This window comes from Paenibacillus rhizophilus (assembly GCF_003854965.1).
Classification (GTDB): domain Bacteria; phylum Bacillota; class Bacilli; order Paenibacillales; family Paenibacillaceae; genus Paenibacillus_AQ; species Paenibacillus_AQ rhizophilus.
This window is the reverse complement of sequence record NZ_RQPI01000009.1, coordinates 1-57,671: the sequence shown is the minus strand read 5'-3', so window position 1 is coordinate 57,671 and position 57,671 is coordinate 1. Positions and strand designations below refer to the sequence as shown.

Here is a 57,671-nt window from a genome sequence, read left to right as displayed (position 1 = left end):
CGATGAACCGTTCGACCGTGGAGATGCAGCACGGTACGGAAATGGTGACCAATGCCGGACAATCCTTCGCGGAGATTGAAACGGCCGTTTCCGGCATGGCGGCTCAAAGCCGGGAAATCTCCGAAACGGTGCAGCAGCTGGCACAGATCGCCGACGGACTGGTCGATGCGATCCAGAATACCGTCAGCGTGTCCAATCAAACTGCCGAAGGCGCGGAAAGCTTGTCCGCTACTTCGCAGCAGCAGCTCGCGGCCATGCAGGAGGTTGAAGCCTCCTCAGCTTTCCTCTCTTCCTTGGCGGACAAGCTGCAAGGGCTCGTGGAACAGTTCAAAGTGGCTTAAACCACATTTTTTCAGCTTCCATTCGCCAATGCGGAGAACACAGAAGCCAGGCGGACCGGATTTTCCGGCTCCCCTGGCTTTTTATTTTACATTTCGCGGCAAGTCGGGAAGTTCCATGCCGAACGGAGGGAAGGCATCAGACCCCCGGAAGGCGGAATCGCCTTGGCCGCCGGATGGAGGCGCCCGAAACGAGCAGGATTCCGGCGAATACCAAGCCGGCTCCCACCAAATGGCGAAGAGCCAGCGGCTCACCCAGAAAGACGCAGGACATCCAAAGCGCGTTTAGCGGTATACAGCCTGTGAATACGGCGGCCGTAACCGAACCTGCGCCACTCCGCGGAACCACAGCACATAGGCAAGCGCGGTGACAAACAGCCCGTAATACAGGACAATTCCCGCATCCGCAGGCCCAAAGCCCTTGTATCCGGACCGGAACCATTCGGCGGCGGAGCAGACCAGAAACATAAAGAAAGCGAAAGCTGTTACATAGGTCGTTGCAAGCAGGGAGGATACGCGGGGCGACAACATTTTCCGCAGTACGGTGAGCGCCGCTTCTCCGCCAACGGCCGCCGACAGTAGCAGTATGCCGAGGACGGATGCCGGATTGTCCCCAGAAGCGGACATAAGCAGGGGCGGAAGCTGAATGACCGCGATGCCCGCCAGTGAACATATGACTCCGCCCCCTGTCCGCACAGTCGGCCTCTCTCCCAGCAGAATCCAGGAGAGCAGCGCCACCGCCGCCGGGGCAAGACTGGTCATAACTCCCCCCTCGGCGGCAGAAGCGTATTGCAGTCCATACAGCATAAATACCCGGAAGAGAAACATTCCGAAAAAAGCCTGTGTCGCCAGCAGCAGCATATCACGCCTTCCTACTTTCCATCCGTTCCGGCGCCCGTGCAGCGTGAGCGGAATCAGGATGAGCAAAGCAACTGCAAGGCAGACCGTCTGGGATAAGAACAACGGAAGCCGCAGAGCTGACAGCTTCCCGGCGACAACGGAGCTGCCTATAATCATCGCGGCGCCGCTAAGTTCCGCATAGGCGGACAGATGAACTTTCCTTGTCATACTATAATTTCACCACTTTCGTCTTGTTGTTATATACTTTAATCGCGAAAAGCGGTTGTTCGTAGTGCCATTTTGGAAGAATTTATAGAGTACCGCTTTGGAAAAGGAGTTGTTATGTGGATCGATATTGACAAGCGTTCAAACGTTCCGATGTTCCGCCAGATCCATCTCGCCGTGCGAGGTCGCATCCTCTCGGGCGAACTAGCCGCCGGACTGCGGCTCCCGTCAACCCGGGAACTGGCGGCCGGGCTCGGTGTATCGCGCAATATTGTATTGGAGGCGTATGAGCTGCTCCTGGCAGAAGGGTTCATTGTTGCCCGTTCCGGATCGGGCACCTATGTCGCGGAGGGCGCATTCATTCCGCCTACGGCGTCTGCCTCCGCTCCCCGGCCGAGAGCCGCCAGCTCCCTTAGCTGCATCGGCCCGCAGCCCGGAGAAGCGGCGGAGAACGGCTTCGTCTCCTTTAGGACGGGCCTGCCCGCACTGGAACTGTTCCCCCGCAAGGTCTGGGGCGATCTACTGCGGTCCGCCGCCCGGGACGCGGAGCAGTCTTCCTTTGGTTATGGCGACTCCGCCGGCGACCCGCGTCTAAGATATATTTTATCCCGCTACCTCGCAGACACGCGGGGCGTGGCCGTCCGCCCCGAACAGCTTGTCATTACGGCCGGGGCGGTTCAGGCCATTCATCTTACCTCCTCCCTGCTTCTTGCGGAAGGGGACAGGGTCATGGCCGAAGAGCCGACCAATCCCGAGCTGAAAAGCATCCTGTCCTCCACAGGCGCCGCCTTGCACAGTCTGCCAGTCGACGATTCCGGCCTTGTCACCGCCGCTTTGCCCGGTTCGTTTCCACCCAAGCTGATTTATGTAACACCGTCCCATCAATTCCCTGTTGGCGGCATTCTGCCGATCCAGCGGCGGATCGAGCTTATCGTCTATGCCCAACATACCGGCAGCCTTATTCTGGAGGACGATTATGACAGTGAGTTTAGATACGACGGCGTTCCCGTTCACTCACTCCAAAGCCTTGCCCCGGAGCAGGTATTCTACGTCGGCACTTTCAGCAAAGTAATGTTTCCCGCCCTGCGAATCGGCTATATCGTGCTTCCAGCGGCCTACGCCGCGGATTTTGTACGACTGAAACGGCTAATCGATTATCAGACCCCGGGGCTGGAACAGCTCGCGCTGGCGCAATTCATTGAACAAAAAGGTCTTCACTCGCATATTTACAAAATGAAAAAAGTGTACCGCCGCCGCCGCGGCGTTCTCCTCGAATGCCTCAACCGGGCTTTCCCGGAGCGTATCCGTATTTGCGGCCGTGCGGCGGGGCTTCATCTGACAGCAGAGTTCTCTTCCCCGCTGCCGAAGAACCTGTCCCGGCTTATGAAGGAGGAGGGGGTGTATACGGCCGTCCTCGAGGGAAACCGGGTGGTTATGGGTTACGGCCATCTGAAGGAAGAGCAAATCAGGGAAGGCGTACAGCGGCTGAAGCGGGCATTGAACCGGGGAACCGGACAGCATTAAAACGAGGGCGGCCGAAGCTTTCCTTCGGCCGCCCTCTGTATGTACAATTATGGCTTGCAACTATGGCTTATGCTCTTATACCGCCGCCGCATTGTCCGTAAACCACTGGCCCAGCTCATGAACCGGCATCGGACGGCCGTAATAGTAACCCTGCATGACCCGGCAGCCCAGCGATTGCAGCAGCTCGATCTGTTCCGGCGTCTCTACGCCTTCCGCAACGACCTCCATATTGAGGTTTCTGGCGATGGCGATAATGTTGCTGATGATCGCCTTCTTGGAGTGCATCTTGCTCTTGCGGATGAACACCTGGTCGATCTTGAGCGTATTGACCGGAATTTCATCCAGATTGCCAAGGGAGGAAAAGCCCGTCCCGAAGTCATCCAGGGACACTCTGACACCCAGATTGCGCAGCTTGGACAATTGGGCCACCGTCTCCTCCATGTTGTTCATCGCAATCGACTCCGTAATTTCAAGCTCCAGATAATGCGGGGACAAACCCGAACGCGCCAGAGCTTCTTCGACTATTTCATACAGATTCTCCGACTCGAACATCCGAGCCGACATATTGATCGATACGGCGACCGAAGCGACTCCTTCTTTATGCCAGAGCATATTCTGGCTGCATACCTCATGCAGCATCCAGTACGTAATGGGCACAATCAGTCCCGTCTCCTCCGCGATCGGTATGAACTCGGCCGGAGAAATAATGCCGTGCTCGGGATGCCTCCAGCGCAGCAGGGCTTCGAGGCCGACGGTTACGTTCATGAGGGAGTCCCACTTCGGCTGGTACACCACCATGAATTCGCACTGCGCCAGCGCCTTGCGCAGATCCTTCTCCAGGGACATTCGCCGAAGCTGATGCCGGTTCATCTCCTGGTCGAACATGCTGAATTTATTTTTGCCGGAATCCTTGGACGTATAGAGCGCGGTATCCGCAGCTTTCATCAAGGAGGAACGGTCCGTTCCGTGCGCCGGAGCCATACTGATGCCGACGCTGGCTGTGACGTACAGATCATTGCCTTCAATCCGGTACGATTTCTTGACCTCCTGAAGAATTCGGCCCGCTTCGTCCGCTGCCTCCTCCGGGGTAAAATCGGGTTCGGCGATCAGGAATTCATCTCCTCCCAAACGGAATACATTCCCCTTTGGACTCACGCTCTGAAGCAGCCTTGAAGCTACTTCCTGCAGCAGCATATCGCCAATATCATGGCCAAGCGTATCGTTAATCGATTTAAACCGGTCCAGATCGACAAAGAACACGGCGCCTGGCCGGCCGGCCAGAAACCAATTTCTAAAATAACGTTCCAATCCATGGCGGTTCGGCAAGCCGGTTAACGGATCATGGTAGGCCATCCGCTCAAGCATATGCCTGTCCAGGAAAACGGCGCCGCCGGATATCCCGAACATGAAGAGGGTGACGAGCGACACACCCATCAGCAGAATGACATCCGTCTCAAGCAGGGAAGGATTGGAGCCGAGCCAGCTGTCGTAAGCAAAATGGCTGGCCCGCATACTCGTATAGTGCATGCCGCTTATCGCTATGCCAAGCAGCAGCGCGGAATACAGCTTCCAGCGGTTGAAGCCGGGCGAATCCTTGAATCTGCCGATCAGCAGCATGCTCATAAACGAGGCAATGAGCGCGATCATGACGGAGATGCTCTGGCTTGGCAGATAGTAATGAATCTGCGCCTCTATCTTCATCGAGGACATCCCTACATAATGCATGACGGAGATTCCCGCACCCAGCAGCAGTCCGCTGGCCGCGCAGCGCAATAATGTCATCCGCTGTGCCAGCGAATTGGACAGTCCCAAATAACAGAAGACGATGCCGATAAGCATGGACATAATGGCTTTCCCCGGGCTGTAGCGCACGTCAAACGGCAGCCGGACGGCCAAAATCCCGACAAAATGCATCGCCCAGATGCCGCTTCCGAGAGCGCAGGCTCCCGTGAGAAGCCATAAACGGCGCGTTCTGCTCGTTGCGGAAGGAACTTGGCAGATCAAATTTAAAGCGGAGTAGGACGCCGTCACCGAAAGCACGAATGAGAGCAGCATAATCCATACATTATAGTGGATTCCCATATGATCCATTGGTCAACCTCTTCATCGGTTAGTAATGATCCGGTTTTTTGCGGGGCAGAAATTCAGGCGCGGTTATTGGCGGATAGCGATATATGGAAATAGCTGCAAAAAATATTAGGATGAGAAAAAATTCGCAAAGAATTAACTTTAGCTGTATTCTACCTTGTATCCGGCGGACTGTCTAAGTAAATACTGGAACTTGTGCCCTTTTTTCGGACGCTGTAATAAATGTCCACATTTGATAAACGCGATGCTCAAACACAAATAGACCAGGCGATTATGCCTGGTCCATTTGCTTAGCTTATTCATCAAGCGTTTTAGTTGAAAATCTTAACTTTGTGGCTCTCGTTTACCGGGATTTTGACATACAGCACTTTCTCTGCGCTGTCAAAGTAGTAGCCGTTTGCTGCTTTGCCCAGTTCGTCCAAGCTGGCTGCTTCCGCATATTTGTCATTGGCTGCTTCCACTTTATTCGGCACCGTGGCATTATGCAGCTTCAGAGTGTAGGACTGAATGTCGGAAGCGAAGTTTTGAGTTTTTTTGTTCTGGCTGAACTCAAGGTGATTGCCCTTTTGATCAACGTTGAATTCGGTAATGTTAAATTCGCCTCTGGTGTAATCCTCGGTTTTAGCATCGTCTTCATAGAAGCTGTAAGATGCTTTGTTATTCAGATAAGTGTCGAGAACCAGGTTCGTCAATTTCTTCTCACCGGAATGTTGCTGAACTTCACGGCGCGGGATAATCGAATCCTGCTTCACGTAGATCGGAAGCGTTCCAAGATCGGCATCTTTGTGGATCGTTTGTCCGCCTTCAAATACTTCGCCAGTCCAGTAGTCTACCCATTTCACGCCTTCCGGCAGGTATACGTCACGGGAAGTAGCGCCTTGAAACACAATTGGCGCCATCATCAGAGATTGGCCAAACATGAATTGGTCTTGGATATCATGAGTCTTCTGGTCCTGCTGGAACTGGTACACGAGCGGTTGGAAAATGAGATTGCCTTTTTCATGCGCATCTTTGAACGCGTTGTAAAGGTAAGGCATCAATTCATAGCGCATGGAAATGTACTTGCGGCTGATATCCTCAACTTCTTTTCCGAACTGCCATGGCTCTTGTCTGCCCCATGCCAAGCTTTTAGCCGCGTCTGTTTCCATCGGGCTCTTACCGTCATTGTTGTAGTGGTCGCGGGAGAACGGATAGAATGCGCCGACTTGAACCCAACGAGCAAACAATTCAGGTGTAGCTACAACGTCTTCGTAAGGTTTTTTCGCAAAGCCGCCGATATCGTTTCCGACCATCGCCATACCTGTCAAACCGACATTAGCGTCTTGGAAAATCGAAATTCTAAGCATTTCCCATCTGCTCCAGTTATCGCCTGTCCAGGTTGCGGTAGCGTAACGCTGCGTACCTGTAAACGAAGCACGCGTCAAGATAAACGGACGAACGTTCGGTTTATTCGTTTTGAAAGCTTGATCTGTGGCTTGAGCCTCAGTGTGGGCGTAAACGTTATGCACTTCTTCATGCGTTAATTTTTCACCATTGTCCGTCTCAAAAACTCTATCCAGCGGTAACGTCCAATAGTCTACCGTACTAAAGTTAGCCGGTTCGTTCATGTCGTTCCAAATGCCGTCCGCGCCTTTATCAAAGACCGGTTTATGCCATTTCGCCCACCAGTCGCGGGTTGCTTGTTTCATGAAGTTAGGGAAAACGGATTTGGATGGAACGCCCCAAGGCCAAACTTTACCCAAATAGTTGGTGCCATCCGGATTTTTAACCCAAAGATCTTTTTGAGTCCCCTCGGTATAAGGAATATATTCCGGTTGTCCCGGGTCAGGCACACGAATCGCAGGATCGATGATGGAAGTATAATGGAAACCCTCATCGTGCAAGCGTTTGTTCATTCCATCCGGGTCCGGGAATTTATCGCCAAAGTAGAAGTTTTTATAGTCATCCATCCATTCGATGTCAAGCATCACACCGTCAATCGGAATGTTCTTTTCACGGTAGGTTTGAGCCACTTGCTCAATATCCTTTTGATGGTAGCCCCAAGCGGATTGATGGAAGCCCATCGCCCATTCAGGCGGCATCTGCATTTTTCCGGTCAAATCCGTGTAGCGGTTAACGATATCTTTCATTTCCGGTCCATTGATGAAGTAGTACGTCAATTTTCCGCCATCGGCCCAGAAGTAGTAGTAATCGTCGCTTTCAGCAGCCATGTTGTAGTAAGAACGGTAAGTATTATCGAATAAAATACCGTATGCTTTGTCACCCTTCAACCCGATAAAGAATGGAATCGAAGAGAACGTGTATTTCGAAACCGGTTCCGGCAGATTCTCGCGGTTCCATACTCCGATTGCTTTACCGCGATGGTTCAATCCGGTTGTTTTCTGTCCGAATCCGTAAAAATCTTCGTTTTTGTCGGTTTTCTTGAACACGTAAGGCTTGCCGTTTTCGTAACCTACGCCTTGGTCCGCGTCTTCGTTGATCACATTGCCGTCTTTATCCAAATATTTGATGCCGAACGGGCTTTTGTTGATGTCTACCGTTAAGCTATCGGACTTCAATACAATTTTCTTGTTATCTTCTGTTACTGTGAATTTAGGACTTTTCCAATCTGTTTCCACGATACCGACGGAAGTGAATTCTTTATCGCCTTTTTTAATGATCGATACTTTGGAAATGTCGGAAGACAGCAAACGGATATATGATTCCATTTCTCCCAAATTCAACTTCACGCCGTTGTCCAGCTTTTCGACGCCTTGAACACTCAGCTTTTGCAGATTGTTTTTATCCAAAGGTCTTTCATCATGCACTTGCTGCTGGTTGCCGTTCTTATCGACCATCTTGCCTTCCCATACTTGTGCCCCAGGCGGAGCCACAAGCTCTGCAGCCTCGGAAATTAGAGGCGTTAGGAAATTGCCTGATATTAAAAATGTAGTTGCCAGCATTAATCGTGACCATTTCTTCATACGCTGTTTACGCGACATTAGATCTGTCTCCTTATTCTGAACAGTTTAAAAAGCTTCATCAAGTCAAACTCCCGGGTTTCTGGCGCCTACTACCAAGTTAGCAACAGAATTCGATATGAACAATGGGAACTTACACCTACAAACTTTTGGAAAACGATTTCAAAGGGGGTCGGATTGTGCTCGACGAGCGAACCTTTCTAAGGGGGAAAATCGTGGCGGGGCTTAGCTTCAGGCCTGTTCAAGCTCTTCTTTTACAAATTGGATCAGCATACTTTTATTTCCTAGATAATTGGTTGACAATCGCAATTAATAGCCAAGGAGAACTAAGGACTATGGTTTATACCGGCATCGATATCAAATCGTCAACCTTTTATTTATTTCAAATATATTGATAAATCACACTATGTCACTGCTAGTTTCTTTTTATTAACAAATCTATGCATTAAATGTAACTCCAAGCGTGCCTCTCTATAAACATTGACAAGGTGTAAAATATTACGCTCTTCACTCAATATAAAACACCTTCCTTTGGGTTAGCCCGATAACTCGCACGCGGAACATGATTCATATGACTCTGTAAAGTGCTTCATCTATTCAGTAAGATTAAACCGGGTAGGCCTTGCATCCAAAAAGAATCTCGCATCAAGAGGGGGAATAAGATGTATAAAGTTCTAATTGTCGATGATGAGGCTGTCATCCGTAACGGTATCAGCGCCATTATTGATTGGGAAAAGGAAGGAATGCTCGTAGAAGACCATTACGCCAACGGAACAGAGGCTCTGGCTGCCATGAGTGAACGTTCCTTCGATATTCTGATTACGGATGTCAAGATGCCTATAATGGACGGCATTCAGCTCACGAAGCGGGCGCTGGAACTGTATCCCTGGCTCAAGGTGATCCTGATCAGCCACTACAGCGATTTCGAATATGTCAAAGAAGGGCTTAAGGTGGGGGCCGCCGATTATTTGTTGAAACTGACCTTGAACCGGGATGAACTTCTTGCCGTTCTTCGAAGATGTGTCTCTCTGCTGGAGGAAGAAAGGAAGAGAGCTCTCGAACTGAATTATTTTCGGCAAAGCGCGGCTTACCGGAAACGAAAAGGTCTCGAACAGGAGATTAAAAGGCGGATCGTGCAAAAAAGGCCCTCCTCCCTGGCAACCGGTTGGGCGCCGGCATGGATGGACAGAAGATATGCCTGCGTCTATCTCACACTGGACAAGGCCGAGGAATGGATTGAAAATTACGGTTATTTGTACGTCCATTTTCTGCTGGAAGAAATACAGGAAGCGTTCTATGAACATATTGCGGAAGGAGCAGCCATGCTTGCGGCAGACAGCAGCCTGTTTCTAGTCGTTCCCGATAATGAGGGAGATTCCGAAAAGCTAATCCTGGAGTGGAAGAGCGCACTGGAAGCCGGAAGAGGAATCTCGACTTCAGCGGGTACCGCGGTCAAGCAAGGCATACATCATCTTCTTATGGGATTTTCTGACAGCCACTCCGCCTGCCAAAGACGTTTTTTTGAGGGGCTTGGCGGTTTGTATCCGATGAAGGTCGTTGAAACCGGGGTTAAAGCCTGTAAAAATACATATATCCCCAATGATTGGACGCTTTTTTTCGAAATGATCCGCAGCGGCGATCCGGTCTCATCAGCAATCGAGTTAGCCTTGGAGCGCTGGAAGAACGGGACTTTGAACCCGGAACAAGTACGGCAGGAGGCTTGCGAGCTGCTTGCAGGCGTCCATCATTTACATCCGGATTCCAGATGGCTGCTTCCCCACAGGCAAGATATGCTCCTCCGGACAGAGACACTGGAGCAGCTCTCGTCTTATTTAATGGGTCAGTTGGAGGAAATCCGCCAGTCTCTGATGCCTGCACTGGCCGATAACGGTTACGGGGGCCAGTTAATTACGAAGGCGCTGGAGTACATCTCCGCCCATTACACGGAGAATTTGACGCTTCGGAGCGTAGCGGATATCGTGCACCTCAGCAAAAGCTATTTCAGTCTGTATTTCAAAAAACAGACCGGGCGCAATTTCATCGATTACCTGATCGAGCTGCGAATCAGGGAGGCGAAACGGCTGCTCGCCCAAAACGATATTCGGATTTACGATGTAGCCGGGGCGTCAGGTTTTAAAGATGTGAAATATTTTGGCAAGGCATTCAAAAAAGTGACCGGTCTGACCCCGCTCGAATACAGGGAGAAGCACCAGGTGACCGGATCGTATGTCAATTAAGAAGCGTTACTCTTCTACGTCCGGCAGCGGAAGCCAGGCAGGCTTCCAGCAGCTTCATATTCAGTACGGCATCTTCCGGTTCAAACAGCGGTGGAGCCTGGCCGAATACGGCGGAGGCGAAATTGTCCACCTGACAGGTAAAAGGATTCGCGCCGGGGGCATCCACCCGCCTTACGCCGCCTCCGGCATAAATGAAGAATTCGGCATCGTCCGTCCTGGCGTTAAAAGGCATCGGGATTTCAATGCGGCCTTCCGTGCCGATGACCTCCAGAAGCTGGCGCTCATAGGCCCACATTCCGCATTCGAAGATAAGGCTGTGGCCGCCGGAAAACTCCACAAGCCCCGAGGCCATCATATCAACGCTATCATGCTCCGTCGAGAACAGCGCATGCACGGTCGCCGCTTCCGGTTCCGTGCCGAACAGAAGCCGCGCGGCGCTAAGGGGATAACAGCCGATATCGTACAGCGATCCCCCGCCCCATTTCGACTTAAACCGGACATTGGAGCTATCCGAGGCGTTGTTATAGGTAAACGAACCCCGTATGGCGCGGAGGCCGCCGATTTCGCCTGACTGCAAAATAGCCTTCAGCAGCGGATACCGCGGATGATGCCGGTACATGAACGCCTCGGCCAGATGAACCCCGGCCTTCCGGCAGGCTGCCGCCATCTCGGCGGCTTCCCCGGCGCTTAAGCTGATTGGCTTCTCGCACAGCACATGCTTCCCGGCTTCCGCCGCCCGGATCACCCACTCCCGGTGCAAATGATTGGGCAGCGGAATATAGACCGCGTCCACCTCCGGGTCCCTCAGAAGCTCCTCATAGCTTCCGTATGCCTTCTTTATCCCAAACTCCTGAGCGATGCGCGAGCTCTTCGAAATTCCCCGGCTGGCCACCGCTTCAAGGACAGCCGATTTCGATTCGGCAATGGCCGGCATCATCGTGCCTGTCGCGATTTGCGCGCAGCCCATAACTCCAAAACGAAGCGGACGCTGCATTTCTTGGCCCCCTTTCTTGTCTTAGGCTTGTCTTCACTCCTATTGCCATAATGCGGCGCCAGGGTCAGAGGTGGCTCCGCCCTAAAGAAGCAGGGCCACAACGAGTACGGCAATGCGCGCCGCATTCAGCAAAAGGAAGTTTTTCACGGAGAGAACAAAGGTCGTGGCTTTTTCCTGCCTTTCGTCAAACTTGGCCAGATTTCGGCGCAGCGGGATCAGTGTCGGCAGCAGAAGCAGCACAAGCAGCGGGTGTACGCCCAGAATCAGCAAAAGGGCCAGATCCACGTACGACACATAATAGAGCAGCTTGAACAGCGTGAGCGCATTTGCTTTGCCGATGTAGACCGGCAGCGTGTAACGGCGGTTATCGACATCCTCATCAATGTCGCAGATGTTGTTCGCCAGCATGATATTCGCAATGCCGAGAATCGCCGGCACCGAGAACCAGAACAGGTAGATCGTTTCCACAAGATTCAGCTGAAAATGAACCCATCCCCGCTCCAGGGTCAGCACCGCCAGCATATCATCCGTATGGATGTAAGCGGAGATAAAGATGATGACAAAGCCCATAAACAGCCCCGAGAACAGCTCCCCAAGCGGCATCCGTGATATGGGAACCGGCCCGAATGAGTAGAGAATGCCGATCAAAAAGGACAGGCCGCCCAGCAAAAAGACGAGCAGTCCGGTCTGCGCCACAAGCAGCAGCCCGCAGCCTGCCGCCAGCAGCAGCAGCAAGACGATGACGCCGACCACGACACTTTCCTTTAATTTGTGCGCAACGATGGCATTATGCGTTTCATAGCCGTAGCCGTGCGTTCTTGACGCTTTTTTAAAGTCGTAATAATTGTTGACCGCCGTTGTCGCCATATCAAAGCTGAGCAGCGACACCAGCATCAGCGCAAAGCGCCATGTGTAAAAATGCTCAAACCGGTAAAGGGCATAGAGCGTTCCCATTGTCAAAGGAATGACGCTCGCCACTTTGGTCTGAATTTCAACCAATTTCAAAAAGCTTTTTACGTTCACCGGCTCACCCCGAAACGGGAAGCCTTCTTAATAAATGTCCTGTTCTTCATGCCGCAGCCTCTCGCCCCCAGTTAATAATAATTCTCATTTATTCATTATACATCAGTCATGCAAATGAATGTCACAAGTTCCTCCAAATTTCGACCGGATAACCCTATGTTCGTTATAGGCAAGCCCTAAGCGATATGGTATGATAGGCTGACTTGTACTGGAATCGATTCCATTCGTCCTTACTAAGTCAACCATTTTAACCGTATTGGAGGCTTTATTGTTTATGTCAGCGCATCCTTCTTCTTCCCAGTCCGTCCAAATCGTTACCGCCGATCCAAGCGCGATTGGCCTGTTTGGACTGGCCATCGTCACCCTGGTGGCCTCTTCGCAAAAGCTTGAGATCACAGAAGGCCTAAGCTATGTAATTCCATGGGCGGTCTTTCTCGGTGCATTCGCCCAGCTGTTTGCCTGCATTCAGGATGCCAAGCACAACAACACCTTTGGCATGACCGCTTTCGGAGCCTATGCCTTTTTCTGGTTCGGCATGGCCGGAAGCTGGCTGATCAAGCTTGGCGTATTCGGTACCGTGCTTGCCGAAGCCGTCGATCCGAAGCAGCTCGGCTTCGCGTTCCTCGGCTATCTGATTTTCACACTGTTTATGACTATCGGCGCTACCGAAGCCAATAAAGTGCTGCTGATTATTTTCGCGCTGATCGATCTGCTGTTTCTTGGCCTGACCTTCAATTCTTTCGGAATCGCCGCGGAAGCCTTTCACAAACTGGCGGCCTTCTCGGAGCTCGGCATTGGCATCGTCTCCCTTTACGGCTGCGGCGCTTCCGTCCTGAACGCCCATTTCGGACGCACCTTCCTGCCGCTCGGCGCTCCGCTTCGCATCTTCAAAAAATAACAATAAACCTAATGCAAATCAGTCAAACGGATATACGCGTCGTTCCATACAGGGGAGACGCGCTCATCCGTTTCTTTTTTGCTGTTTGACCGCTTAAATCCTATTGACGAGGCGGCTCTACTAATGACATGCTATACAAGAATGACCAAGCGCCTGGCTTATAAATTCTTTATTTTAAAAATACTTTGACGAATGATGTTGCCATGCCTGCACACTTATTCGTTGTCGGAGGCAGATTATGGCTTTCTTTAAGAAAAAGCCTTTAACGATCATCCTCGTCTTCATCGCTATTCTTCAAATATTATTGTTCTATTACTATACCTTATCGGTTGACCGGGAGTACCGTGCCGCCAAAGCCGATTTGTCTTCTCAAGCCTTCATGCTAACATCGAATATCGAAGAGAGAGCCTCGATTGTCAAAGGCGTCAGCTCCTTTGTCCAAACCGTCGGCTTCGACGCCGGCCCGAGTGTGATTAACGGCTACTTGTCCACTGCCTACCACAGCACCAACCACCTGATGAATATGGTCATTGCGCCGGACGGCATCATCCGCTATCTATATCCGATCGACGGCAATACGGCCATTCTCAATAAAAGCCTCCTGCTCGATCCCAAGCTGTCCACACCGGGCATGATTCAGGAGACGATACGCTCCCGTTCCATCACCGTTGACGGTCCGCGGATGCTTGCCCAAGGCGAATACGGGATGGTCATCAGACAGGCGCTGTTTAAAAATAATTCGTTCGAGGGCATCGTCTCCGTCACGCTTCGCATTAACGATATTATCAGCCATTTTCTGGGCAGCAATTCCGAGGCGTATATCACAGGGATGGATCATGCCTATTTGTTCGGCTCCCATACGGAGAACAAGGGCACCTTGATCAGTATTCCGATCCGTTTCTATAACCAAAGCTGGCTGATTAACACCCACCTCGACCCCAGAGCGAAATGGAACGCGCTCATCAGCGTACTTCTGGTCGATTTTTCCTTTTTGTCGATCATTGCTTCCGTTTTATATTTCTTCACCCGGCAAAGACGGTTCAACCGCGAGCTGGAACAGGTGGTCAATATCCGCACACGCGATCTTCGCATATCCGAAAGGCTGTACGAGAAGCTGGCCTACTATGACAGTCTGACCGAAATTCCGAACCGCCGTTTTTTTATGGACGAATTTGACCGCTTGCTCAAGGCGGCGGAACCTGCGCAGACCTTTACTCTGTTCTTTTTCGACCTCAACCGGTTCAAGGAGATTAACGATACGCTGGGACACTCGGCAGGCGACCGGGTCATCCGCACCCTCGCCAGAAGAATACATAATGCCAATCTTCCCTGTAGGCTGTTCGCTCGAACCGGAGGGGACGAATTCGTCATGCTGTTTCAGGACCTGCCGCGGGATCAAATCCCGGAAATGGCCGAACAGCTCAGCGCGGTCGCTTCAAAGCCGCTTATCATAGCCGGAACGCATCTCAACCTGTCCACCAGCATCGGCATTTCACTGTATCCGGAGCATTCCACGACTAAAGAGGATTTGCTTAAATATGCGGACATGTCCATGTATCAGGCCAAATCGACGGATGGGCAAGGTTATTACCTGTTTGACAACCAGCTCCGGGAGAAGCTGCAGCAAAAAACGATGATTGCCAAATATCTGCATTCCGCTCTGGAAAACCATGAATTTGTACTGCACTATCAGCCTCAGGTCAATGCCGCCACCGGCGATGTCATCGGTTTGGAAGCGCTGGTCCGCTGGAACCATCCCGAAAAGGGGCTGCTCCTGCCGGGCTATTTCATCTCGGCCGTAGAGGAAGCCGGACTCATGACCCAGCTGACCGATTGGGTGATCCATGAAGTATGCCGGCAGCTGGCCGCATGGAAGCGGGAAGGACTGCAGATTCTGCGCACTTCCGTTAATATTTCCAACAGCTGGTTTTATAACCGCAATCTGATCCCGATGCTTATGTCCATCTTCGGACATTACGGACTTGCACCTGACTGCCTTGAGTTCGAGATTACGGAGAGCACCGCCCTGCTGGAGGAGCACTACCCGTTGCTGCAGCAAATGCGTGACCGTGGAATTATCGTGTCCGTCGACGATTTCGGCACCAAATATTCTTCTCTGAATTACCTGAAGCATTTCCCCGTCAACAAAATCAAAATTGACCGCACCTTCATCGTTGGCATCGGCCAGAGCTCTATCGACGAGACGATCATCAAATCCATCGCTTATGTCGCTTCGCAGCTTGGCTACCATCTGATTGCCGAAGGCGTAGAGAAGCGGGAGCAGGCTAATTTCCTGTTGGCGCACGGCTGTAAGCATGTGCAGGGCTTTCTTTTTTACCGTCCTCTTCCCGCAGGGGAAATCGGACCTCTGCTGAAACGCCTAGAGTCGGCAATGAAGGCAGGGACCGCTGGAATAGATGAGTGCAAGCATGCAAACGAATAAGACAATCACAGGCAGAAAGGAATTTGAAAATATGAACTCTTTTTCCTCATCGGAGATTTTTGGAACCGCTGTCTTTACCTTGATTCTGGCGGCCATCGCCTTTATCGTGATCCGTGGAATGCCCAAGATGAACGGAGCGATTGCGGCACTTCGCAAACGAACGCTGATATGGACCCAGGTCGCTCTGGTGCTGACCGTGCTGCAGCTGAACTTCAAGGCGGGAGACTGGCGGTTTTCGATTATTTTGGGGCTGATCGTGCTGTTCACCGGAAGCATCTGGCTGGCCGCGCGCCACTACGACCTTCGCCTCTCCGCTGCCGAACGGGCGGGCGATTCCGTGCAGGCGGGTCCTAAAGAATAGTGCTGCACATTTCTTGGTGAAATTGTGAAAAATGGATACCCTCGCCCTGCCGGCCCATACTAAGGTCATTCCCATACGGAGGTGGCCAAGGCAGTGAGCAAAAAAATGAATCTGCTGATGTTCAGCGGTGAATATGACAAGGCGATGGCCGGTCTGATTCTGGCTAACAGCGCGCGCGATATCGAGGTGGATGTCACGATGTTCTTCTCATTCTGGGGATTGTTCCTGGTCCGTGATCCCGAAAAAATGACGCTGGAAGACAAAACGATCTATGAAAAGCTTATGGATGTTGTAACCCCGAAAGGGCCGGAGCAGCTTCCGCTGTCGCGCATGAATTTCAGCGGGCTTGGCCGGATGATGCTGGAGGAAATGATCGAGGACCAAGGGGCGCCGAAGCTGATTCATTTTCTAAAGGGTGCGCGCAAAAAGAACATCAAATTCTACGCCTGCAAGCTGTCCGTGGAAATTATGGGCTTCAAGCCCGAGGAACTGCTGCCGGAAGTGGAGATTATCGACGCCGCCTCTTATTTAAAGGATGCGCTGGAAAGCGACCTGCAGCTCTTTATTTAGGAAGCAGGGCGGCCTCCCGGCCGTCTTGGTACATACTTGGTTTCGCCCGGCAAGCCGACGGCTGTCCTTGCTGGGCATTAACCTATTTTGGGCGCGGGCATATACTAAGGCCAAAGACAATACCCGTCTGGAGGGACTGCCCGTGCTTAGATCCACCCTCGCCTCTTCCGCGGAAGCGGCTGATTCTTTGGAGGCGTATTTTGGCCCATTTCGCGAACAAACAATCGGACTGAGACATACGATAACGACCCCATACGGCAAAAAAACGCTGCTGTACGCCGATTGGACCGCCAGCGGCCGCCTGTACGAACCGATCGAGCGCAGAATGCAGGAGCAGTTCGGTCCCCTGATCGGCAATCCGCATACCGAGGCAAACGCCACGGGGATGACAATGACCCGGGCTTATGAAGAAGCCAGGCGCCTCATCAAGCGCCACGTGAACGCCGGCCCGCGCGACATTCTACTGACCTGCGGAAACGGCACGACGGCGGCTGTGAATAAACTTCAGCGCCTGCTCGGACTCCGTCTCCCCGAATGGATGGCGGAACGGTCGGTGGTGCCGCAGGAGGAACGGCCGGTCATCTTCGTCACCCATATGGAGCATCACTCCAACCTTCTTCCGTGGCAGGAAAGCATCGGCGAGCTCGTCGTTATCCCCCCGGGACCGGACGGAAACGTCGATCCGCGCAGGCTCGAAGCTATTCTGAAGCTTTACCGGGACCGCAGGCTGAAGATCGGCTCGTTCACCGCCTGCTCGAATGTGACCGGCATCGAAACGCCGTACAGACAGCTGGCAGCCGTCATGCACCGCCATAGCGGCTTGTGCTTCGTCGATTTCGCAGCCAGCGCCCCTTATACGGACATCGACATGCATCCGCCGTCCCCGCTGGAGAGGCTGGACGCCATTTTCTTCTCGCCGCATAAATTTCTCGGCGGGCCGGGCACAGGCGGCGTTCTGGTATTTGCTGCGGAGCTCTACGGCAACCGGCGTCCCGACGAACCGGGCGGCGGCACGGTTTCCTGGGTAAGCCCGTGGGAGGGCCCGAGCTACTTCCGGGGAATCGAGGCCCGGGAAGACGGCGGAACCCCCGGCTTTCTTCAGACGATCCGGACCGCGTTATGCCTCCGGCTGAAGGAGAGAATGACGACAGAACGCATTTTGCGCCATGAACGCGAGCTGTGCCTCCAGCTGCTGGACGGACTTCAGGCGATCCCGGATATAACGGTGCTCGAGGGCAGCGTCCGCCGCCGCCTCGGCATCGTCTCCTTTACGGTCCGGGATATGCACTACAACCTCGTCGTGAGGCTGCTGAACGACCGCTTCGGCATTCAGGCGCGCGGCGGCTGCTCCTGCGCCGGCCCTTACGGCCACTACCTGCTATCGATCGACAGGGAAGCCTCCGCTCTGATGGGCACAGCCATCCGCGCCGGTGATCAATCCCTTCGGCCGGGCTGGGTCCGCCTGTCGCTGCATCCGGTTATGACCTCCGGCGATGTCGCCTTCATCCTCCTGGCCCTGAAGGCGATCGTAAGCCAACGGGAGGTCTGGCAGGCCGACTACCGCTACAACCCAGCGACGAACTGCTGGTGCCACCGCTCGGAAAGCGAGGATGAACCGGATATGGAGCAGCTGTTCGCCCTGTAGGCCTGGCGGGAAGCCAGGCCCGGACGGATAGTTGCGCCTGACGTAGGCGGACCCGGCCGGATGCAGCTGCACCCGGTTGCCGGAAGCGGAGGCCCGCCCTCGACGCCCGGCGCTGCCGCTGCCCTCAGGCGCCAGGGCTTCTACGGACGACCCGAAGCAAACGAGCCGCAGAGGATGGTGTATTCGCTCCATCTCTGCGGCTCGTCTCCTGCCTCTATTCTTGAAAGGAAGGCTTGCCCGGAATCTCAAGCAAGCCCCTCCATGAACGGGAAATTCTCCCGCTTGTTCTCAAATCACAGCGCACTCTCATTCGCTGAACGGGAAAAACTCCGGCTTATTTGCCGATTCTCCATCCATTCCGGCTAAAACGCGGAATTTAGAGGGAGCTTTTCCCGTTCAAATCTGGCAAAGACCTCTTGCAAGCGGAATAAGGCGGATAATTTCCGCTTTATCCGTTCAGCTCCTGTTCGGTCCTTTTCGCTCCTGTTCGGTCCGTTTCGCTTCGGTCCGGCCCCTGGTCCGATCCGTACAAGCCCGCTCCTTTACTTAAGCTCCGGCGCCGCCCTATGCTACCCCTCCGCCACCATATCGAGATCCGCGGCCTGAGCGTTCGAGACAACCTGCTGCACATTCTTGCAGCCCGGGATAACGCTGGTCACCGCGGGATGCTGCAGGCACCAGCCCAGCGCCCACTGCGCCATGTTCAAGCCTTCCGGCACTTCGTTGGCAGCGATTTCGGCGACGAGCCGCAGCTGCTCTTCACGCTTCTTCGCATCATGATTCGCCCGCACGTCGCCGGCCTGGAACACCGCGTCCGCTTTGTACTTGCCGCTTAAGTAACCGCTCGCCAGCGGAACCCGGGCCAGTACACCAAGGTTGTGCTCCTTGCACAGCGGGAACAGCTGCTCTTCCGGCTTCCGGTCCAGCCGGTTATAGACGACCTGAATCGCCTCGGCGCCAACCTCCGGGGCGGACGTCGTCTGATGCACGCCATCATTTGCGGTACTGATGGAAACGCCCAGGTGGCGGATTTTGCCGGCCCGCTTCTGCGCGTCCAGCATATTCCACAGCTTGTCGTTGTCGAATTCGGCGTTGGTGCCGGAATGGAACTGGTACAAATCAATATACTCCGTCCGAAGCGAACGCAGGGAATCGTCCAGCTGCTTCAGGACATCGTCCGCACTCCACAGCTGTTCCCGCTTGAGATGGCCGCTGAAATGGTGGCCGAACTTGGTTGCGACAATCCAGTCCTCGCGCTTGCGGCGGCTAAGGTAGCTGCCGATAAATTTCTCCGAGAGATGATCTCCGTAGCATTCGGCCGTATCGATCAGATTAATGCCAAGTTCTCCGGCTTTGTCCAGCATCTCGTCCACTTCATCCTGCGAGAAATCCTTGCCCCATTCGCCTCCGAACTGCCAAGTGCCCACTCCGATAACCGATACATTAAGCCCTGTGCTTCCTAGCTTGCGGTATTTCATGCGTCACATTCCTCTTTTCTTAAAAGGTATTTGAGCTTATGAGCCCCCGCCATCCCCGCCGCTGCGTGAAGGTCTTGAGAAATAAGTCTCGATCGACTTGACTCCCCACAACGACAGCAGAACGAACAGCAGCACATAGAGAACTTCCGCTGGATTTCTAATAAACCGTCCGGCATCACTGCCGATATACGATACGGCAAATACCATGACCGCCTTGCCTGCCGCCAGAGCCAGCAGGTAGGAGCGCAGCCGCATTCCGGCAAGCCCGGCGGCCAGATTGATGACGACAAACGGTCCGACCGGGAACAGGCTCAGCAGAAATACATAGCTGAAACCGCTGCGCCGGACCCACTCCATCGCTCTGGCCACCTTCGGCCGCTGCGCCCATTTGCGCAAGAAGCGCTGGGAGGCGATTTTGCGGATGATCAGAAAAGTCACCAGACAGCCGGCAACAAGCCCAATCCAGGAGTACAAAAAGCCTAACCACAGGCCGTATACAGCCGCATTCAGGCCAACGATAAGCAGGGTTGGCAGCGGCGGAACAAAGGATTTTATAAAGGTTAGCGTGATCCCCGGAAAAGGACCGAGAGACCGGTAACGCTCCAGCATGTTCCGCAGATTCTCCTCAGTGAGTAAGGAAATGACATCCGATACATACATAACGGCCTTAAGCGCTCCTCATCTTTCCAATGATTTCAATAGCCCTATTATACATGATTGCCGCAGAGAATACCCTTAAGGAAATCTCCCCATTCAGATATGCAAATTCGATCTCCAGCAATCGACAGAAATCCCTTATGTCTCTCTTTTTTTCTAGATTGTACAAAATATGGTTGACAAGCAAACTTAAATTATATTATAAAAAGGTAACCTATTAATTTACATCTGATAACTAGGTTTAATCAATTTAATAGTTTGCAACCGACTGGTTCTCTGGAGGCTAAGCTTGGTCCCTTTTTTATAAAGGTGACTTGAGTTTGGCCTTTTGTGTCGTTTACGCAGCATAAGAGCCTTTGTTTTTCAAAAGGGTTACAGCGCTCAATATTTTGCAGCTTACGACTGTAAAATAATTGAATAAAAAACATTAATAGGAGTTGATTAAATGTTAGAGAAGAAACCGAAGCAAATTGCCATCAACGGAAAAGGAGGAACCGTATCAAAAATGATACGCCCGAGGTTAAATCCAGTGAGAAGACGTTTAGCTTTTGCATTGCTCATTACCGTGCTGCTCATTTTTTCTGCAGGCTGCGGAAGCGACAACTCCGGCGCAAGCTCCAAAGCGGATAGCGACGGCCTTTTTCCGATTCGGGTGGCGACCCAGACCGGGTTCAATGAAATCACGATCGCCGATGAACTCGGTTATTTCAAGGAAGAGGGCATCAAGATCGAATATACGGGAGTGCTCGGTAAAGGCGTAACGGAATATCAGTTGATCGCCCAGGGGATAAATGACGCATTTATCAGCGGACATCCACCGAATGTAGCCCAGGCCCGTCTGGCCGGCCTCAAGATGTTGGCTGTGGCTCCGGGAATGGTGGACAACAAGGATTTCCCCCACGTAAGATACCTGGTTCAAGACAGCAGTCCGATTCGCTCGCTAAACGACATCGTTGGAAAGAAAGTTGCCATTTCAAACGTAGGGCCCTGCACGGACGGTTACTTGAAATACTATTTGAGCCAGCAGCATTTATCTGAGGATGTGAACTGGACAACTCTGCCGGCACCCGGGCAGCAGGAGCAATCCCTGGAACAAGGGCTGGTTGATGTGACGACTTCGCATCCTCCCTTTGCCGGCATAGCGCTTAAGCAGAAAGGAATCCGCCAGATCGCGACAAGCTGGGACATTTTGCATTCTCCCGGGGCCGGACTTTCCGTTCGCGGGTTCAGCGAAGATTTTATCAAGCAGCACCCCGATGTGGTAAAAGGCTTTACAAAAGCGCTCGCCAAGGTGCGGCCATGGGTAAACTCGCATCAGGAAGAGGCGAAGCAGATCGTCGCCAAGCAGTTGAAGCTGGAGCCGGAAGATCTGAGCGTGTTCTGGTACGATGAAGACAAAGATATTAACCAGGACTATATCAAACAGTGGTTCGATATTTCCGAACAAATCGGCTTGTGGAAGAAGGGCGATATTCAGCCTGCCGACATTTTTACTAATGAGTATGCGCCCCAATAGCATGTAGCATCTAGCATGCAACTTGTAGCCGTACAAGGTTAAGCCGTTTATACCATAACATTACAATGGTGGTGATTTTGCAGTGGTTAAAGTATTAAGATCAATCTGGAACTCGGTATATAAGCTGCTGTCTATTATTCTGTTTTTGGCGCTTTGGGAAATTATCGCGCGGCTGCACTTGGTCAATACCGTATTTTTCCCTCCATTCTCTAAAGTCATCGTTACACTATGGCAGCTTACCGTATCCGGAGAGCTTGTGGAGAACTTGCTTATCAGTCTGCGCAGATCGCTGACCGGGTTTATTCTGGGGCTTGCATTCTCGATTCCGCTTGGGCTTCTCATCGGCTGGTACAGAGGGTTCGAACGATTCATCGACCCGCTGCTCCAAACTTTCCGCAACCTTTCCGTGTTGGCGCTGCTGCCGATATTTATTCTTTTTTTCGGCATTGGTGAGACTTCCAGAGTAGCCGTCATCTTCTGGGCGGTTTTATGGGCAGTACTGCTTAACACTATAGCGGGAGTGAAATCGGCAGACCTTAATTTGATTAAAGCGGCACGATCGATGGGAATTTCCAAATTGTCATTGTTTACGAAGGTGATTTTACCGGGAGCGCTGCCCTCCATTTTTACAGGGATCAGGTTAAGTGCTACCACCTCGGTTTTGGTACTGATCGCCGCCGAAATGCTGGGGGCCAATACAGGGCTTGGCTATGCGCTCTATTTCTTTCAGGCCAATGTCAAACCTCCGGAAACGTTCGCCATCGTTATTGTGTTAGCCCTGCTCGGACTCGCTATCAATTATTCATTGGCGGCGGTGGAAAAAAGAACGTTCAAATACCGTGAGGAGCTTCCTAATATAGGAAAATCACTCTGATATCCGAAGCTTTCTTACTTATATTTCAAAAAAAAGCTGACCCATCGTCAACTCACGTGAACGATGGGTCAGCCTTATTTCATTGTCTGTCGCTTTAAATTCAGTTAATCGCCGCTTTGAACGCCTCGATGTACTGAGCCGATTTCTTGGCAACAAGACTGTAATCCTTCTCGCGCAGGGCATCTGTAGTCAAGTCGGAACCAATACCGACGGCAAAAGCTCCGGCTTTGATCCAATCCTTCAGGTTGTCCAAATTAACGCCGCCGGTCGGCATCATATTCGCCTGCGGCAGCGGGCCCTTGAACGCCTTGATCATAGCTGGCGAGTACAGATTCCCCGGGAACAGCTTCACAACGTCGACGCCCAGGTCGAGTGCTTCCTGGATTTCCATCGCCGTCATGACGCCCGGCATGATCGGAACGCGGTATCTGTTACAAAGCTTGACCGTTTCCGGATTCAGCGAAGGTCCAACCACAAATTCCGATCCGCTCAGGATGGCGGCGCGGGCAGTCTCAGGATCAAGCACGGTTCCTGCGCCGATCACCGCATATTTATCGGAGTCGGCAGGCGCGCTCGAAGAGTATTCGGCGGCCAGCTTCTCGATGGCTCTCAGAGCAAACGGCACGGTCAGTGTAACTTCGATAATCTTGATGCCGCCGGCGATCGATTGCTTCGCCATTTCCACTACTTCTTCAGGGGAGTCTCCGCGGAGAACCGCGACGACGCCTCCCTCATGTATCTGATTGACAATACGCAATTTTTTCATTTCCAGTTCCCCTTTGTTTAAAAATAACGTGATCTTTCCGTTTGCCGGCAGTTTTCGTTTACTTGTTAACCGGGACCTTGACCGGGAATTTAGGCGCTTCTCCGTTCACCGCGCGGATCGCTTCTTCCGCAGCCATTTTTGCCATCCGGTAACCGGCCTCTACCGTGTTGGAACCGACATGCGGCGAAGTCACCACATTGGGCAGACCGACGATGTCCAGCGTTGCAGGCGGCTCTTGAACAAAGGTGTCCAGTCCAGCGCCCGCGATTTGTCCCGAAGACAGAGCTTCGTACAAATCCTGCTCAACGACCAGATCTCCGCGGGCCGTATTGATCAGAATCGCGGACTTCTTCATTTGAGCCAGAGATTCCTTGTTGATCATGCCGACCGTTTCCGGAAGCGCCGGAGCGTGCAGGGTAATGTAATCGGACTGCGCATACAGCTCTTGAAGCGTAACGTATTGCACGCCATACTTGTCGATCATATCCTGACGGACAAAGGCATCATATGCAATGACCTTCATATCAAATGCAACTGCGCGCTTCACAACTTCGGCTCCGATGGCTCCGAGACCAACGACGCCCAGCACTTTGTCTCCAAGCTCTGTGCCGGTAATGCGGTTCCAGCCCCCGTCTCTTACTCCCGCATTCATCTGCGGGATGTGACGGGAGACGCTCAGCATTAAAGTGAGCGCCAGCTCGGCTACCGAACGGGTAGGAGCGCCCGGCGTAATGGTCACCGGAATGCCCAGACGGTTCGCGGCTTCCACATCAATATTATCATAGCCGACGCCGTATTTCGCAACGACTTTCAAGGTCGGAGCGCCGGCTTCCAGCACCTTTGCTGTAACCTCGTCGATCCCGGTAATCAGCGCGTCAGCGCCCTTGATTACTTCGATAAGTTCCGCTTCCTTCAGCGGACGGCCTTCCGTATTCCAGATGACCTCGAATCCGGCCTGAAGCAGCATTTCCTTCGCTTCCTCCGAACGGGAGAAAGAACGCGGCAGTGCAACTACTTTTGGCATGCTGTTACCTCCTCTTTCACGGCCTGCGCTTCATTAATGCCCTCAGACACTACGCGCACGCCGCCCTTGGATGCCGAGGAAGCATGCTGAGCGTACAGACGAAGCAGCTTGCTGGCTTCGACTTTGAACTCTTCCAGATGCTTCGCGCGCTTCGCCAGCTCTTCTTCCGAGACATGCAGCTGCAGCTTACGGGTTGCGATGTCGATCTCGATCATATCGCCGTCCTGTACAAGCGCAATCGTTCCGCCTTCCGCGGCCTCGGGGCTTGCGTAACCAATCGACAGACCCGACGTTGCGCCCGAGAAACGGCCGTCCGTTACAAGCGCAGCGCGCTTGAACTTGCCGAGGATCTCCGTACAACGATGCAGTTCGCGCATGCCCGGTCCGCCTTTCGGTCCTTCATAACGGATCACGACCGCGTCGCCTTCCTGAATCAGGCCCGCTTCATAAGCTTCCGAGAAGGCTTCCTCGGAGTTGAACACCTTTGCCGGTCCTGTGAAGCTTCTCAGCTCAGGAGCTACCGCCGACTGCTTGATCAGCGCGCCGTCCGCTGCCAGGTTGCCTACCAGTACGGCCACGCCGCCTTCCTTGTCCAGCGGCTCTGCCAACGTACGGATGACGTCGCGGTCCAGAACCTCTGCGTCCGCAATGTTGTTCTCCACAGTGTCGCCCGTAACAGTCAACGCTCCGGTATGCAGCAGTCCGCCGAGTTCCTTCATTAAAGCCTTCATGCCGCCTGCACGCTGCAGATCGTTCGTGGTATATTCTTGGTTATTCGGTGTTACACCCGCCAGGAACGGAACGCGGCGGCTGATGTCGTCGAACAGGGTCATCGGCAGGTCGATGCCGAGTTCATGCGCGATTGCCGGCAGATGCAGGCACGCGTTCAGCGAGCCGCCCATAGCCAGCAGCACGGAAATGGCGTTCTCGAACGCTTCGCGGGTCATGATCTGGCTTGGTGTAATGCCTTTTTTCACCAATTCGACCGCTTGACGGCCGGCGGCTTCCGCAGCATCCAGCTGCTCGTCGGACAGAGCTTGCATCCAGGACGAATTCGGCAGAGCCATGCCGAGCGCTTCGGACAAACCTTGCATCGTGTTGGCTGTTCCGAGGAACGGGCACGCGCCAGGACCCGGGTAGTATTGGTTAGTCACTTCAACCAGGCCTTTTTCATCCAGCTTGCCGTCGAGGAATGCCCGTCTTGCCGCTTTGGATTCCTTCGGCTTGATGTGGTTTGGCATAACTCCGCCCAGCACAACCAGACCCGGCAGATTCAAGCGCGCGGCTGCCATCAGCATACCCGGAACGATTTTGTCACAGGAGCTCAGGACGACCATACCGTCAAAAATACCATGCGCCTTAACCATCGTTTCCACACTGTCGGCTACGATTTCGCGGCTCGGCAGCGAGTATTTCATGCCTTCATGTCCCTGTGCGATGCCGTCGCATACTGCGATGGTGTTGAACTCCAGCGCCAGACCGCCGGCGGCCTCGATGCCTTCTTTCACACGGTCGGCCAGTTGGCGCAAATGCACATGTCCCGGCACGATTTCGTTCCAGGAGTTGGCGATGGCGATGACGGGCTTATCCATTTTGGAGTAGTCTACTCCGCAGGAGCACAGGTGAGCCTTCAGAATCGCTCTTGTAAAGGGCGAAATAGTAGAAATTCGGTTACTCATCATAATTCCCTCCAAGTTTTACTGCTTGATTTTGTCTACTTGATTTTTTCTGAACGAATATGTCAATTGCACATTATTATAATACATAAAGGGAAGAGACGGCGCTGTGCCAAATTTGGCACTCTGCGCCGTGTCTTCCAAATCGGAATTTTACGCGGCCAATTTTTCGCCGTCAGGAGCGTTTCCCTTTGGCGTCTTTACTACAAGGGTCATTACAACGGATACGACAAGCGCCAGCGCCATGAATATAAAGGAAGCGTCAGGCGAACCGGTCGAGCCGTTCAGGTAACCTACAATGTAAGAACCTACGAAAGAACCAAGTGCTCCAAAGCTGTTGATCAGCGCCATCGCGCCGCCCGAAACGTTCTTTGGCAGAATCTCCGGAATGATAGCGAAGAAAGGTCCATAAGGCGCATACATCGCTCCGCCGGCGATAACCAGCAGCGAGTAGGACAGCCAGAAGTTCGAAGCCCCGACCAAATAGGAACCATAGAAGGCGATCGCGCCAATCAGCAGACAAACCCAAACGGCACCTTTACGGTTCATAGTGCGGTCAGCGTAGTAAGATACACCAAGCATACCGATGATGGCTGCCAGGTACGGACCCGCGGACAACCAGCCTGCATTGACAATTCCCATACCTGAAGACTCTTTAAGAATGGACGGAAGCCACATAACAAAACCGTAAACACCGATACTCCAGAAGAAATATTGGATGGACAGCATAATAACCTTAGGGTTCTTGAACGCTTCACGGTAATTCTTGACTTCTTTCATACCCTTTTGTTCTTCAAGAAGCGCCTGTTCAAGATCTTTCTTATCATTGTCGGACAACCACTTGGCTTCGCTAGGTTTGTCCTTAACCAGCTTCCACCAGAAGAATGCCCAAATTACGGAAGGCAAGCCTTCAACGATGAACATGTGACGCCAGCCGAGGCCATGTACCAGATACCCGGAGACAATGGACATCCATAGAACCGTAACGGGATTTCCGAGAATCAGGAACGTATTCGCGCGGGAACGTTCGCTTTTGGTGAACCAGTTGCTAAGGAAAACCAGCATCGCCGGCATTACAGCGCTTTCTACGACCCCAAGTGTGAACCGGATGGCATAGAGCACTCGGATGTCATTTACGAGACCGGTTGCAGCGGCGCATGATCCCCACAAGATTAGACAGACGAATACGAGTTTCTTGGCACTTCTCTTCGCGGCATAAGTAGCGCCGGGAATTTGACAGAAGAAGTAGCCCAGGAAGAACAGAGCGCCCAGCAGTGAGGAAGCGGCTGGCGTAATATTCAAATCCTTAGCCATACCGGATGCTGAACCGAAACTATAGTTTGCGCGGTCCAGGTAGGCCAAGCTATACGTAATAAAAATAACAGGAATCAATTTTAACCATCGGCTTGGAGCCAGCTTTTTATTTTCCATGTCGATTTTCTCTCTCCTTATTTAATAATAACGGATGCATCCATAAAAGCTGACAGCTGTCCGCGGGTAGGAAGTCCTTCCGAATCGCCTTCCGCTGTTACGGCAAGAGCTCCGATCGCGTTTCCGCGCCGTACCGCTTCGCTCACCGGCAGGCCGTCAAGCAGACCGCTGATTAAACCTACTGCAAATCCGTCTCCGGCACCGACCGTATCGACAGCTTGCACTTTGAAACCTTCGACAATGCCTTCATCGGTCGGGGTGCGGTAATACGCGCCTTCCGGTCCAAGCTTCACAGCCACGAGCTGTACTCCGCGGTCCAGATAGTAGGCTGCAATATCTCTGTGATTGGAATAACCGGTGAGCAGCTTGCCTTCTCCCATACCCGGAAGAACCCAGTCCGCCTGAACAGCGAGCGCATTGACGGTTTCGATCATTTCGGTCTCGCTGCTCCACAGCTTCGGACGCAGGTTAACGTCGAACGAAATGCTGCGGCCGGCTGCTCTCATCGCTTTGATCGCTTCAAAGGAGAGCTCGCGTGCGCATGCCGAGATGGCCGACGGAATTCCCGTCAAATGGAGATGCTTAGCAGTGGTAAAGTAGTTCATGTCGACATCTCCCGGGCAGATCGTGCTTGCGGCAGAGCCTTTGCGGAAATACTGAACCTGCGGATCTCCATCCAGGACCTTGGATTTCATTTGAAATCCCGTCGGATAACGATCATCTGCAAATACCGCATCCACATCGACATTCTCTTTGCGAAGAGCATCTACAATAAATTTTCCAAACGCGTCGTTTCCGACCTTGCTGATCCACCGCATGCCAAAGCCGAGCCGAGCCAGACCGATAGATACATTTGTTTCCGCTCCAGCCAGAGCTTTTGTGAATTTTTCGATTTGATGCAGTTCGCCCGGACGATCAGCGATGAACATAGCCATGGCTTCCCCGAATGTTACAACATCACATGCTTTCATAACCATTCCTCCTAAAAGTTTTGACAGCATCTGCTTTCAGTCTCACTTCGCAAAACTTGCTTCGAAAGCGTAGGCTAAAAGTTTTGACATCATCTGCTTCGAAAGCGTAAAGCTTAGGCTTCCGATATCATTGATACATACTTCCGCAGAACCCCTTCAACATCTTCACCTTCAACCGGGAACTCAATCGTACGCGGAACATCGCGCGGGAGCAGGTCCAGAATGCTACGCCATAGGCTATCTTTTTCTTCCGGAAGTCCCAGAGTTACCAGTTTCCCATCGATTTTCTCTACATGTTTTAAATGAATATAGCCGACATATTTGTTTAGTTCCGCCGCCGCTTTCATGGCTTCTTCTTCGGTAAAGTTCCAGTTGCCGATATCAAAGGTCATCTGGATAAACAGCCCCGCTTCTTGGCAATCCTCGAAAAATTTCCGGAGCTTTGCTACATTACCGCCATGAAGTGTTTGGTCATTTTCAACCGTCAATTCCAAAGCGTCCGAATCCGATACATGGCTCTTCAAGTACTTCTTGAGCCCTTCCAGATCCGACACTCCGGACTTGTAATGCCCAAGCGAAGTCTTGAGCCATACCGCTCCGATTGCCAGCGCCTCCGGTATAACAACATCCAGCTTCTCCACATTCAGCGAACCATCCGCGTTCCACAGCTCAATGGGTGCCGAATAAACGCTTACAAGCCGGCCCTTCCTGATCAAATCTCTCAGATCGTCCAGGCGGGGAGTTTCCTCCCGAAACAGCTCTCTGCGAATTTCAATACCGGCACATCCTGCGGCTATGGCTACCGGGACACATAGTTCCTGTCCCCCGTCTGCGGCCAGCGGGCCGAGGGAAGCCGTCGTTGTAAATACCTGAGTCATCCCAATTTCTCCTTTAGTTTAAAAATAATTCGCCGACATCAGTAGAACGTCCGATGGTATCGATTAACGGTATCGGTTCCATGATGCTTCTAAAGATGAGCCGCTTATAGTTAACAGCGACTCTTAAGTGACAGATTTCACAACCTGTGCTAATCGATTAGGATGGAATCGGTTATCGGTATCGGTTCCACTGGCATAAAGATACATGAGGGCAGGCTCCTACGTCAATACCGTTCACAGGATCTTAGCATTTCTTGATGGAGTTGAGCCTCTTGTGATCAAATTCGCAGACAAGGCAAAATGCTGCTCCGGTCCGTTATCGCCGGCAATCCGCTCCAGAATCTGCTCCATCGCCTTATAGCCGATCTCATAGGTCGGCTGCGCAATGGTTGTGAGTCCGGAACCGACAACGGGCGCCCACTCCGAATCGTCAACACCGGCAAAGCCGACATCTTCGGGGATGCGGAGCCCCCGCTTCTGCAGAGCGTTGATCAATTTCAGCTGGGTCACTACGTTGACTGCAAAAATCATGCGGTATTGACCCTGCGTCTCGGCAATAAACCGGTCCAGTTGTTCATCGAACTGCCCCTGGATCCGGGGCTCATATTCGTAAATATCGTCGACGCTGGGATGTCCGGCCGTAGCCAGAATCTGGACAAAGGTCTGGGCCCGCTCAATCCGGGAGCTGACATGCTGAATTGGCTGCGAGAAGAAGCCGATCCGCTCGAACCCCTGGTCAAGAAAATACCCCGTCGCTTCGGTCATGGCCTTTTCATTATCGGTCCCGACCGTATCGACTTTAAGTCCCGGGATTCTGCGGTCGATCATTACGATCGGAATTTGGTCCTCCGAGAGTTCCCGCAGATTCTCCAGGTTCTGTCCGGTCGGGTGGATGATCAGCCCGTCAACGCGCTGGTCATGCATCATCGCGATATAATTCTTTTCCTTCTCGGGATCGTTATCCGTATTGCACACAATCATGCTGTACCCCTGTTTCGTGCACACGTCCTCGGCCCCCTTAAGAACGGAGGTGGAGAAGGGGTTGGAGATGTCGGCGAAGATCATGCCGATGGAATAGCTGCGGTCCTGGCGCAGGCCCCGGGCCAACCGGCTCGGGCGGTAGCGAAGTTCTTTAACGCTTTGTTTAATTCTTATCAGTGTGGCTTCGGAAATCGATTTATAGTCTCCGCTCAAATAGCGGGAAATGGTCGTTTTTGAAACGCCCGCGGCCTTGGCTACATCGGCAATTGTCGCCTTCTGCGGCGGCCTGGGGGGCTGATTGATGGAATCCATGGCTTGTCCTCATTCTTATTCAAATTATGGAGATTCTTTATTATATCACACGAAGATTTACAGTTAATAGTTTTGCCCCTTTTATGCTATATTGTTACCAAAAAAGGAGGGGAACACATGCAGATTCAATCGAATTTAATCTCGCTGCGGAAGACCGGAGAGAAGGATCTGGAATTTGTGCTTGCCGCTGAAAGGAGAGAAGACAATCGGCCGTTTATCGGCCAGTGGACGACGGATCAGCACCGCGCCGCGCTTCATGATGCCGGCATGCTGCATCTAATTATCGAGACGGAGACAGGGGAACGTGCGGGATATGTAATTATAACGGGCCTTCAAAACCCTAATCTTTCCGTCTGCATCCAGCGCATTGTCATCGAGCGCAAGGGCCGCGGATTCGGCAAAGAAATGCTGCGGCTGCTCACCGACTGGCTCTTTCGCAGCACCCCCGTCCATCGGCTGTGGCTGGATGTGCGGGAGCATAACGCCAGGGCGAGGCATGTCTATGAAACCGCCGGCTTTGTGTATGAAGGCACTTTGCGGGACTGCGTCAAGACGGAAAACGGATTCGAGTCGGAACATATCCTGTCGATCTTACGAACGGAATACGAGGCAGAGGGTTAGCCCCGATTTTCCAAGCCCGGGGTGCCAATCGACTGCCGTTTTCTCTCCCGCCGGGGAGATGGGACGGCGTCCGACAGGGACAGCGGCTGCCTGCTCCGGCGGCACCGCAAGCTGCATTCGCCCGCGCTGCTCCGGATTCAGTCCCCCGGCTGCTCCAGAAGTGTCACGGACACGCTGACCTCAAGCGTGCTGCTGCCTCCGCGGTATACGCCCTGCAGAGGGCTGACGTCGGCGTAATCGCGGCCCGTTCCGACCCGGATGTGATTGTCCAGCGCCTCCACATTGTTGGTCGGGTCAAGGCCGACCCAGCCGATGCCCGGCACCATCACTTCGACCCAGGCGTGGGTCGCCGCATCGCCCTTAAGCGCGGAATCTTCGCCGACGTATAAATACCCGCTTACATAACGGGCCGGAATGCGGCCTGCGCGCAGGATGCCGATCATGACATGAGCCAGATCCTGGCATACCCCTTTTTTGAGCCCGAAGGCCTGGCGGGCCTGGGTGCTGACGCTTGTCGCATCTCCGCAATAGGTAAATGTGCTGTATACATAATTCATGACCTTTAAAGCATACTGCACGGGATTGTCCATTTTGCCCAGTTCGCGCTCCGCTTCCGACAAGTGCTCCGGAGACAGCAGGGTATAATCGGTTTCGTTCAGATAAGACAAATAATGCTGGCGGAACAGCTTGGAATTAAAAATATCCTGCATCCGCTGCGAATACCGGATTTCATGGATATAGGAATCGCGCTGAATGCTGACGACCGATGTCGTCTTGACTTCCAGCAGGGTATGCTTCTCGGGAATAAAAAAAGTCTCCACCTGGTTGCCCCATAAATCGATGTATTCCTTGGTAAGTGAAGCCGGGGTAATGTCCGCACGGTACATCAGCAGACGCTGGACCTCGTCGGTCAAGGGCTTAAGCCGGATCGTGTTCAGGCTTTGATCGACCTCGTTTTCGTATTTGAACGTATTGGTATGCACAATTTCGTATTTCATCGGGCCGGCTCCTTTGGGACATTCTGATGTACATTACCCACAGAGGCGCGGCTTGCAAACGCTCATAAAGGCTGTATGCCAACATTTTCTCCCTAACCCGGAGGAAATAGTCCCGGCCGAATCCGGCTTTACGATTCAAAAAGTCCTGCCGCACTAGGCGGCAAGACTTTTGTTCGAAAACTCGGTTTAGTTGATGGCATCAACAAAGTCTAGAAGGCCGGAACGACAGCAACGCCGTATTTATCCTCGATAAACTTTTTGACCTCCGGACTGGTCAGCGCTTCATCCAGCTTCTTGATTTCCTCGCGGTTCTCGTCCCCTTTTCGGACCACCACTATGTTGGCGTAAGGGGAGTTCGCGTCTTCGCGGAACAGCGCCGTCTTGGGATCGATTTTGGCCTCGAGGACGAGGTTGGTATTGATGATCGCTCCGTCCAGATCGGGCAGCGAACGCGGCAGCGTAGCGGCATCGGCCTCAACAAACTCCAGGTTATGCGGGTTATCAACGATATCTTTAGGAGTCGCCTCGTAGGTTGTCAGACCGTCCTTCAGCTTGATCAACCCCTGCTGCTGAAGCAGCACAAGCGCCCGGTACTCGTTGGAAGGATTGTTCGGAATGCCGATTTTCGCGCCGTGCGGGATTTCATCCTTGCTCTTCAGCTTCTCGGAGTAGAAGCCGATCGGTTCCACATGGACTTTGGCCGTAACCGTGAAGTCATAGCCCTTCTCCACTTTGATCGAATCCAGATAAGGCACGTGTTGGAAGTAATTGGCGTCGATCTGCTTCTCCTGCAGCGCAGGGTTAAGCTGTCCGTCATCATCCAGCGTAACAACCTCCAGATTGACGCCTTCTTCCTTCAGCTTCGGTTTGATGAATTCCAAAATCTCGGCATGCGGCACAGCCGACGCCCCTACCTTGATTGTCACTTCCTTGGGCGCTTCGCTTGCAGCCGAGCTGGCCTGTGGAGCCGCCGCTTCCCCGTTTCCGTTCTGCGATCCGCAGCCGGCCAAGATTCCTGTCGCCATAATGACCGCCGCAATCCATAAGCTTCCTTTTCTCGCCATCCCAATCCCTGCTTTCTCTGAAATATGTATGTAAAAAAAGTAATACGCTCTAACCGTTCTTACAGCGTCTCCGGTCAATGGAACGGGCGATATAGTCACCGGACCATTGGAGAAGCTGCACAATCAGAATGATGAGAAGGACCGTCCCGAGCAAAATATCGGTTCGGAACCGTTGATAGCCGAAGCGGATCGCCAGGCTCCCCAGTCCTCCCGCGCCGATGGCTCCCGCTACCGCCGTGAATTCGGTGATGGAAATAACAGCGATCGTCATCCCCCGAATAAGCGCGGGAAGCGCCTCGGGAATGACTACCTGAAAGATAATGGTGAACGGCCCCGCGCCGACCGATTTGGCCGCTTCGATCTTGCCGTCCTCCACTTCGCGCAGGGCATTTTCGATGATTCGTCCCAGAAACGGGGCCGCGCCGATGGATAAAGAGACGATCGCCGCCGTCGGGCCGAGCGTTGTACCCACAATCAGCCGGGATAAAGGCAGCAGAAGCACAATCAGGATGATAAACGGTATCGAGCGCACGCCGTTAATTGCGGTGCCGATTATCCGGTTGACTCCGGGAGCGGCGAGGATTCCTCCCTTCTCCGTAACCACCAGCGTGATCCCGAGCAGCGTGCCCAGAAACAGCGCGAAGACCGACGACCACGCCACCATATACAGCGTCTCCCGCAATCCTTCCCACAGCAACCCGGCCAGATCATCTCTCATCGCAGCACAACCTCCTTTTCCGCCCGTTCCGGAATGTTTCCATGCTGTCCGCTCTTGTAGAAGTCGAAAATCCCGGCGAACCGCTTGGCCGTATCGCTTTGCGGGTCATGGAACAGCTGCCGGACAGGAGCGCTCTCGACGATGCGTCCCGCCTCAATCACGGCAGCACCGCTGCAAATGTGGCGAAGAACATCCATCTCATGCGTAATCAGCACAATGGTAAGGCCCAGGTTGCGGTTAATATCCCCGAGCAGCTCCAGAATGGAATAGGTTGTCTGCGGATCGAGCGCCGAGGTCGCTTCGTCCGACAGCAGCACGTCCGGCTCCCCGGCCAGCGCCCTTGCTATGCCAACCCGCTGCTTCTGTCCCCCGCTCAGCTGGGAGGGGTAGCTGCCGGCCTTGTTGTCAAGCTTGACCAGATCCAGAATCTCCCCGACGCGCCGCTTCACCTCCGGCTTCGTATAGCCCGCCACCTTCAGCGGAAAAGCGACATTTTCAAAGACCGTTTTGGAATCAAACAAATTAAACTGCTGAAAAATCATTCCGATCTTGCGGCGGGCCAGCCGCAGTTCACGCTCTCTCAGCTCGGTGATGACCGTCTCGCCGATCACAATGCTGCCCGAATCCGGCTCCTCGAGCCGGTTCAGACAGCGGATCAGCGTGGATTTCCCGGCGCCGCTGAAGCCGATAATGCCGAATATTTCTCCTTTTTCGATATGCAGATTAATATCCGTAAGCGCCGGAACCGTTCCGCTGCGAGTGAAGTAACTCTTGTTCAGATTAGTCACGGTGATCATGCCCGAACCGACCTTCTTTCCAGAAAATAAAAAAAATCAAGCCTCTTCGCCTGGGCGGCGTCACTCGGCTTGATTTCCAGACAACTGGTCAATCAAAAATTCCTATTAATTCAATGTGTTTAATCGATAATCAATAATATAGAATATTCGTTAATGGATGTCAATCGCCATTTTCAGCTTCCTTTTCAGAAAATCAGTTTTCGCCAAAAAAGCGTACCCCCGGGGTTTCCCGGTGTACGCTTCTCTTGAGTTGGGAAGATGGCTACTGCGCCTTCTGCAATCCGGCAAAAACCAGCGTCGTCACATATTTCCGGGCGTCCGCCGTCAGAAGCAGCAGCTCTTCGCTTCCTTCGCCCGGCTCTCCTCCGTCAAACTTCACTTTGGCTCCATCCAGGGTTTCCAGCATACCGGTAACGGTATATCCCTGTAGCAGCAGACTGTCGATTTCCTGCTTCTCTTTGGCGAAATCATCATATGCGGACATTAAATCACCCCTCCGCTTACCTCAGCTTTGGCCGGAAGAGCCGGAGCAGTTCCGAACCGTTTGCGGTGCAAATACTTGCCGGTGCCTGCCTTGCCCACGAACTTCTTGTCGCGGATGACAAACTCGCCGCGGCTCAGCACGGATACCGGTTCTCCCTTGACCTCGAAGCCTTCAAAGGCGTTATAGTCGACGTTCATATGATGGGTTTCAGCGGAAAGGGTCCGCTGCACGGCAGGATCGAAAATGACGACATCGGCGTCACTGCCCACGGCGATCGTCCCTTTTTGCGGGAACAGGCCGAACAGCTTCGCGCTGGTAGTCGAGATAATATCCACGAACTTGTTCAGCGAGATGCGGCCTTTTTCCACGCCTTCGGAATACAAAATGGTGAACCGGTCTTCAATCGTCGGCCCCCCGTTCGGAATTTTCGAGAAATCGCCAAGGCCCAGCTCCTTCTGGCCCTTGAAGTTAAAGGAGCATTGGTCGGAGCCGATGGTCTGCAGACTGCCGTTCCAGAGGGATTTCCACAGCACGTCCTGGTTCCACTGCTCACGCAGCGGCGGTGACCAGACGTATTTGGCTCCTTCGAAGTCCGGCTTTTCCAGCGCGGTCTGGTCAAGCACAAGATACTGCGGGCAGGTCTCGCCATAGACGCGCAGCCCTTTCTTGCGGGCCTCCTCGATCTTCCACGCCGCTTCGGCGCAGGTTACATGCACGACATAGAGCTGCGAGTCGGTCAGCTCGGTCAGATAGGCGGCGCGGCCCGTGGCCTCGCCCTCAAGTTCCGGCGGCCGGGTCAGCGCATGATAGATCGGATCGGTATTGCCCTCGGCCAGCGCCGTGCTCACGAGATAGTCGATGACATCGCCGTTCTCGGCGTGGACCATGACGAGCGCGCCTTCTTTTTTGGCGGCCTGGAGCGTCTTGAAGAGTGTGCCGTCGTCGGCTTGAAGCACATTTTTATAAGCCATAAACACTTTAAGGGAGGTGATGCCTTCGTTCTCGATGATTTGCGGCAGCTCCGCGAGCACCTTGTCGTTCAGCTCGGACACCATGAGGTGGAAGCTGTAGTCGATCACGGCTTTGTCCTGCGACTTCTCATGCCAGGTATTCACCGCCTGCTGAAGGGGCAGCCCCTTGCTGGTCAGGCAGAAGTCGATTACCGTCGTCGTGCCGCCATAGGCAGCGGCGATGGTGCCGGTCTCGAAGTCGTCGGCCGTCACGGTGCCGCCGAACGGCATATCCAGATGCGTATGCGGATCGACGCCGCCCGGGAAGACGTAGCAGCCGGAAGCGTCGATGATCTCGGCGCCGTCCCCTTGCAGGTTAAGTCCGATTTCCGTAATGATTCCGTTCTCGATGGCGACATCTCCGGTAAACGTGTCCGCTGCCGTTACAATCGTTCCGTTCTTGATGATCTTCTTCATCCTTAAAGCACCTCCGCTTTGGAATAAGAACCGCTCAAGCTGCCGACGACGCGTTGGCGCTCGTTCCAAGTCATCGGAGGCAGGCCGCTGTCCACCTCCACCATGTCGATGGCGCCTTCCGCCGGACAGACGATGGAGCACAGGTTGCAGCCGACGCAATCTTCCTCGCGCACCTGAAGAATCGCCTTGCCTTCCGCATTGGTCAGCATATCGATGCATTGATGCGAGGTGTCCTCGCAGGCAATGTGGCATTTGTTGCAGTTGATGCAGTTGTCCTCATTGATCCGGGCAACCACTTTATAGTTAAGGTTAAGGTCGCCCCAGTTCGAATATTTGGACACCGACTTGCCGGTCAGCTCGGTCACGGATGCGAGGCCCTTCTCATCCAAATAATTGTTCAGGCCGTCGATCATTTCCTCGACGATGCGGAAGCCGTGATGCATGGCCGCCGTACACACCTGGATCGCGGTTGAGCCCATCAGCATAAATTCGACGACGTCCTGCCAGGTGGAAATGCCGCCGATGCCGGAGATCGGAACGGTGACCTCGGGGTGCCGGGCGCATTCGGCAACCATGTTCAGCGCGATCGGCTTGACGGCCGGGCCGCAGTAACCGCCATGAGCTCCCTTACCGCCGATATGGGGGATCGTGTTCCACGTATGGATGTCCACTCCCGCGAGACTGTTGATCGTGTTGATCAGACTGATCGCGTCGGCGCCTCCCTTGACGGCGTGGCGGGCCGTCACCGTGATATCGGTAATGTTGGGGGTCAGCTTCACGATCACGGGCGTAGTCGCTACCTCCTTGACCCAGTACGTCTGCGCCTCGACGAGATCGGGCTGCTGGCCGGAAGCGGCGCCCATGCCGCGCTCAGCCATCCCGTGCGGACAGCCGAAGTTCAGCTCAAGGCCGTCGACTCCGACATCCTCGACTCTTTTGACGATTTCATGCCACTTCTCCTGTGTGGGTTCCACCATCAGGGAGGCGATTACGGCATGATTCGGAAATCTCTTCTTCGTTTCATAGATTTCCTTCAGGTTGACATCAAGCGGACGGTCCGTGATCAGTTCGATGTTGTTGAAGCCCGCCACGCGCTGCCCGTTAAAATTAACGGCGGCAAAGCGCGAGGACGTGTTGATGATCGGATCGCCAAGCGTCTTCCATACGGCTCCGCCCCAGCCCGCTTCAAAAGCGCGCTGCACCTGATAGCCTGTATTGGTAGGCGGCGCGGAGGCCAGCCAGAACGGATTGGGCGACTTGATCCCTGCGAGATTAATACTCAAATCTGCCATTGTTAATTCCCTCCCTGGTAAAATATATGGTTATACAGCCGAGCCGACAACGCTGTCCTGCTGCGGCAAGAATTGCTTAATAATCGCGTGGGCGGCCGTTTTGCCCTGCTGAGCCGCCGACACCACCATCGCTTCGCCCTTTCCAAAGCCGAAGACGATATCGCCCGCGGCAAAAATTAGCGGATCGGAAGTACGGTGGGTCGTTTCATCAATCTTCACGACGCCCCATTCATGCTCAAGACCGAGATGCTCGATCAGGCCGGTATGGCGCTTCTGGCCGATTGCCAACACGACGGCGTCCACCGGCATGATGAATTCGGAGCCTTCCACCGGCATCGGCTTAAGCCTGCCGTCGCTGCCGGTCTCGCCGGTAAGCTTCATGGTTACGCATTCCAGGCCCGTCACATTGCCGAGTCCGTCGCCGACAATGCGCTTTGGCAGCGTCAACCAGTTGAACTCGACGCCCTCCTGCTTGGCGAATTCGTATTCGAAGTCGTAGGCTGTCATCTCCTCGCGGGTTCGGCGGTAGACCATCTTCACATTGGCCGCGCCGAGCCGCACGGAGCAGGTCGCGGCGTCGACCGCCGTGTTGCCCGCGCCGATAACGGCGACGCGCTGCCCGGTCAGCTGCAGGTTGGAGACGCCCGTCTTGGTCGATTCCACCAGCTTGATCGCGTCATATACGCCGGCCAGTTCTTCGCCCGGGATGCCAAGCTCGGGAACATAGCCCATGCCGGCGGCGAGCACGATCGCGTCATACTCCGACTTCAGCTCCTCGACCGTTACATCCGTGCCGACCTTGACGCCCGTGCGGATTTCAACGCCGAGCTTCTTCACCTGCTCAACCTCCCACAGGGAGACGGACTGCGGCAGCCGGAAGGAAACGATGCCGTGCGTGTCCAATCCTCCGGCCAGCTCCCTCGCTTCATAAATAACGGCGGCGAAGCCTTCGCGGGCCAGCTCTCTGGCGGCCGACAGTCCGGCCGGACCGCCGCCGATCACGGCAACCCTTTTCCCGTTGGGAGAACCCGCCGTGAACAGCTGGACATCATTCTCCATCGCCCAATCCGTCGCATAACGCTGGAGCAGACCGATCTCAATCGGCTCGGAGGCGTCATTCAGCACGCAGGCGCCCTCGCACAGCTCTTCGGTCGGGCAGACGCGGGCGCAGCTTGCGCCGACCGGATTGGAATCCATAATCGTATGCGCGGCGCCTCTCAGGTTGTCCGTGGCTATGCGTTTAATAAAGGAAGGAATGTTAATACCCGTCGGGCAAGCCTTGATACAAGGGGCGTCATAGCAATAGAGACATCGGTTGGACTCTTCGGCAGCGCCTTTGCGGGTAAGTCCCGGCTCGGCTTCGGCAAAATTGCGCATAAACATGTCGGGTGAAAAAAAGGCTTTCGGAGATGTAGGTTCCATCGGTGATCCCTCCCAAGTATATGTTATATAATATAACGCAGTTACGATTATTGCCTTAAAATTCTACTTACTTTGGCAGATTTCTATAGTAAAATAAGTTGTAACACTTAAAAACTTATTTATCCCTGCCTGTTTAGGTTAGTTATCCTAACATTCTATATTCAAACTATAGACAATTCAATTTTTCGTTACATTAGACATAATGTCTAATTTCAAAAGTGTATTTTTTACGCGTGAGAAACGTCAGAGAATGACTCCGAGAATACAAGCAATGCGGCATCGTCATAGAGAAGGAGGATGAGTATGGACTGGGAACTTGTATTTACCATTCGAGAAGCGCTGAAAAGACCGCTGTTTGCCGATGCGGCTGTCGTCGGAGGGGCCACGGGGCTCGACCGGGCGATCCGCTGGGTGCATGTGCTGGAAAGCTCCAGCTTCGAGAGCCTGATTCACGGCCAGGAAATGATACTTACAACGGGCATCGGGATGAGTGTCGATCTCCCTTCCTCCCTGGAATTTCTGGAATACCTGATCCAAAAGAACGCCGCCTGTCTGTGCATCGAGCTGGGCACGTACTTCAGCTCCGTACCGGAGGAACTGATCGCGCTGGCGAACCAGCATGATTTCCCGCTCATCGTCTTCAACCGCACGGTCCGGTTCGTCGATATTACGCTCGACCTTCATTCGCATATCATCAATCGACACCACCGCATGCTTGAGGAGCTGGAGAGAATCTCCCGCGAATTCCACCGGCTGACGCTGACTTCGCAGGGGACGGTTAAGGTGCTTCAATTGCTGACCAAAAGCACGCGCACGCAAATTCTCTACATGCAGCTTCAGGGCAAGCCGCAGTTCTTTCCCGCGCTGTCGCCGGAGGAGCAGGGGCCGCTGCTGCGCTTCTTCTCGGCCTTTTACGAGGAAATGGAGGGCGTGCACCAGCCGGACGCGGCCCCCATCTTCCGTGAATTGGGAGGCAAGACCGTCGTGCTCAAACCGGTCGGCGCCCTCGACCAGACCTGGGCCTACCTGCTGATGGTCTGCCCCCACAAGCCGCAGGAGTTTGACTGTCTGCTGCTCGACTCCGCCTCGCTGTCCATCGCGCAGGAGCTGCTGCGCACGCGCTACATGGAGGAGCGCAAGCTTTTTTCCGAAAATCTGTGGGTCGACGAATTGATCAACGGGCGCATCGACGACGAGAACCGGCTCAAGAGCCTGATTGGGCCGGATTTCGGCATCGTCAACGAGCTGCCTTACCGCGTGTGCCTGATCGAGATCGAAAATCCCCGAAACGTAAAATGGAACAGCTCGGAGAACGAATGGGAATCAATTACATTTCACCTTTCGCTCGTCCTGCGTTCCATTTTTGAGAAATATTCATTCCGGCCGCTGATTACGCTGAAAAACAACCGTTTGACCGTCATCGCATTGGACATTCAGTCCAAACTTCCCGGCCGGACCCGGCTGCAGCAGGCGCTGGAAGCCCTGCAGAACATCCGCTCCGACGAGAAGCTGAAGGATCTTCAGCTGATGATCGGCGTCGGCAAGTCGCACACCCAGCTGAAGAAGGCCCCTACGGGCTACCGCGAAGCGGTGCAGGCGCTCTCACTCTATCCCTGTCACCAGAAGCCGATCCTGTTCTACGAAGAGCTTGGCGTCTTCCAGCTTCTGCTGAACCTGAACGACGGCACGACGCTGCAGAACTTTATCCGCACCTATCTCGGCCCGCTGATCGACCACGACCAGCAGAAGGGCAGCGAGCTGCTGCTGACGCTCCGGGTCTACCTGGATCATGACGGGTCCAAGCAGATCGCGGCGCGCAAGCTGTTCATCGTCAGACAATCACTGTACTACCGGCTCGACAAAATAACCGAACTGCTCGGCGAGGACTTCATGTCCCCGGAGAACCGTATATCGATTCAGGTCGCGCTGCGGGCCTATCAGTTCCTGTACCCGGAGAAGCTTACTCCGCCCAGCTCCCGTTCATTACCTCTTTGAATGTATCCAGGATAAACTGGATATCCTCATCGGTCGAGGCGAGCGGAGGGGCGAAAGTCAGCACGTTATTGAATCCCGCGACCGTATCGCCGTTCTTGCCGATAATCAGACCTTTGGCCTTGCATTCGGCGATAATACCCTTCACCGTATCAAGCGGAGCCGGCTCTTTGGTATTCTTATCCGCCACCAGTTCGATGCCGGTGATCAGTCCGAAGCTGCGAACGTCGCCGACCAGCTTGTGATCCAGCAGCTCGGACAGCCCGGCGCTCAGCCGTTTGCCGAGAAGATCGCCGCGTTCGACGAGATTTTCCTGCTCCATGATTTCCAGGTTGCGCAGCCCCAGCGCGCAGGCGGCGGGATTGCCGCCGAACGTATTGATATGGCGGAAATAGCCGTAGTCGTCGCTGTTATCCTTGAAGACTTCGTAAATCTCTTTGCGGACGGCGGTCGCAGACAGCGGAAGATAGGCACTGGTCAGCCCTTTGGCCATCGTCACGATATCCGGCTTCACGCCGAAGTTATGATGTCCGAATTTGTGCCCCGACCGTCCGAAGCCGCAGATGACTTCGTCGATAATGAGCAGCACGCCATGCTTCTTGCAGATTTCCTGCACCCGGTCCATGTAGACCTGATGCGGCACAAGGACGCCGCCGCCGGTAATGACCGGCTCCATGATGACGGCTCCCACCGTCTCGGCGCCTTCCCAGATAATCGTGTCCTCGATCTGCTGGGCCATCTGCAGATTGAATTCCTCCACGGACTGCCCGGCGGGACGGCGGTAGCTGTCCGGCGGCGCCACATGCAGGAAGCCGCCGCTTAGCGGCTCGTATTTGTATTTGCGCTGGGCCTGCCCCGTCGCGGACAGGGCGCCGAATGAATTGCCGTGATACCCCCGGTAACGGGCAATGAACTTGTGCCGGTAATGCTGGCCGATCTGCTGCTGGTACTGCCGTACCATTTTAAAGGCCGCTTCATTCGCTTCCGAGCCGCTGTTGGAGAAGAAGATGACATATTCGTCTCCCAGCCATTCATTCAGCTTCTCCGCCAGCAGAATAGCCGGCATATGGCTCTGCGTCAGCGGAAAATAAGGCAGGCTGAGGAGCTGGTTATACGCGGCTTCGGCCAGCTCCTTGCGGCCGTAGCCCACATTGACGCACCACAGGCCCGACATGCCGTCGAGATACTTCTTTCCGTCAATATCGGTAATCCACGAACCGCTCGCGGACGCGGCGATCATCGGCGGATTGGCTTCGCTGTAAGGCGAAATGTGATGCCACAGATACTTCCGGTCTTTGCTGATTGCAAGCTCGCTCTCTATCCCCGTGTTGAGCATTGGCGTTTATCCCCTCTCAAGCCCCGCAGCCGTTCCTTTTCGGTTAGTAGCGGGCTGTGATCATTTTTTTGCGTGTATAAAACTCTACGCCGTCGCGTCCGTTGGCATGCAGGTCCCCGTAGAACGACTTCTTGTAGCCCGAGAACGGGAAGAAAGCCATCGGCGCGGGCACGCCTAGATTGACTCCCAGCATACCGGCGTCGATCTCTTCCCGGAACTCGCGGATCGCCTTGGCGCTGTCGGTGTAGATGCAGGCGCCGTTGGCGAACGGCGATTGATTGGTGACGTCAATGGCTTCCGCCAAATCCTCAACGCGAATGACGGCCAGCACCGGGGCAAAAATCTCGTCCCGCCAGATCGTCATCCCCGGCTTCACATGATCGAATATCGTCGGGCCGATGAAGTATCCGGCTCCTTCGGCGGCGGCGTCCTTCCTGCCGTCCCGGACAAGCGACGCCTTCTCCCGCTCTCCAGCTTCGATATACGAGACTGTCCGTTCCTTATTCGACTGGCGGATGACCGGTCCGAGGAACACCCCGGCTTCCAGGCCGCTGCCGATTTTGAGATTGTCGGCGGCAGCCTGGAGGCGCGCGACCAGATCGTCGGCTATCGCCTCAGGAGCAACCACGACCGAGCAGGCCATGCAGCGCTCGCCCGCGGAGCCGAAGGCAGCGGCGATAATGTTCTTGACCGCGTTATCCATATCCGCGTCGGGCAGTACGATGGAATGGTTCTTGGCGCCGGCCAGCGCCTGCACCCTTTTGCCGTGCGCAGTTCCGTTCTTGTAGACGTACTCCGCGACCGGCTGGGAACCGACGAAGGATATGGCCTTGATGTCCTCGTGCTCCAGCATTCCGTTTACGACCTCATGCGCACCGTGCACCACATTCAGCACGCCGGGCGGAAAGCCCGCCTCCGCAAAAAGTTCGGCCAGCCGGCCGACGAGAAGCGGCGTCCGCTCCGACGGCTTCAGCACAAAGGTGTTGCCGCAGGCAATCGCCAGCGGGAACATCCAGCACGGCACCATCATCGGGAAGTTGAACGGCGCGATCCCGCCGACGACGCCGAGCGGATAGCGGTACATACCCGATTCGATGCCTGTGGCGATATCCGGCAGCTGGCTGCCCATCATCAGGGTAGGAGCGCCTGCGGCAAACTCCACACATTCGACGCCGCGCTGCACCTCGCCGCGCGCTTCTTCCAGGCTTTTACCGTTCTCCAGCGTAATCAGCTCCGCCAGCTCCTCCGCATGTTTCAGCAGCAGCTGCTGGTATTCGAAGAAATAGCGGGCACGGCGGGGTACGGCAACCTTTTTCCACCTCAGAAAAGACTCTTTCGCCGCGGCAACCGCGGCATCCAGCTCTTCACGGCTGGACAGCGGCACATAAGCGATCACTTCGCCCGTCGCGGGATTGAATACTTCTTCCTCCATCCCGGAAGACGACTCTACCCATTGACCGTTGATAAAATTTCTCACTCTTTCGGTCTGTTTGACCAACAAAGACATGCAAGTCACCTCTTCTTCAGTAAAGTACCCCCATAAAGCGGAGTATCTGCTTCTATGCTGCCGGAAATAAACGAAAACTTATAAATTCTTCCATACTTTTTGAGAAAAAGCCGCCTCCGCAAAATCAGATCCGCACAGGTTAGGTGGGTTGTCAGGGATTTCACGGAGGCCGCAGAATCGTAAATGAGTTGACCGGGCGGTCAGATTATTTAGAAGCCATGTCCATAATTTCGTTCGTGTACGCCTCGGACAGATTGGCCTCTTTCTTGATTACGCCGAACTTAAAGGCGATGTCTGCGGTTTGCTTGAATGCGGCTTCGTCCGTGTAGCCCAGCTTGGAGATGTCGAAGCCTTCCGGCTGAATCAATTTGGCGACTTCTTCCATCATTTTCAGCTGATGCTCTTTCGTCGTGCTGCCCGCTTCCGCCTGCCCCATCACAATGTCCACTGCCGCCGCCGGATCGGCGATGGCGTCCTTCCAGCCTTTAAGCGAAGCGCGGACGAATTTCGCCGCCGTCTCTTTATTGGCTTCCAGCCATTCCTTGTTGGCGAACAGATTGTCTTCCAGCATGGCGACGCCTTCGTCGTTCATGTCGATGACATTCAGGTCTTCGGCTTTGACGCCCGACTCCAGCACAACCTGGTACTCGTTGTACGTCATAGCAGATGCCGCATCCAGCTCGCCGCCGAGGAATTGGTCCATCGTAAAGCCCTGTTTCGTAAATTTGACATCTTTATTCGAGTCGATTTTGTACTTATCGAACAGCGCCAGCAGCTCGAACTCGTTGCCACCCATCCAGTTGCCGACCCGTTTGCCCTTCAAATCGGCCGGACTGTTGATGTTCGCCGATTTCTTGGAGACCAGCACGAGACCGCTCTTTTGGTAAATTTGGGCGATTTGCACCAGCGGCATTTCCTGCTCCTGGCTCGTCAGCAGACTCGCTACCCAATCGACGCCGATGTCGGCCGATCCGCCCGCAACCTGCTGCTCAGGCACGATATCCGGTCCGCCGGGCAGGATTTGAACGTCCAGACCTTCGTCCTTGTAGTAGCCTTTGCTGAGCGCAACATAGTACCCGGCAAATTGAGCCTGCGGCACCCATTTCAGCTGCAGCTTGACTGTGACCGGGTCCGCCGCAGGCGCCATGCTTGCTTCCGGAGCGGCTGAGTTTCCTGCGGAAGCAGACGGCTCACTTCCCGAAGAACTATTGTTCCCTCCGCAACCTGCAAGCATCGACAGCACCAACGCCATTACCGCCATTAACAGCATACCGCGAAATTTTCTGTTTTTTACGCTCATCAATCCAATTCCCCCCACCGAAAATTTTTAAAAATCAATAAGAAAACGACTCCTGAAAGCAGTATGGTTACCGTTATGATGACCTGTATGCAAACGGCCTGAGACTCGCTCCTTAATCCTTAAGCCTGCGGCCGGTTGTACCGATAATTCCTTTAATTACGAAGCCCGGCGCGAAGGATGCCAGCGGATAAACACCTTCTCCAGCCTTTCCACCACCAGATAAAAGATCACGCCGGCAATCGCCGCAAGCACGATGCACGACCAGCCCAGAGGCATTTTGGCGACCTTGATGGAATTGGACAACAGGTAGCCCAGCCCTCTCGACGAGAAGAAAAATTCGCCGACGATCGCCCCGATCATGCTTGCCGTCGCGTTGATTTTCAGCGCGGTGAAGACGTAGGGCAGGCTGTTCTTGATCCGCAGATGGCGGAACACCGCCGATTTGGGCGCGGCGTAGGAATGCATAAGGTCAAGCGCCAGCGGATCGATGGCAGCCATCCCTTTATAGGCGTTGATCGCCATCGCCGCCATCGTCGTCGCCGTCACAATGGCGACGCGGGAGCCCAGCCCGTCGCCGAACCACAGGTTCATGATCGGCGCAAGCGCCACGATCGGAACGGCGTTGAGCGCGGCGACCAGCGTCAAGCTTCCGCCGCCCCATCTCGGCCAAGCCGTGGCGGCCAGGGCAATGATAAAGCCGATCAGCGATCCGGCGAGCATGCCCAGCACTGCTTCAGCGAGGGTGTAGCCGGTATAGGACAGCAGCAGGCTCATGTTGTCGCCCATCGCCTTCGCAATGGCCGACGGCAGCGGAAGCTGGTATTTCTTCAGATCGAAAATCTTATGAATCACCTGCAGCTCCCACAGCGCCAGAAACAGAACGCCTGCAAGTACAGGAAGAATGACGCGGAAGATGCCAGTCTTGCGCGAACGCCTCCGCGGCTTGCGCTCTTGCGCAGGGGCTGCGGCAGGCTCGGAAGCCGGCGCGGCTTCCGAAGCGGCTTGCGGACGGCTTCCGCCCTCCTGGCCGTGGGGTGATACGAACGATGCTTCGCGAACCGTATTGCCTTCCATCAGCGGCCGCCTCCTTTCGGACGGAATTCAGGCTGCCAGGGAGCCACAAAGCGCTCAATGAGGCTCATAAGCCCATAGCTGGCCATGCCGAGCAACGCGCCGACGATAATGGTCGACCAGAACATATAAGTGTGGGAAGGGCCGTAATACAGGTTGCGCAGCATGATGACGCCGATGCCGTGCTGCGCGCCCATAAGTTCGACCAGAATCGCGCCGGTAACCGCAAGCGGAGCGGCGATCTTCAGCCCGCTGAACAAGCCGGGAAGAGCGGCGGGAAGCCGCAGCTTCCAGTAAACGGCCCAAGGTTTGGCCGCGTAGGAATGCATCAGCTCCAGCGCCGAGAGATCGACGCTCCGCAGTCCCCGCAGCATGTTGAGCGATACGGGAAAGAACGTAATATAACCCGAGATAATAATCCGCGAAATCTGTTCATCGCGGACAATGCCGTAAATGATCGGGGCGAGGCCCAGAATCGGAATCATCTGCGAGGCGACGGCATAAGGGAAGGTAAGCTGCTCAATCGTCTTCGACACGCTCATCAGCACCGCGAGCAGCACGCCTGCGGCGGCGCCGAGCAGGAAGCCGACAGCGGCGTTTCCGAAGGTTGCGGCCCCCTCTTTCAGCAGCGTCCCTCCGTACTGAAAGAGCGTCGAAATCAGCTCATGCACATAGGGCAGCTTCGATTGGGCCAGCGGCGTATGCGCCACATTCAGCAGCATCCACGAAATGGCCTCCCAGACAATCAGCAGCCCCGCCACCCAGACGAGCAGAGGCAGGAACCGTCCCTTGACCAGCATGCTGTTTCCTTTCATGGTTACACTCCCTCGAAGCTGTCGCGGATGCCTGCGATCAGATCAAAAAATTCCGGACTGTTTCTCATCTCGGCCGTCCGCGGGCGCGGCAGAGGAATATCGACTACAGCAGACAGACGCCCCGGATGCGGAGACAGTACGAAGACCCGGTCGGACAGGAAGATCGATTCGGGGATGCTGTGGGTAACGAACACGACCGTGTTGCCCACCTTGCTCCATACGGATAGCAGTTCTTCATTCAGACGCTCGCGCGTGAACTCGTCAAGGGCCGAGAACGGCTCATCCATCAGCAGAATTTCCGGTTCCATGGACAGCGCCCGGGCAATGGCCACCCGCTGCTGCATCCCCCCGCTCAGCTGCCAAGGATACTTGTCGGCAAAGCCCTGCAGGCCGACAAGCTCCAGCAGCTCAAGCGCCTTCTCGTCGCGGCGGGCTTTCTTGACGCCCATCAGCTCGAGCGGCAGCGTGATGTTGTCCTTCACCTTGCGCCAGTCGTACAGTACGGGGCTTTGAAAAACGATGCCGTATTTCTGGGCGAGACGCGCCTCCTTGGCGCTTTTACCCGCTACCGTTACCCGGCCTCTCGTCGGCTCGATCAAATCGGCCATGAGCCGGAGCAGCGTCGTCTTTCCGCACCCGGACGGCCCAAGAAGCGACACGAACTCCCCCTTGGCGATATCCAGGCTCACTTGATGCAGCGCCAATACATCCGCCGTGCTTGTCTGATAGCGCATCTCCACATTTTCCAATTGAATTTCAGGAACTTTTGTCGCAATAAGTGACATCGATATTCCCCCTATCCCTGAATTATTTATTAAATGTGATGTTAGTTAACACCAATATTAACATTTTAAGCAAGATTGCATGACTGATGTAGCTTTAACTAACATGTTACACCGCCCCCCTCTCATCGACACTAGACAAAAAGTAAAATAGCTTTGGCGAATTTCCGTCATTTTGTCCAGCCCGCCGGTTGGATTGTCAAAAATCCGCCGATTTGCCGATATATTCGAATAGGGATTTTCTATCTTTTGAAAGGAGGCGCTCCGGATGGGGTCGTTTATCTCGAATTATATAGTCATTGTCGCGTTATCCGGCGTACTGAGCGCACTGCTCGCCCTCTTCGCCTATTTCAAGGATACCAATTTCGCGGGAGTCAACGCGTTTATCGTCAGCTCATGCGCTTCCGCCATATATACCTTCGGATTCGCTCTGGAACTGTCGGGCTATTCGCTGCGGGAAATCAATCTGTGGCTCAAAATCGAATACCTGGGCATGCCGTTCATTGCGCCCGCCAGCCTGCTTATGGTCATCCACTTTCTGGGGATGGAACGGCTGATTACGAGAGCCCGGCTGATCGGTTTCGGCTTCATTCCCTGCCTGACAACGGTAATGGTCTTGACCAATGACTATCACCATTTGTTCTACCGCTCGCTGTATTTAAGGCCGTTTTCGCCTGCTCCGCTCGTTGATTTCGTAATGGGTCCCGGCTATATCGTTCACGGCAGCTTTACCTTCGGCTGTCTGCTGGCCGCCACTTGCCTCATGCTGTCGCAGTGGAACAAGATGAAGCGGGTATACCGCCGGCAGTTCTTGACTATATTGCTCGGGCTCACACTGCCTACGATAGGTTCCTTTATGTACTTGATGGGCAAGACGCCTTACGGCATGGACCCGGTGCCGATCATTATGAGCCTGACGTCCGCCCTTTACATCTGGGCCATTCTTTCCAGAGGAATGCTGACCGCCGCGCCAATCGCACGGAGCAATCTGTTTGAAAGCATGCGCGACGGCGTGCTCGTGATGGACTTTTCCGACCGGCTCATCGACTTCAACCGGGCCGCGGCGGGAATGATACAGGGGCTGGATGCCGCCTCCATCGGCCATCCGTTGGCCCGGATCTTTCTCCCCGGAGGCAAGGAAGCGGTCGCCTATGTTATGGAATCCGATCCCCTGCATCAGGAAGAACGGGAATTGCAATGGTCGAACGGGGACGACATTTGCTATTACGAAATCCGCTCTTCGCCCGTCCGCAAGCGCGGCGGGCAAGTGGCAGGGCGGATGATCATGTTGATCGATGTGACCGAGCGGAAGCTGCTTCAGGACAAGCTGCGGCAGCTTGCCACCATTGACAGCCTGACGGGAATTTGCAACCGTACCTACTTTATGGAGCGAAGCGGCGAGGTGCTAAAGCGCTGCTCGCCGGAGAACGGCCGCATGTCAATCGCGCTGTTTGACGTCGACCACTTCAAGAACATTAACGACCGTTACGGCCATGGGTTCGGCGATTCGGCGCTGCGTCATATTGCAGATATTTGCCGCAGCCATCTTCGTCCAGACGATGTGTTCGGACGCTACGGGGGCGAAGAATTCGTTCTGTGCCTGCCGGACACTTCGCTGGATCAGGCGGCGCGGCTGGCCGACCGCATCCGCAGGGCGATCGAGACCGGAAGCCTTGAGGCGCCTAACGGCCGCATCAACGTCACGGTCAGCTTCGGCGTGACGGAGGCTGTGCCCGGCTGTACGCTGGAGGAGCTGCTTACGGAAGCCGACCATGCCCTGTACGCCTCCAAACGCGGCGGGCGCAATGCCGTACATCTGTCGGACCGCTCCGGAATTGCCCGCTTTTCGGAGGGCTCGCCTTCTTACATCCGGGCCTCCTGCAATGGATAGGCATCGGCAAAAGGGACCGTTCTCCTGTTATGGGAGGCGGTTCCTTTTTCTGTATTTCGCATTTATTATAAGGTCCGGCGGAACTTTAATCTTTCTTTCTTGTTTTTCATCAGTCCTTTTCAGTTTAAATAGAAGATATCCGGTACTGGCCGGACAGATTTATGCTAAGAATGGGAAGAATAGGAGGAGATTCTTGTGATCAAGATCGGTTTGACGGGATTCGGCGACCATGAAGAACTGTACGGCAAAATCAAGCCCGCCGACCGGTTGCCCGCGTACAGCGCGCATTTTTCCATCGTGGAAATCGACAGCTCCTTCTATGCCGTTCAGCCGGTTAAAAATTACGTCAAATGGGTGAGCCAGACGCCGGGCGATTTCGGCTTCATTGTCAAAGCCTATCAGGGAATGACCGGACATCTGCGGGGCAAAAAAAATTATTTCGATACCGCCGAAGAAATGTTTCTGGCGTTTCACACTTCCATAGAGCCCGTCATTGAGGCGGGCAAGCTGACCATGACGCTCTTTCAGTTCCCCCCGTGGTTCGACTGTACGAAGGAGAACGTGGATGTGCTGCGCGAAACCAGGGAGCGGATGAAGGATGTGCCCTGCGCGCTTGAATTCCGCAACTCCACCTGGTACAGCCCTGAATACCGGGAACGGACGCTGGCGTTTATGAAAAAAGAAGGCTGGATTCACACGGTAGTCGATGAGCCGCAGGCCGGAATCGGATCCATTCCAATCGTGTCCGTGTCGACTTCGCCGGAGGCGACCTATGTACGGATGCATGGACGAAACGCCAAGGGCTGGCATCAGAGCAGTCATCCCGATTGGCGCAAGCTGCGCTATCTGTACCGTTACAGTACGGAAGAGCTGGCGGAATGGCAGTTCCGGCTGAAAGAACTGGAGAAGGACTCGCGGAACGTGTATGTGGTCTTCAACAATAATTCGGCGGGTGACGCCACCCCTAATGCCAAGGAGCTGCAGGTTCTTCTCGGCGGAGACGACAGCGGCCTTGCGCCGCTGCAATTGGATTTGTTCAACAACCCATCATGATTTACATATAATGGTTTTAGTCTATGCGCCGCTGGATATGAAGCAATAATAGGGAGGCAAATCATGATGAAGCGCAATCATACAATGATGCAGTTCTTCGAGTGGCATGTGGCTGCCGACGGCGAGCATTGGAAGCGGCTGGCGAAGCTTGCGCCGGAGCTGAAAGCGGCGGGAATCGACGCCGTCTGGATTCCTCCGGTGACGAAAGGCCAATCCCCCGAAGATACCGGGTACGGCGTATATGATCTGTACGATCTTGGGGAGTTCGATCAAAAGGGCAGCGTCCGGACAAAATACGGAACGAAGCAGGATCTGATCGACGCGATTGCGGAATGTGTAAGGAACGGGATTGCGGTCTATGTCGATCTGGTCATGAACCACAAAGCCGGCGCGGATGAAACGGAGGCGTTCCAGGTCGTCGAAGTCGATCCGGAGAACCGCCTGGAGGTCATATCCGAGCCGTTCGAAATTGAAGGCTGGACGAAATTCACTTTTCCCGGCCGCGGCGACCAGTATTCTTCCTTCAAATGGAACTTCCAGCATTTCAACGGCACGGACTATGACGCCAAGGAAGAACGGACCGGCATCTTTAAGATCATCGGGGAAAACAAGGACTGGAGCCGCAATGTAGACGACGAGTTCGGAAACTACGATTACCTGATGTTCGCCAATATCGATTACGGCAATCCCGTCGTACGCGCCGAAATGCTGGAGTGGGGAAAATGGCTCGTCGATACGCTCCAATGCGGCGGGTACCGGCTGGACGCCATCAAGCATATCAATTATGAATTTATCGGCGAATTCGCGGCGGAAATGACCCGCAAGCGCGGGGAGGATTTCTATATTGTCGGCGAATTCTGGAATCCGGATGTTGAAGCCTGCCGCCAGTTTCTGGACACGGTCGATTATCAGATTGACCTGTTCGATGTGGCGCTCCACTATAAATTCCATGCCGCTTCGCTGAGCGGCCGGGACTTCGATCTGACCACCCTTTTCGATGATACGCTGGTGCAGACGCACCCCACCCATGCCGTCACTTTTGTCGACAATCATGATTCCCAGCCCCATGAGTCGCTGGAATCCTGGGTCGGCGACTGGTTCAAGCTGAGCGCGTATGCGCTGATCCTGCTTCGCCAAGATGGGTATCCCGTTGTATTTTACGGCGATTATTACGGTATCGGCGGACCGACGAAGGTTGAAGGCAAGCGCGAAGACATCGACCGTCTGCTGTGCGCCCGCTACCATAAAGCCTACGGCGAACAGAATGATTACTTCGATCATCCGAATACGATCGGCTGGGTGCGCCGGGGAGTCGAGGAAATTCCAGAGTCGGGCTGCGCGGTCGTGGTATCGAACGGAGACGACGGCGAGAAGAGCATGTTCATCGGTGAGGAACGCGCCGGGGAGGTCTGGATCGATCTGACGCTGAGCCGGGAAGATACGGTAGAGATCGGTGAAGACGGATGGGCCGTCTTTCCGGTAAACGGCGGCGGCGTGTCCGTGTGGGCGCTGCCGCTCGAGCAGCCGGACCGCGAAGAGGACAGCTCTAAAGCCGCCATTGAAACCGAAGCTGCCGCGAAGGAAGGTAAACCGGAGAAGAAATAGACGGAGAGGCAGTGCCGAGTTTCCAGAAGCGGAGCCATTCCTATGACACAGCAAGCCCCGCTGTCCGAGATAATGCATGCGGACGGCGGGGCTGCTGTTGTTTTGATGCTAAAAAGTTTATATATTAATAGTTTGACGCTTCAGATTAAGCCTTTTCTTCGTATGCGTTCTTACCAAGCCAAACGCCGTTCGTTCCGCCCACAATCCGTTCGATCGGATACACCTTCCATACGGCGGTGACGACCGATGCGCACAACGCGGCCTTGAGGAAGTCTCCCGGAAGGAACGGCAGCATGCCCGCGGTAAGCGCTTTGGGCAGCGTATCGATGCTGGGAATCGAGTGAGCCAGCCAGGCCACACCGGGCGGATAGACGAGCAGGGAACCAAACAGAAAGTTTACCCCGAGCAGCTTGCCGACGGTAAACTTGCCCTGCGACATGCGCTGGGCAAACCATCCGATCAGAAAGGCCGCAAACGGCCAAGCGAAGATATAGCCGGCCGTCGGGCCGACCAGGACGGATATGCCTCCCCTTCCCGCCAATACGGGAAAGCCCGCGGCGGCAAGGCCAATGACGATCAGGACGGCGATTGTTCCATATCTGGCACCCAGCACGGAACCGGCGAGCATAACCGCCAGTGTCTGCAGGGTAATAGGCACCGTTGAAAACGGAAGCGACACTTTCATTGAGCTTAACGCGATCATCACGCCCGCAAAGAGCGCGCTGAAAATAAGCCCGCGCAAGGACCATCTGTTCATGAGTTAAACATTCCTCCAATTTTTTAGATCAATATACCATCTTCCCCCGAATACATCAACGCGTTAATTTGATATAATCGTTAGCGTTAAGCAAGCGCCAGTCTTATAGGAAAGAGAGCGGTCATCATGATTCATGCCAGTCACTTGAACCTGACACTGCTGGACGGCCAGCAGAGCCTGACGGTGCTTCAGGATATTAATTTACATATCGAAAAAGGGGAATGGGTCGCGCTGACGGGCGCCAACGGCAGCGGCAAATCCAGCCTCGTCCGGACCTTCAACGGGCTGCTCGTTCCTTCCGGCGGCAGTCTTACGGCGGCCGGGCTTGATTTGCGGTCACCCGAAAACCGCAGCGCCGTCAAACGGAGCATCCAGCTCGTCTTTCAGAGCCCGGAAGCCCAGACCATCGGCTCAACACCGGAGGAGGATGTCGCCTTTGGTCTTGAGAACCGGGGAATTTCCCGGGAGGAGATGAAGGCGCGGACGCTGAACGCGCTGCGGCGGGCGGGCCTTGGGCACAAGGCCCGTGCGCCCGTGTCGGAGCTGTCGGGAGGAGAGCGGCAGCGCCTGGCCATCGCCTGCTGCCTGGCGCTGGAAGCGGAGATGATCATTTTTGACGAAGCAACTTCCATGCTGGACCCGGTCTCCCGCAAAGAGATCTTCGCGTTCAGCCGGGAATTGTGGCGGCGGGGAGTTACCGTGCTGTGGGTGACGCAGCGGATGGAGGAGCTGGCAGCGGCGGAGCGCGTTGCCGTTATGGACTTTGGACGGCTGGTGTACGACGGCGATCCGCGGACGCTCTTTTATGACTCCGGGCTGCCTGCCGCGCTTCGCTGGGAAGATTCCCCCGTCATCGGCATCGGCCGGAAGATGCGGGACAGCGGCTGGCCGTCCGATCGGTTGCCGCTGACGGAGCAGCAGCTGGAGGAGGCGCTATGCCGATACAGCTGACCGGCGTGTCCTACCGTTACGGCCAATCTCCCGCCCTGCGCGACATCCATCTTGTGATACCCGAAGGCGGTCTTACGGTCCTGTGCGGAGTGACGGGCAGCGGCAAATCTACGCTGCTCCGGCTGCTTTCCGGGCTAGAGCAGCCTACGTCGGGCAGTATTGACTATTCGCACGCGGACTCCTCCGCTTCCGTCTCTATCGTCTTCCAGCAGCCGGAGAGCCAGCTCTTTGCCGGAAGCGTCAGGAAGGATGTCGAGTATGGACTGGAGCAGCAGGCCGTCCCTGAGCCTCGGCGGAGCGAGGCGGCAGACCGGGCGATGCGGCAGGCGGGACTCGACCCCGAGCAATACGGCCAGCGCTCGCCGTTCCTGCTGAGCGGCGGCGAGAAGCGCCGTGTCTGCATCGCCGGCGCCATCGCCCCCCTGCCGCGGCTCCTTCTGCTGGACGAGCCGACAGCCGGGCTCGACCCGCCCGCCGCCCGCGCGCTGCTGGAGACCGCCGCCGAGCTGAAACGCGGCGGCTATACGATCGTGGTCGCCACGCACGATCTGGACTGCTTCTTCCCGCTGGCCGACCAGGTAGCGGTGCTGGCGCAAGGAGCCTTGCGCTACAGCGGGCCGCCGGACGGCCTGTGGAAGGGCGCCCGCGTGCTGGAAGACGCGGGCCTGGAACCTCCGGCCTATATCCGGATCGGCCGGATGCTCATGCGCCAAGGCGGGCTGGACGCGCTGCCCTCCGGCGCCGGGGAGCTGCTGGCGGAATTGGACCCGCGCAGCCTGGTTTACCCCGGAAGCGGCGCCGGTCCGGCGGCGGCTGGCGGGGAACGTCCTTCTGCGGCCAGCCTTTCCTCTACCGCTGGAGGCGCCGCCACAGACGCAATCACCGCCGCCGATACCGATACGGACTCGGCGGATGGCAGCGGCAGCGCCAAACGACAGGCCGGATTGGTCTTGCGGACGCTCGACCCGCGGGTAAAATGGCTGGCGATGGCGCTGTGGTCGCTCGTGCTTCTGGGGATGAAGAGCATTCTTCCCCTCGCGCTCACCACTGTGCTAGTTGCCGTGCTCTTGGCCTGCGGGGGCATCACACGGAAACGGGCGGTCTGGTTCTACCGGCCGTTCCTGCCGATGTTTCTGTTTCTATGGCTTCTGTCGGCTTTTTCATGGAGCGGAGCCGACGGAGCGGCCTCCTTTGCCTTTTCGTCCGAAGGGGCCTTAACCGGCGGCCTCGCCGTCCTCCGGCTGGGGCTGCTCGTTTCACTCGGGTTCCTGTTCACCGAGACCACCTCGGGAGCGCCGCTGCGCGAGGGGCTGGAGTGGGCGATTGCGCCGCTGGGAAGGCTGGGCGTCAGAACGCGGAATTGGTCGCTCGCCGTATCCGTCACCTTGCAGTTTATCCCCTGGATTCTGGGCAAAATCTCCGCGCTTCAGCTGGCGCTCGCTTCCCGGGGCAGCCGAAAACGGGGGCTGGCGCGCTGGACGCCGCGGCAGATTTCGCTGATGGCGGTTCCCCTGCTTCTGCAGGTCATCGGCATGGGCGACGAGCTGTCCACCGCCATCGAAGCCCGCGGCTATGACCCTTCGAAGCCGCGAACGCCCTGGCTTGTTCTAAGCTGGCGGCGGAAGGATACGGCGGCGCTGCTGCTCGTCCTGCTCGCAGCGGCGCTGCTGTGGTGGGTCTCTGGAGTCTGATCGGAGACCCAGAGCGCGATATACCGCATAAATAAGCCTGCCAGGCCCATGAGGGCCACAGCAGGCTTATTAGCGTTTTACTATAATGAGACCTTATTCTTCAATCTTGATTGCGGCCGGCTTCGTACCGCCGACTTCCGCCAGATCATCCAACGCGTATTCCACAAGCGCCTTGAAGTTATTCGAGGAGGTCGTTGCACCGCTTACCGCGTCCACGGAACCGATAGACTGCTTCTCTACAAGCTGCTTCTCAAGCTCTTCCGTATATTTGGCCGGATAGGTCTTGCTCTTGGCTTCCATTGCCGCCTTGTATTCGGCGTCTTCCGTCTTCAGCTTTCCGGCTTCGTTCACATAATCGAACTGTACGCTTGCGATCTTGTGATCCTTGATCTCCAAATTGATCTGCGGCTTCCAGCCGTGGTCGTCAAATGCATCGGCGGCTACTTTGTACGTGCCGTCCTCATACAGCGGAACGATGGCAGTCGCCGTGTCTCCGGCTTCCGCTTTGACCAGAGCAGCGGCGGAAAGCTCATTGAAGTTTCTGGACGAATGCGTTGCTCCGGAAACCGCATCGACCTTGGCTGCGTCCTGTGAGGTTACCAGCTCTTGACCCAGCTTGTCGAATGCTTCGCGGGGCGTGAATTTATTGGCTTCAGAGAAACCCTTTATATAGGCTTCGTTTTGGCTTCTGAGCTCGCCTGCTTCATTGGTGTAGTCATAATAGGCCTTCCCGATTTTGCCTCCGGTTACAGTCACTTCCACATAAGCCTTCCAGTTTCTCACATCGTTGCGGTCATACTCGGCTTTGTAGACTCCATCTTTAAAAGCACCCGCAGCCGGCGCTGCGGAAGTTTCCGCCGTACTAGTCGCCGCTGTCGTCGGCTCGCTGCTTGGACTTGCTGTCACAGCCGAGTTGTTATTCGAATTTCCGCAAGCTGTCAGAATAAGCGTCAACATCAGTAGCAGCAGAGATAAGTTCTTTGTGTTTTTCATTCTATAACCCCCATTATGTTATTTTTTTCACATCCTTATTTTCACATTTTATGCCTGTGCCGTATATCTGATTACAATTTTTGGGGCAAAAAAGCGTCCGCCCCGATTGAACAGATTTAGTGTCGCAGTCCCCCAGCTCTAAGCCAACAGCGAAGGTGGGGGTTAGACACGTTCGCTTCACCAAACATACGTTCTTGTGTTATACTGGATTCATCAAACTTGCGATGGAGGCGTATCTCATGAAGGTGGTCAAAACACTCAAACATCCGATTACGTCTCACCACCGCATGCTAGATGCGACTCTTCATGTGTATCAAGAGGCGCTGACGTTCTTGATTACGGTCATTCAAGAGCAGTTTATGGCCTTGGAATCGTTATCCACCCAAGCAGTGGT

At 54.7% G+C, this 57,671-nt stretch carries 49 protein-coding genes (1 of these 49 running past the window's edge); 18 read left to right on the top strand and 31 right to left on the bottom strand.

What is annotated here, in order from left to right:
- Positions 1-341, top strand: the 3' portion of a protein-coding gene (locus EH198_RS15750; protein WP_124696477.1) for a methyl-accepting chemotaxis protein. It extends 1,357 nt beyond the left edge of the window; 341 of the gene's 1,698 nt are visible here — the last part of the coding sequence; the start codon falls outside the window, past its left edge; its stop codon occupies positions 339-341.
- Positions 342-369: 28 nt separating this feature from the next.
- Positions 370-627: a hypothetical protein gene (locus tag EH198_RS24380; protein WP_148091506.1), complete on the top strand. Its 258-nt coding sequence runs from the start codon at positions 370-372 to the stop codon at positions 625-627.
- Here the strand turns inward: EH198_RS24380 and EH198_RS15745 are convergent.
- The gene (locus EH198_RS15745) at positions 624-1,406 is read right to left on the bottom strand and encodes a DMT family transporter (protein ID WP_124696476.1); all 783 of its coding nucleotides are present in this window, start codon (positions 1,404-1,406) and stop codon (positions 624-626) included. The two genes, EH198_RS24380 and EH198_RS15745, sit on opposite strands and share 4 nt — an antisense overlap.
- 114 nt (positions 1,407-1,520) lie before the next feature.
- Between EH198_RS15745 and pdxR the strand changes: the two genes are divergently transcribed.
- Positions 1,521-2,927 (top strand): MocR-like pyridoxine biosynthesis transcription factor PdxR, encoded by a 1,407-nt coding sequence (gene pdxR, locus EH198_RS15740; RefSeq protein ID WP_124696475.1) that lies wholly within the window; start codon positions 1,521-1,523, stop codon positions 2,925-2,927.
- A gap of 75 nt (positions 2,928-3,002) precedes the next feature.
- Here the strand turns inward: pdxR and EH198_RS15735 are convergent, their stop codons facing one another.
- Both EH198_RS15735 and EH198_RS15730 read right to left on the bottom strand, forming a co-directional pair.
- Positions 3,003-5,018, bottom strand: a complete 2,016-nt coding sequence (locus tag EH198_RS15735) for a putative bifunctional diguanylate cyclase/phosphodiesterase (RefSeq protein WP_124696474.1) — start codon at positions 5,016-5,018, stop codon at positions 3,003-3,005.
- Positions 5,019-5,326: 308 nt separating this feature from the next.
- The gene (locus EH198_RS15730) at positions 5,327-7,996 is read right to left on the bottom strand and encodes a glycoside hydrolase family 31 protein (RefSeq protein ID WP_221621533.1); all 2,670 of its coding nucleotides are present in this window, start codon (positions 7,994-7,996) and stop codon (positions 5,327-5,329) included.
- Positions 7,997-8,637: 641 nt separating this feature from the next.
- Here EH198_RS15730 and EH198_RS15725 point away from each other — a divergent pair.
- Positions 8,638-10,212, top strand: a complete 1,575-nt coding sequence (locus EH198_RS15725; protein ID WP_124696473.1) for a response regulator transcription factor — start codon at positions 8,638-8,640, stop codon at positions 10,210-10,212.
- On the opposite strand, the gene EH198_RS15720 is transcribed toward EH198_RS15725, so the two are convergent.
- Together EH198_RS15720 and EH198_RS15715 are read right to left on the bottom strand one after the other, a co-directional pair.
- Complete coding sequence (locus tag EH198_RS15720; RefSeq protein ID WP_124696472.1) at positions 10,205-11,206, bottom strand: Gfo/Idh/MocA family protein; 1,002 nt, start codon at positions 11,204-11,206, stop codon at positions 10,205-10,207. The two genes, EH198_RS15725 and EH198_RS15720, sit on opposite strands and share 8 nt — an antisense overlap.
- A gap of 81 nt (positions 11,207-11,287) precedes the next feature.
- The gene (locus EH198_RS15715; RefSeq protein ID WP_124696471.1) at positions 11,288-12,229 is read right to left on the bottom strand and encodes a 1,4-dihydroxy-2-naphthoate polyprenyltransferase; all 942 of its coding nucleotides are present in this window, start codon (positions 12,227-12,229) and stop codon (positions 11,288-11,290) included.
- 274 nt (positions 12,230-12,503) lie between these two features.
- On the opposite strand from EH198_RS15715, the gene EH198_RS15710 reads away from it, so the two are divergent.
- From EH198_RS15710 to EH198_RS15690, 5 genes are all read left to right on the top strand, one after another.
- Positions 12,504-13,127, top strand: coding sequence for an acetate uptake transporter (locus tag EH198_RS15710; RefSeq protein ID WP_124696470.1), 624 nt, complete (start codon positions 12,504-12,506; stop codon positions 13,125-13,127).
- A gap of 238 nt (positions 13,128-13,365) precedes the next feature.
- Positions 13,366-15,570 (top strand): putative bifunctional diguanylate cyclase/phosphodiesterase, encoded by a 2,205-nt coding sequence (locus tag EH198_RS15705; protein WP_124696469.1) that lies wholly within the window; start codon positions 13,366-13,368, stop codon positions 15,568-15,570.
- 31 nt (positions 15,571-15,601) lie between these two features.
- Positions 15,602-15,931 (top strand): hypothetical protein, encoded by a 330-nt coding sequence (locus tag EH198_RS15700; protein WP_124696468.1) that lies wholly within the window; start codon positions 15,602-15,604, stop codon positions 15,929-15,931.
- A gap of 93 nt (positions 15,932-16,024) precedes the next feature.
- Positions 16,025-16,501 carry a DsrE/DsrF/DrsH-like family protein gene (locus EH198_RS15695; RefSeq protein WP_124696467.1) on the top strand — a complete coding sequence of 159 codons (477 nt, stop codon included), beginning with the start codon at positions 16,025-16,027 and terminating at the stop codon, positions 16,499-16,501.
- 142 nt (positions 16,502-16,643) lie between these two features.
- Positions 16,644-18,146 carry an aminotransferase class V-fold PLP-dependent enzyme gene (locus EH198_RS15690; protein WP_246014358.1) on the top strand — a complete coding sequence of 501 codons (1,503 nt, stop codon included), beginning with the start codon at positions 16,644-16,646 and terminating at the stop codon, positions 18,144-18,146.
- A gap of 569 nt (positions 18,147-18,715) precedes the next feature.
- Here EH198_RS15690 and EH198_RS15685 read toward each other — a convergent pair.
- On the bottom strand, positions 18,716-19,624 hold the full coding sequence (locus EH198_RS15685) for an aldo/keto reductase (protein ID WP_124696465.1): 909 nt from the start codon (positions 19,622-19,624) through the stop codon (positions 18,716-18,718).
- A 36-nt stretch (positions 19,625-19,660) separates the two neighbouring features.
- Positions 19,661-20,284 (bottom strand): TVP38/TMEM64 family protein, encoded by a 624-nt coding sequence (locus EH198_RS15680; RefSeq protein ID WP_124696464.1) that lies wholly within the window; start codon positions 20,282-20,284, stop codon positions 19,661-19,663.
- A gap of 442 nt (positions 20,285-20,726) precedes the next feature.
- On the opposite strand from EH198_RS15680, the gene EH198_RS15675 reads away from it, so the two are divergent.
- On the top strand, positions 20,727-21,797 hold the full coding sequence (locus EH198_RS15675; protein WP_221621532.1) for an ABC transporter substrate-binding protein: 1,071 nt from the start codon (positions 20,727-20,729) through the stop codon (positions 21,795-21,797).
- Positions 21,798-21,879: 82 nt separating this feature from the next.
- Positions 21,880-22,671, top strand: a complete 792-nt coding sequence (locus tag EH198_RS15670; RefSeq protein ID WP_124696463.1) for an ABC transporter permease — start codon at positions 21,880-21,882, stop codon at positions 22,669-22,671.
- Positions 22,672-22,771: 100 nt separating this feature from the next.
- Here EH198_RS15670 and EH198_RS15665 read toward each other — a convergent pair whose 3' ends face one another.
- The 7 genes from EH198_RS15665 to EH198_RS15635 form a co-directional block, all read right to left on the bottom strand.
- Complete coding sequence (locus EH198_RS15665; protein WP_124696462.1) at positions 22,772-23,437, bottom strand: bifunctional 2-keto-4-hydroxyglutarate aldolase/2-keto-3-deoxy-6-phosphogluconate aldolase; 666 nt, start codon at positions 23,435-23,437, stop codon at positions 22,772-22,774.
- A 58-nt stretch (positions 23,438-23,495) separates the two neighbouring features.
- Positions 23,496-24,461 carry a phosphoglycerate dehydrogenase gene (locus EH198_RS15660; protein WP_124696461.1) on the bottom strand — a complete coding sequence of 322 codons (966 nt, stop codon included), beginning with the start codon at positions 24,459-24,461 and terminating at the stop codon, positions 23,496-23,498.
- Positions 24,449-26,140 carry a dihydroxy-acid dehydratase gene (gene ilvD / locus EH198_RS15655; RefSeq protein ID WP_124696460.1) on the bottom strand — a complete coding sequence of 564 codons (1,692 nt, stop codon included), beginning with the start codon at positions 26,138-26,140 and terminating at the stop codon, positions 24,449-24,451. The genes EH198_RS15660 and ilvD overlap by 13 nt, the downstream gene beginning before the upstream one ends.
- A 150-nt stretch (positions 26,141-26,290) precedes the next feature.
- Positions 26,291-27,568 carry an MFS transporter gene (locus EH198_RS15650; RefSeq protein WP_124696459.1) on the bottom strand — a complete coding sequence of 426 codons (1,278 nt, stop codon included), beginning with the start codon at positions 27,566-27,568 and terminating at the stop codon, positions 26,291-26,293.
- A 17-nt stretch (positions 27,569-27,585) separates the two neighbouring features.
- Positions 27,586-28,539, bottom strand: a complete 954-nt coding sequence (locus EH198_RS15645) for a sugar kinase (RefSeq protein ID WP_124696458.1) — start codon at positions 28,537-28,539, stop codon at positions 27,586-27,588.
- A gap of 113 nt (positions 28,540-28,652) precedes the next feature.
- Complete coding sequence (locus EH198_RS15640; protein WP_124696457.1) at positions 28,653-29,417, bottom strand: sugar phosphate isomerase; 765 nt, start codon at positions 29,415-29,417, stop codon at positions 28,653-28,655.
- Between the two features lie 234 nt (positions 29,418-29,651).
- Positions 29,652-30,710 (bottom strand): LacI family DNA-binding transcriptional regulator, encoded by a 1,059-nt coding sequence (locus tag EH198_RS15635; RefSeq protein WP_124696456.1) that lies wholly within the window; start codon positions 30,708-30,710, stop codon positions 29,652-29,654.
- Positions 30,711-30,827: 117 nt separating this feature from the next.
- Between EH198_RS15635 and EH198_RS15630 the strand changes: the two genes are divergently transcribed.
- Positions 30,828-31,331: a GNAT family N-acetyltransferase gene (locus EH198_RS15630; protein ID WP_124696455.1), complete on the top strand. Its 504-nt coding sequence runs from the start codon at positions 30,828-30,830 to the stop codon at positions 31,329-31,331.
- On the opposite strand, the gene EH198_RS24720 is transcribed toward EH198_RS15630, so the two are convergent.
- From EH198_RS24720 to EH198_RS15590, 9 genes are all read right to left on the bottom strand, one after another.
- Positions 31,302-31,448, bottom strand: a complete 147-nt coding sequence (locus tag EH198_RS24720; RefSeq protein WP_185702912.1) for a hypothetical protein — start codon at positions 31,446-31,448, stop codon at positions 31,302-31,304. The two genes, EH198_RS15630 and EH198_RS24720, sit on opposite strands and share 30 nt — an antisense overlap.
- A 20-nt stretch (positions 31,449-31,468) precedes the next feature.
- A complete protein-coding gene (locus tag EH198_RS15625; RefSeq protein WP_124696454.1) occupies positions 31,469-32,329 on the bottom strand; it encodes a transglutaminase family protein in 861 nt (286 codons plus the stop codon).
- Positions 32,330-32,538: 209 nt separating this feature from the next.
- Complete coding sequence (locus tag EH198_RS15620) at positions 32,539-33,393, bottom strand: MetQ/NlpA family ABC transporter substrate-binding protein (RefSeq protein WP_124696453.1); 855 nt, start codon at positions 33,391-33,393, stop codon at positions 32,539-32,541.
- Between the two features lie 49 nt (positions 33,394-33,442).
- Positions 33,443-34,111: a methionine ABC transporter permease gene (locus tag EH198_RS15615; protein WP_124696452.1), complete on the bottom strand. Its 669-nt coding sequence runs from the start codon at positions 34,109-34,111 to the stop codon at positions 33,443-33,445.
- Positions 34,108-34,908, bottom strand: coding sequence for a methionine ABC transporter ATP-binding protein (locus EH198_RS15610; protein WP_124696451.1), 801 nt, complete (start codon positions 34,906-34,908; stop codon positions 34,108-34,110). Before EH198_RS15610 ends, EH198_RS15615 begins: the two co-directional genes overlap by 4 nt.
- Positions 34,909-35,170: 262 nt before the next feature.
- Positions 35,171-35,392 carry a hypothetical protein gene (locus EH198_RS15605; RefSeq protein WP_124696450.1) on the bottom strand — a complete coding sequence of 74 codons (222 nt, stop codon included), beginning with the start codon at positions 35,390-35,392 and terminating at the stop codon, positions 35,171-35,173.
- On the bottom strand, positions 35,392-36,819 hold the full coding sequence (gene hydA, locus EH198_RS15600) for a dihydropyrimidinase (protein ID WP_124696449.1): 1,428 nt from the start codon (positions 36,817-36,819) through the stop codon (positions 35,392-35,394). The genes EH198_RS15605 and hydA overlap by 1 nt, the downstream gene beginning before the upstream one ends.
- A 2-nt stretch (positions 36,820-36,821) precedes the next feature.
- Positions 36,822-38,111 (bottom strand): NAD-dependent dihydropyrimidine dehydrogenase subunit PreA, encoded by a 1,290-nt coding sequence (gene preA / locus EH198_RS15595; protein WP_124696448.1) that lies wholly within the window; start codon positions 38,109-38,111, stop codon positions 36,822-36,824.
- Between the two features lie 30 nt (positions 38,112-38,141).
- Positions 38,142-39,533, bottom strand: a complete 1,392-nt coding sequence (locus EH198_RS15590; RefSeq protein WP_124696447.1) for an NAD(P)-dependent oxidoreductase — start codon at positions 39,531-39,533, stop codon at positions 38,142-38,144.
- A gap of 303 nt (positions 39,534-39,836) precedes the next feature.
- Here EH198_RS15590 and EH198_RS15585 point away from each other — a divergent pair, with 303 nt between their 5' ends.
- Entirely contained in the window at positions 39,837-41,528 is a 1,692-nt protein-coding gene (locus EH198_RS15585; RefSeq protein ID WP_124696446.1) for a PucR family transcriptional regulator, read from the top strand.
- Here EH198_RS15585 and EH198_RS15580 read toward each other — a convergent pair.
- The 6 genes from EH198_RS15580 to EH198_RS15555 all read right to left on the bottom strand — a co-directional run bounded on the left by EH198_RS15580 (position 41,494) and on the right by EH198_RS15555 (position 48,339).
- The gene (locus EH198_RS15580) at positions 41,494-42,861 is read right to left on the bottom strand and encodes an aspartate aminotransferase family protein (RefSeq protein ID WP_124696445.1); all 1,368 of its coding nucleotides are present in this window, start codon (positions 42,859-42,861) and stop codon (positions 41,494-41,496) included. The genes EH198_RS15585 and EH198_RS15580 overlap by 35 nt on opposite strands.
- A gap of 43 nt (positions 42,862-42,904) precedes the next feature.
- A complete protein-coding gene (locus tag EH198_RS15575) occupies positions 42,905-44,368 on the bottom strand; it encodes a CoA-acylating methylmalonate-semialdehyde dehydrogenase (RefSeq protein ID WP_124696444.1) in 1,464 nt (487 codons plus the stop codon).
- A 205-nt stretch (positions 44,369-44,573) separates the two neighbouring features.
- Positions 44,574-45,668 carry an ABC transporter substrate-binding protein gene (locus tag EH198_RS15570; protein ID WP_124696443.1) on the bottom strand — a complete coding sequence of 365 codons (1,095 nt, stop codon included), beginning with the start codon at positions 45,666-45,668 and terminating at the stop codon, positions 44,574-44,576.
- A 156-nt stretch (positions 45,669-45,824) separates the two neighbouring features.
- Positions 45,825-46,742, bottom strand: a complete 918-nt coding sequence (locus tag EH198_RS15565; RefSeq protein WP_124696442.1) for an ABC transporter permease — start codon at positions 46,740-46,742, stop codon at positions 45,825-45,827.
- Positions 46,742-47,554, bottom strand: a complete 813-nt coding sequence (locus EH198_RS15560; protein ID WP_124696441.1) for an ABC transporter permease — start codon at positions 47,552-47,554, stop codon at positions 46,742-46,744. The genes EH198_RS15565 and EH198_RS15560 overlap by 1 nt, the downstream gene beginning before the upstream one ends.
- A 2-nt stretch (positions 47,555-47,556) precedes the next feature.
- Positions 47,557-48,339 (bottom strand): ABC transporter ATP-binding protein, encoded by a 783-nt coding sequence (locus EH198_RS15555; protein WP_124696440.1) that lies wholly within the window; start codon positions 48,337-48,339, stop codon positions 47,557-47,559.
- A gap of 265 nt (positions 48,340-48,604) precedes the next feature.
- On the opposite strand from EH198_RS15555, the gene EH198_RS15550 reads away from it, so the two are divergent.
- The 3 genes from EH198_RS15550 to EH198_RS15540 all read left to right on the top strand — a co-directional run bounded on the left by EH198_RS15550 (position 48,605) and on the right by EH198_RS15540 (position 52,885).
- Positions 48,605-50,227 (top strand): histidine kinase N-terminal 7TM domain-containing diguanylate cyclase, encoded by a 1,623-nt coding sequence (locus EH198_RS15550; RefSeq protein WP_124696439.1) that lies wholly within the window; start codon positions 48,605-48,607, stop codon positions 50,225-50,227.
- Between the two features lie 195 nt (positions 50,228-50,422).
- The gene (locus tag EH198_RS15545; RefSeq protein ID WP_124696438.1) at positions 50,423-51,280 is read left to right on the top strand and encodes a DUF72 domain-containing protein; all 858 of its coding nucleotides are present in this window, start codon (positions 50,423-50,425) and stop codon (positions 51,278-51,280) included.
- A 66-nt stretch (positions 51,281-51,346) separates the two neighbouring features.
- Positions 51,347-52,885 carry an alpha-amylase gene (locus EH198_RS15540; RefSeq protein WP_124696437.1) on the top strand — a complete coding sequence of 513 codons (1,539 nt, stop codon included), beginning with the start codon at positions 51,347-51,349 and terminating at the stop codon, positions 52,883-52,885.
- Positions 52,886-53,030: 145 nt separating this feature from the next.
- Here EH198_RS15540 and EH198_RS15535 read toward each other — a convergent pair whose 3' ends face one another.
- Positions 53,031-53,642, bottom strand: a complete 612-nt coding sequence (locus EH198_RS15535) for a biotin transporter BioY (protein ID WP_124696436.1) — start codon at positions 53,640-53,642, stop codon at positions 53,031-53,033.
- Positions 53,643-53,768: 126 nt separating this feature from the next.
- On the opposite strand from EH198_RS15535, the gene EH198_RS15530 reads away from it, so the two are divergent.
- Positions 53,769-54,593 (top strand): ATP-binding cassette domain-containing protein, encoded by an 825-nt coding sequence (locus tag EH198_RS15530; protein WP_124696435.1) that lies wholly within the window; start codon positions 53,769-53,771, stop codon positions 54,591-54,593.
- Entirely contained in the window at positions 54,578-56,284 is a 1,707-nt protein-coding gene (locus tag EH198_RS15525; RefSeq protein WP_124696434.1) for an ATP-binding cassette domain-containing protein, read from the top strand. The genes EH198_RS15530 and EH198_RS15525 overlap by 16 nt, the downstream gene beginning before the upstream one ends.
- Positions 56,285-56,377: 93 nt before the next feature.
- Here EH198_RS15525 and EH198_RS15520 read toward each other — a convergent pair whose 3' ends face one another.
- Positions 56,378-57,277: an FMN-binding protein gene (locus EH198_RS15520; protein WP_124696433.1), complete on the bottom strand. Its 900-nt coding sequence runs from the start codon at positions 57,275-57,277 to the stop codon at positions 56,378-56,380.
- Positions 57,278-57,671 lie beyond the last annotated feature (394 nt).

What these genes read in the sequence shown, in the direction of transcription:
- EH198_RS15720 (WP_124696472.1), bottom strand. Translation starts at nt 11,206, where the DNA reads ATGCAGCGTCCGCTTCGTTTTGGAGTTATGGGCTGCGCGCAAATCGCG.
- EH198_RS15570 (WP_124696443.1), bottom strand. Translation starts at nt 45,668, where the DNA reads ATGAGCGTAAAAAACAGAAAATTTCGCGGTATGCTGTTAATGGCGGTA.
- EH198_RS24380 (WP_148091506.1), top strand. Translation starts at nt 370, where the DNA reads ATGCGGAGAACACAGAAGCCAGGCGGACCGGATTTTCCGGCTCCCCTG.
- EH198_RS15550 (WP_124696439.1), top strand. Translation starts at nt 48,605, where the DNA reads ATGGGGTCGTTTATCTCGAATTATATAGTCATTGTCGCGTTATCCGGC.
- EH198_RS15650 (WP_124696459.1), bottom strand. Translation starts at nt 27,568, where the DNA reads ATGGAAAATAAAAAGCTGGCTCCAAGCCGATGGTTAAAATTGATTCCT.
- EH198_RS15540 (WP_124696437.1), top strand. Translation starts at nt 51,347, where the DNA reads ATGAAGCGCAATCATACAATGATGCAGTTCTTCGAGTGGCATGTGGCT.
- EH198_RS15705 (WP_124696469.1), top strand. Translation starts at nt 13,366, where the DNA reads ATGGCTTTCTTTAAGAAAAAGCCTTTAACGATCATCCTCGTCTTCATC.
- preA (WP_124696448.1), bottom strand. Translation starts at nt 38,111, where the DNA reads ATGGCAGATTTGAGTATTAATCTCGCAGGGATCAAGTCGCCCAATCCG.
- pdxR (WP_124696475.1), top strand. Translation starts at nt 1,521, where the DNA reads ATGTGGATCGATATTGACAAGCGTTCAAACGTTCCGATGTTCCGCCAG.
- EH198_RS15590 (WP_124696447.1), bottom strand. Translation starts at nt 39,533, where the DNA reads ATGGAACCTACATCTCCGAAAGCCTTTTTTTCACCCGACATGTTTATG.
- EH198_RS15605 (WP_124696450.1), bottom strand. Translation starts at nt 35,392, where the DNA reads ATGTCCGCATATGATGATTTCGCCAAAGAGAAGCAGGAAATCGACAGT.
- EH198_RS15615 (WP_124696452.1), bottom strand. Translation starts at nt 34,111, where the DNA reads ATGAGAGATGATCTGGCCGGGTTGCTGTGGGAAGGATTGCGGGAGACG.
- EH198_RS15630 (WP_124696455.1), top strand. Translation starts at nt 30,828, where the DNA reads ATGCAGATTCAATCGAATTTAATCTCGCTGCGGAAGACCGGAGAGAAG.
- hydA (WP_124696449.1), bottom strand. Translation starts at nt 36,819, where the DNA reads ATGAAGAAGATCATCAAGAACGGAACGATTGTAACGGCAGCGGACACG.
- EH198_RS15680 (WP_124696464.1), bottom strand. Translation starts at nt 20,284, where the DNA reads ATGTATGTATCGGATGTCATTTCCTTACTCACTGAGGAGAATCTGCGG.
- EH198_RS15735 (WP_124696474.1), bottom strand. Translation starts at nt 5,018, where the DNA reads ATGGATCATATGGGAATCCACTATAATGTATGGATTATGCTGCTCTCA.
- EH198_RS15685 (WP_124696465.1), bottom strand. Translation starts at nt 19,624, where the DNA reads ATGAAATACCGCAAGCTAGGAAGCACAGGGCTTAATGTATCGGTTATC.
- EH198_RS15555 (WP_124696440.1), bottom strand. Translation starts at nt 48,339, where the DNA reads ATGTCACTTATTGCGACAAAAGTTCCTGAAATTCAATTGGAAAATGTG.
- EH198_RS15700 (WP_124696468.1), top strand. Translation starts at nt 15,602, where the DNA reads ATGAACTCTTTTTCCTCATCGGAGATTTTTGGAACCGCTGTCTTTACC.
- EH198_RS15625 (WP_124696454.1), bottom strand. Translation starts at nt 32,329, where the DNA reads ATGAAATACGAAATTGTGCATACCAATACGTTCAAATACGAAAACGAG.
- EH198_RS24720 (WP_185702912.1), bottom strand. Translation starts at nt 31,448, where the DNA reads ATGCAGCTTGCGGTGCCGCCGGAGCAGGCAGCCGCTGTCCCTGTCGGA.
- EH198_RS15645 (WP_124696458.1), bottom strand. Translation starts at nt 28,539, where the DNA reads ATGAAAGCATGTGATGTTGTAACATTCGGGGAAGCCATGGCTATGTTC.
- EH198_RS15525 (WP_124696434.1), top strand. Translation starts at nt 54,578, where the DNA reads ATGCCGATACAGCTGACCGGCGTGTCCTACCGTTACGGCCAATCTCCC.
- EH198_RS15725 (WP_124696473.1), top strand. Translation starts at nt 8,638, where the DNA reads ATGTATAAAGTTCTAATTGTCGATGATGAGGCTGTCATCCGTAACGGT.
- EH198_RS15585 (WP_124696446.1), top strand. Translation starts at nt 39,837, where the DNA reads ATGGACTGGGAACTTGTATTTACCATTCGAGAAGCGCTGAAAAGACCG.
- EH198_RS15745 (WP_124696476.1), bottom strand. Translation starts at nt 1,406, where the DNA reads ATGACAAGGAAAGTTCATCTGTCCGCCTATGCGGAACTTAGCGGCGCC.
- EH198_RS15710 (WP_124696470.1), top strand. Translation starts at nt 12,504, where the DNA reads ATGTCAGCGCATCCTTCTTCTTCCCAGTCCGTCCAAATCGTTACCGCC.
- EH198_RS15520 (WP_124696433.1), bottom strand. Translation starts at nt 57,277, where the DNA reads ATGAAAAACACAAAGAACTTATCTCTGCTGCTACTGATGTTGACGCTT.
- EH198_RS15530 (WP_124696435.1), top strand. Translation starts at nt 53,769, where the DNA reads ATGATTCATGCCAGTCACTTGAACCTGACACTGCTGGACGGCCAGCAG.
- EH198_RS15730 (WP_221621533.1), bottom strand. Translation starts at nt 7,996, where the DNA reads ATGTCGCGTAAACAGCGTATGAAGAAATGGTCACGATTAATGCTGGCA.
- EH198_RS15580 (WP_124696445.1), bottom strand. Translation starts at nt 42,861, where the DNA reads ATGCTCAACACGGGGATAGAGAGCGAGCTTGCAATCAGCAAAGACCGG.
- EH198_RS15660 (WP_124696461.1), bottom strand. Translation starts at nt 24,461, where the DNA reads ATGCCAAAAGTAGTTGCACTGCCGCGTTCTTTCTCCCGTTCGGAGGAA.
- EH198_RS15560 (WP_124696441.1), bottom strand. Translation starts at nt 47,554, where the DNA reads ATGAAAGGAAACAGCATGCTGGTCAAGGGACGGTTCCTGCCTCTGCTC.
- EH198_RS15565 (WP_124696442.1), bottom strand. Translation starts at nt 46,742, where the DNA reads ATGGAAGGCAATACGGTTCGCGAAGCATCGTTCGTATCACCCCACGGC.
- ilvD (WP_124696460.1), bottom strand. Translation starts at nt 26,140, where the DNA reads ATGAGTAACCGAATTTCTACTATTTCGCCCTTTACAAGAGCGATTCTG.
- EH198_RS15620 (WP_124696453.1), bottom strand. Translation starts at nt 33,393, where the DNA reads ATGGCGAGAAAAGGAAGCTTATGGATTGCGGCGGTCATTATGGCGACA.
- EH198_RS15635 (WP_124696456.1), bottom strand. Translation starts at nt 30,710, where the DNA reads ATGGATTCCATCAATCAGCCCCCCAGGCCGCCGCAGAAGGCGACAATT.
- EH198_RS15575 (WP_124696444.1), bottom strand. Translation starts at nt 44,368, where the DNA reads ATGTCTTTGTTGGTCAAACAGACCGAAAGAGTGAGAAATTTTATCAAC.
- EH198_RS15610 (WP_124696451.1), bottom strand. Translation starts at nt 34,908, where the DNA reads ATGATCACCGTGACTAATCTGAACAAGAGTTACTTCACTCGCAGCGGA.
- EH198_RS15675 (WP_221621532.1), top strand. Translation starts at nt 20,727, where the DNA reads ATGTTAGAGAAGAAACCGAAGCAAATTGCCATCAACGGAAAAGGAGGA.
- EH198_RS15535 (WP_124696436.1), bottom strand. Translation starts at nt 53,642, where the DNA reads ATGAACAGATGGTCCTTGCGCGGGCTTATTTTCAGCGCGCTCTTTGCG.
- EH198_RS15665 (WP_124696462.1), bottom strand. Translation starts at nt 23,437, where the DNA reads ATGAAAAAATTGCGTATTGTCAATCAGATACATGAGGGAGGCGTCGTC.
- EH198_RS15640 (WP_124696457.1), bottom strand. Translation starts at nt 29,417, where the DNA reads ATGACTCAGGTATTTACAACGACGGCTTCCCTCGGCCCGCTGGCCGCA.